Origin of the sequence: Micromonospora sp. NPDC047467 (assembly GCF_040643095.1) — a bacterium.
In the GTDB taxonomy this organism is placed as follows: Bacteria; Actinomycetota; Actinomycetes; order Mycobacteriales; family Micromonosporaceae; genus Micromonospora.
Map to the genome: position 1 here is coordinate 56,409 of NZ_JBEYTO010000009.1, position 56,914 is coordinate 113,322.

General features: G+C 72.7%; 52 protein-coding genes (2 of these 52 only partly in view). 9 read left to right on the forward strand and 43 right to left on the reverse strand.

Annotation, left to right across the window (positions count from 1 at the left end):
- From pyrF to pyrR, 8 genes are all read right to left on the reverse strand, one after another.
- Positions 1-417: the 5' end (the start) of an orotidine-5'-phosphate decarboxylase gene (gene pyrF, locus ABZ780_RS24040; RefSeq protein ID WP_357006587.1), read on the reverse strand. It extends 420 nt beyond the left edge of the window; 417 of the gene's 837 nt are visible here — the first part of the coding sequence; the start codon lies at positions 415-417; its stop codon lies beyond the left edge, outside the window.
- Positions 418-490: 73 nt separating this feature from the next.
- On the reverse strand, positions 491-1,765 hold the full coding sequence (locus tag ABZ780_RS24045; RefSeq protein ID WP_357006584.1) for an adenosylmethionine--8-amino-7-oxononanoate transaminase: 1,275 nt from the start codon (positions 1,763-1,765) through the stop codon (positions 491-493).
- Between the two features lie 361 nt (positions 1,766-2,126).
- Complete coding sequence (locus ABZ780_RS24050; protein WP_357487556.1) at positions 2,127-3,173, reverse strand: quinone-dependent dihydroorotate dehydrogenase; 1,047 nt, start codon at positions 3,171-3,173, stop codon at positions 2,127-2,129.
- Entirely contained in the window at positions 3,170-6,517 is a 3,348-nt protein-coding gene (gene carB, locus ABZ780_RS24055; protein ID WP_357487557.1) for a carbamoyl-phosphate synthase large subunit, read from the reverse strand. The genes ABZ780_RS24050 and carB overlap by 4 nt, the downstream gene beginning before the upstream one ends.
- Positions 6,510-7,733: a glutamine-hydrolyzing carbamoyl-phosphate synthase small subunit gene (carA, locus tag ABZ780_RS24060; protein ID WP_357487558.1), complete on the reverse strand. Its 1,224-nt coding sequence runs from the start codon at positions 7,731-7,733 to the stop codon at positions 6,510-6,512. The genes carB and carA overlap by 8 nt, the downstream gene beginning before the upstream one ends.
- The gene (locus ABZ780_RS24065; RefSeq protein ID WP_357006571.1) at positions 7,730-9,007 is read right to left on the reverse strand and encodes a dihydroorotase; all 1,278 of its coding nucleotides are present in this window, start codon (positions 9,005-9,007) and stop codon (positions 7,730-7,732) included. Before ABZ780_RS24065 ends, carA begins: the two co-directional genes overlap by 4 nt.
- A complete protein-coding gene (locus ABZ780_RS24070) occupies positions 9,004-9,930 on the reverse strand; it encodes an aspartate carbamoyltransferase catalytic subunit (RefSeq protein WP_357487559.1) in 927 nt (308 codons plus the stop codon). The genes ABZ780_RS24065 and ABZ780_RS24070 overlap by 4 nt, the downstream gene beginning before the upstream one ends.
- Positions 9,927-10,511 (reverse strand): bifunctional pyr operon transcriptional regulator/uracil phosphoribosyltransferase PyrR, encoded by a 585-nt coding sequence (gene pyrR, locus ABZ780_RS24075; RefSeq protein ID WP_357006564.1) that lies wholly within the window; start codon positions 10,509-10,511, stop codon positions 9,927-9,929. The genes ABZ780_RS24070 and pyrR overlap by 4 nt, the downstream gene beginning before the upstream one ends.
- A gap of 288 nt (positions 10,512-10,799) precedes the next feature.
- Here pyrR and ABZ780_RS24080 point away from each other — a divergent pair, with 288 nt between their 5' ends.
- The gene (locus ABZ780_RS24080) at positions 10,800-11,288 is read left to right on the forward strand and encodes a transcriptional regulator (protein WP_007458348.1); all 489 of its coding nucleotides are present in this window, start codon (positions 10,800-10,802) and stop codon (positions 11,286-11,288) included.
- 69 nt (positions 11,289-11,357) lie between these two features.
- On the opposite strand, the gene nusB is transcribed toward ABZ780_RS24080, so the two are convergent.
- The 4 genes from nusB to aroB all read right to left on the reverse strand — a co-directional run bounded on the left by nusB (position 11,358) and on the right by aroB (position 14,312).
- On the reverse strand, positions 11,358-11,768 hold the full coding sequence (gene nusB / locus ABZ780_RS24085) for a transcription antitermination factor NusB (protein WP_357006830.1): 411 nt from the start codon (positions 11,766-11,768) through the stop codon (positions 11,358-11,360).
- A 23-nt stretch (positions 11,769-11,791) separates the two neighbouring features.
- Positions 11,792-12,349, reverse strand: coding sequence for an elongation factor P (gene efp / locus ABZ780_RS24090; RefSeq protein ID WP_357006561.1), 558 nt, complete (start codon positions 12,347-12,349; stop codon positions 11,792-11,794).
- A gap of 455 nt (positions 12,350-12,804) precedes the next feature.
- Entirely contained in the window at positions 12,805-13,236 is a 432-nt protein-coding gene (gene aroQ, locus ABZ780_RS24095) for a type II 3-dehydroquinate dehydratase (protein ID WP_357487560.1), read from the reverse strand.
- Entirely contained in the window at positions 13,233-14,312 is a 1,080-nt protein-coding gene (gene aroB, locus ABZ780_RS24100; protein ID WP_357487561.1) for a 3-dehydroquinate synthase, read from the reverse strand. The genes aroQ and aroB overlap by 4 nt, the downstream gene beginning before the upstream one ends.
- 129 nt (positions 14,313-14,441) lie before the next feature.
- Between aroB and ABZ780_RS24105 the strand changes: the two genes are divergently transcribed.
- The 4 genes from ABZ780_RS24105 to ABZ780_RS24120 all read left to right on the forward strand — a co-directional run bounded on the left by ABZ780_RS24105 (position 14,442) and on the right by ABZ780_RS24120 (position 17,412).
- Positions 14,442-15,170: an alpha/beta fold hydrolase gene (locus ABZ780_RS24105; protein ID WP_357006552.1), complete on the forward strand. Its 729-nt coding sequence runs from the start codon at positions 14,442-14,444 to the stop codon at positions 15,168-15,170.
- 153 nt (positions 15,171-15,323) lie between these two features.
- Positions 15,324-15,986: a hypothetical protein gene (locus ABZ780_RS24110; protein WP_357487562.1), complete on the forward strand. Its 663-nt coding sequence runs from the start codon at positions 15,324-15,326 to the stop codon at positions 15,984-15,986.
- Between the two features lie 122 nt (positions 15,987-16,108).
- Positions 16,109-16,615 carry a sigma-70 family RNA polymerase sigma factor gene (locus ABZ780_RS24115; RefSeq protein WP_357006546.1) on the forward strand — a complete coding sequence of 169 codons (507 nt, stop codon included), beginning with the start codon at positions 16,109-16,111 and terminating at the stop codon, positions 16,613-16,615.
- Complete coding sequence (locus ABZ780_RS24120; RefSeq protein WP_357487563.1) at positions 16,615-17,412, forward strand: hypothetical protein; 798 nt, start codon at positions 16,615-16,617, stop codon at positions 17,410-17,412. The genes ABZ780_RS24115 and ABZ780_RS24120 overlap by 1 nt, the downstream gene beginning before the upstream one ends.
- 5 nt (positions 17,413-17,417) lie before the next feature.
- On the opposite strand, the gene ABZ780_RS24125 is transcribed toward ABZ780_RS24120, so the two are convergent.
- The 22 genes from ABZ780_RS24125 to ABZ780_RS24230 form a co-directional block, all read right to left on the reverse strand.
- Entirely contained in the window at positions 17,418-17,921 is a 504-nt protein-coding gene (locus ABZ780_RS24125) for a shikimate kinase (RefSeq protein WP_357006540.1), read from the reverse strand.
- Positions 17,921-19,099, reverse strand: a complete 1,179-nt coding sequence (gene aroC, locus ABZ780_RS24130; RefSeq protein WP_357006537.1) for a chorismate synthase — start codon at positions 19,097-19,099, stop codon at positions 17,921-17,923. Before aroC ends, ABZ780_RS24125 begins: the two co-directional genes overlap by 1 nt.
- A gap of 138 nt (positions 19,100-19,237) precedes the next feature.
- Entirely contained in the window at positions 19,238-20,158 is a 921-nt protein-coding gene (locus tag ABZ780_RS24135) for a glycosyltransferase family 2 protein (RefSeq protein WP_357487564.1), read from the reverse strand.
- Positions 20,155-20,766, reverse strand: a complete 612-nt coding sequence (locus ABZ780_RS24140) for a glycosyltransferase (protein ID WP_357487670.1) — start codon at positions 20,764-20,766, stop codon at positions 20,155-20,157. Before ABZ780_RS24140 ends, ABZ780_RS24135 begins: the two co-directional genes overlap by 4 nt.
- A 68-nt stretch (positions 20,767-20,834) precedes the next feature.
- Positions 20,835-21,314: a UDP-N-acetylglucosamine--LPS N-acetylglucosamine transferase gene (locus tag ABZ780_RS24145; RefSeq protein WP_357006531.1), complete on the reverse strand. Its 480-nt coding sequence runs from the start codon at positions 21,312-21,314 to the stop codon at positions 20,835-20,837.
- 214 nt (positions 21,315-21,528) lie between these two features.
- Positions 21,529-22,791, reverse strand: coding sequence for a hypothetical protein (locus ABZ780_RS24150; protein WP_357487565.1), 1,263 nt, complete (start codon positions 22,789-22,791; stop codon positions 21,529-21,531).
- On the reverse strand, positions 22,788-23,690 hold the full coding sequence (locus tag ABZ780_RS24155) for a sulfotransferase domain-containing protein (protein ID WP_357006825.1): 903 nt from the start codon (positions 23,688-23,690) through the stop codon (positions 22,788-22,790). The genes ABZ780_RS24150 and ABZ780_RS24155 overlap by 4 nt, the downstream gene beginning before the upstream one ends.
- An 8-nt stretch (positions 23,691-23,698) precedes the next feature.
- Positions 23,699-25,312: a lipopolysaccharide biosynthesis protein gene (locus ABZ780_RS24160; protein ID WP_357487566.1), complete on the reverse strand. Its 1,614-nt coding sequence runs from the start codon at positions 25,310-25,312 to the stop codon at positions 23,699-23,701.
- A complete protein-coding gene (locus ABZ780_RS24165; RefSeq protein WP_357487567.1) occupies positions 25,309-26,610 on the reverse strand; it encodes an O-antigen ligase family protein in 1,302 nt (433 codons plus the stop codon). The genes ABZ780_RS24160 and ABZ780_RS24165 overlap by 4 nt, the downstream gene beginning before the upstream one ends.
- Before the next feature lie 63 nt (positions 26,611-26,673).
- The gene (locus ABZ780_RS24170; protein WP_357006520.1) at positions 26,674-28,269 is read right to left on the reverse strand and encodes a lipopolysaccharide biosynthesis protein; all 1,596 of its coding nucleotides are present in this window, start codon (positions 28,267-28,269) and stop codon (positions 26,674-26,676) included.
- Positions 28,262-28,813, reverse strand: a complete 552-nt coding sequence (locus tag ABZ780_RS24175) for an acyltransferase (protein ID WP_357487568.1) — start codon at positions 28,811-28,813, stop codon at positions 28,262-28,264. Before ABZ780_RS24175 ends, ABZ780_RS24170 begins: the two co-directional genes overlap by 8 nt.
- 93 nt (positions 28,814-28,906) lie before the next feature.
- The gene (locus ABZ780_RS24180) at positions 28,907-30,838 is read right to left on the reverse strand and encodes a hypothetical protein (protein WP_357006823.1); all 1,932 of its coding nucleotides are present in this window, start codon (positions 30,836-30,838) and stop codon (positions 28,907-28,909) included.
- Between the two features lie 224 nt (positions 30,839-31,062).
- A complete protein-coding gene (locus ABZ780_RS24185; RefSeq protein WP_357006514.1) occupies positions 31,063-32,772 on the reverse strand; it encodes a glycosyl hydrolase in 1,710 nt (569 codons plus the stop codon).
- Positions 32,773-32,961: 189 nt separating this feature from the next.
- Positions 32,962-33,783: a shikimate dehydrogenase gene (locus ABZ780_RS24190; RefSeq protein WP_357487569.1), complete on the reverse strand. Its 822-nt coding sequence runs from the start codon at positions 33,781-33,783 to the stop codon at positions 32,962-32,964.
- Entirely contained in the window at positions 33,783-34,976 is a 1,194-nt protein-coding gene (mltG, locus tag ABZ780_RS24195; RefSeq protein WP_357487570.1) for an endolytic transglycosylase MltG, read from the reverse strand. Before mltG ends, ABZ780_RS24190 begins: the two co-directional genes overlap by 1 nt.
- The gene (gene ruvX, locus ABZ780_RS24200) at positions 34,976-35,434 is read right to left on the reverse strand and encodes a Holliday junction resolvase RuvX (RefSeq protein WP_357006505.1); all 459 of its coding nucleotides are present in this window, start codon (positions 35,432-35,434) and stop codon (positions 34,976-34,978) included. Before ruvX ends, mltG begins: the two co-directional genes overlap by 1 nt.
- Positions 35,435-35,506: 72 nt before the next feature.
- The gene (alaS, locus tag ABZ780_RS24205) at positions 35,507-38,185 is read right to left on the reverse strand and encodes an alanine--tRNA ligase (RefSeq protein ID WP_357006501.1); all 2,679 of its coding nucleotides are present in this window, start codon (positions 38,183-38,185) and stop codon (positions 35,507-35,509) included.
- A complete protein-coding gene (locus ABZ780_RS24210; protein ID WP_357006498.1) occupies positions 38,182-38,487 on the reverse strand; it encodes a hypothetical protein in 306 nt (101 codons plus the stop codon). Before ABZ780_RS24210 ends, alaS begins: the two co-directional genes overlap by 4 nt.
- Positions 38,488-38,516: 29 nt before the next feature.
- The gene (locus ABZ780_RS24215; protein ID WP_357006495.1) at positions 38,517-38,981 is read right to left on the reverse strand and encodes a DUF948 domain-containing protein; all 465 of its coding nucleotides are present in this window, start codon (positions 38,979-38,981) and stop codon (positions 38,517-38,519) included.
- 141 nt (positions 38,982-39,122) lie between these two features.
- Complete coding sequence (locus ABZ780_RS24220; RefSeq protein WP_357487671.1) at positions 39,123-39,821, reverse strand: hypothetical protein; 699 nt, start codon at positions 39,819-39,821, stop codon at positions 39,123-39,125.
- Between the two features lie 2,375 nt (positions 39,822-42,196).
- Entirely contained in the window at positions 42,197-43,735 is a 1,539-nt protein-coding gene (locus ABZ780_RS24225) for a replication-associated recombination protein A (RefSeq protein ID WP_357487571.1), read from the reverse strand.
- Between the two features lie 75 nt (positions 43,736-43,810).
- Positions 43,811-44,023: a hypothetical protein gene (locus ABZ780_RS24230; protein ID WP_007458297.1), complete on the reverse strand. Its 213-nt coding sequence runs from the start codon at positions 44,021-44,023 to the stop codon at positions 43,811-43,813.
- 140 nt (positions 44,024-44,163) lie between these two features.
- Between ABZ780_RS24230 and ABZ780_RS24235 the strand changes: the two genes are divergently transcribed.
- A complete protein-coding gene (locus tag ABZ780_RS24235; RefSeq protein WP_357487572.1) occupies positions 44,164-44,904 on the forward strand; it encodes a GNAT family N-acetyltransferase in 741 nt (246 codons plus the stop codon).
- A gap of 177 nt (positions 44,905-45,081) precedes the next feature.
- On the opposite strand, the gene ABZ780_RS24240 is transcribed toward ABZ780_RS24235, so the two are convergent.
- The 4 genes from ABZ780_RS24240 to aspS form a co-directional block, all read right to left on the reverse strand.
- Positions 45,082-46,380 carry an MFS transporter gene (locus tag ABZ780_RS24240; RefSeq protein WP_357487573.1) on the reverse strand — a complete coding sequence of 433 codons (1,299 nt, stop codon included), beginning with the start codon at positions 46,378-46,380 and terminating at the stop codon, positions 45,082-45,084.
- A complete protein-coding gene (locus ABZ780_RS24245) occupies positions 46,377-46,985 on the reverse strand; it encodes a helix-turn-helix domain-containing protein (RefSeq protein ID WP_357006483.1) in 609 nt (202 codons plus the stop codon). Before ABZ780_RS24245 ends, ABZ780_RS24240 begins: the two co-directional genes overlap by 4 nt.
- Positions 46,986-47,057: 72 nt before the next feature.
- Positions 47,058-47,870 carry a sugar nucleotide-binding protein gene (locus ABZ780_RS24250; RefSeq protein ID WP_357487574.1) on the reverse strand — a complete coding sequence of 271 codons (813 nt, stop codon included), beginning with the start codon at positions 47,868-47,870 and terminating at the stop codon, positions 47,058-47,060.
- Positions 47,871-47,970: 100 nt separating this feature from the next.
- Positions 47,971-49,776, reverse strand: coding sequence for an aspartate--tRNA ligase (gene aspS, locus ABZ780_RS24255; protein ID WP_357487575.1), 1,806 nt, complete (start codon positions 49,774-49,776; stop codon positions 47,971-47,973).
- Between the two features lie 154 nt (positions 49,777-49,930).
- Here aspS and ABZ780_RS24260 point away from each other — a divergent pair, with 154 nt between their 5' ends.
- Together ABZ780_RS24260 and ABZ780_RS24265 are read left to right on the forward strand one after the other, a co-directional pair.
- Positions 49,931-50,650, forward strand: coding sequence for a DUF998 domain-containing protein (locus ABZ780_RS24260; RefSeq protein ID WP_357487576.1), 720 nt, complete (start codon positions 49,931-49,933; stop codon positions 50,648-50,650).
- 26 nt (positions 50,651-50,676) lie between these two features.
- The gene (locus ABZ780_RS24265; RefSeq protein ID WP_357487577.1) at positions 50,677-51,324 is read left to right on the forward strand and encodes a DUF998 domain-containing protein; all 648 of its coding nucleotides are present in this window, start codon (positions 50,677-50,679) and stop codon (positions 51,322-51,324) included.
- Between the two features lie 114 nt (positions 51,325-51,438).
- Here the strand turns inward: ABZ780_RS24265 and ABZ780_RS24270 are convergent, their stop codons facing one another.
- Positions 51,439-52,485, reverse strand: coding sequence for a S1 family peptidase (locus ABZ780_RS24270; RefSeq protein WP_357487578.1), 1,047 nt, complete (start codon positions 52,483-52,485; stop codon positions 51,439-51,441).
- 355 nt (positions 52,486-52,840) lie between these two features.
- A complete protein-coding gene (locus tag ABZ780_RS24275; RefSeq protein WP_357487579.1) occupies positions 52,841-53,317 on the reverse strand; it encodes a helix-turn-helix domain-containing protein in 477 nt (158 codons plus the stop codon).
- A 55-nt stretch (positions 53,318-53,372) separates the two neighbouring features.
- On the opposite strand from ABZ780_RS24275, the gene ABZ780_RS24280 reads away from it, so the two are divergent.
- Positions 53,373-53,879 (forward strand): PaaI family thioesterase, encoded by a 507-nt coding sequence (locus ABZ780_RS24280; RefSeq protein ID WP_357487580.1) that lies wholly within the window; start codon positions 53,373-53,375, stop codon positions 53,877-53,879.
- 136 nt (positions 53,880-54,015) lie between these two features.
- On the opposite strand, the gene ABZ780_RS24285 is transcribed toward ABZ780_RS24280, so the two are convergent.
- The 3 genes from ABZ780_RS24285 to ABZ780_RS24295 all read right to left on the reverse strand — a co-directional run.
- The gene (locus ABZ780_RS24285) at positions 54,016-54,951 is read right to left on the reverse strand and encodes an acyl-ACP desaturase (protein WP_357487581.1); all 936 of its coding nucleotides are present in this window, start codon (positions 54,949-54,951) and stop codon (positions 54,016-54,018) included.
- Positions 54,952-55,028: 77 nt separating this feature from the next.
- On the reverse strand, positions 55,029-56,357 hold the full coding sequence (gene hisS, locus ABZ780_RS24290; protein ID WP_357487582.1) for a histidine--tRNA ligase: 1,329 nt from the start codon (positions 56,355-56,357) through the stop codon (positions 55,029-55,031).
- A gap of 70 nt (positions 56,358-56,427) precedes the next feature.
- A protein-coding gene (locus ABZ780_RS24295) for an MBL fold metallo-hydrolase (protein ID WP_357487583.1) crosses the window boundary here: on the reverse strand, positions 56,428-56,914 show its 3' portion. It continues 224 nt past the right edge of the window; only the last 487 of its 711 coding nucleotides appear in the window; the start codon falls outside the window, past its right edge; its stop codon occupies positions 56,428-56,430.

Below are 56,914 nucleotides of genomic sequence, written 5' to 3' on the forward strand. Positions count from 1 at the left end.
CTCGAACATCGGGGCCAGCGAACCTACTCCCAGGTAGGGGCTCGCTGTGACGGCGTCGACATACAAGGGGCTGGATGGATCAAGGTAGGCCGAGGCGTACGCGCTGACCGTTGAGCCGATGTCGCCACGCTTGACGTCCAACAAAACGAGCGAACCGGCTTCCCGTAACTGTCGGATAGTTGACTCAAGGATCGCCACACCGCGGGACCCGAAACGCTCGAAAAAGGCCGACTGAGGCTTGACCACCGCAACCCGGTCACCGAGGGCGTCCACGACGGTCCGGGTGAACCGGTCAAGACCGTCGACGTCGTCGGCGAGACCCCAACGGGCCAGCAGACCGGGATGCGGATCAATGCCCACACAGAGCGGCCCTCGCTCGCCGACGGCGCGGTGCAGTCGGGCGCCGAAACTCTCCATCCGGTACTTCCCCTCTCCTCGTCCGGGCGGCGACCCGCCCGGAGTACCCCGTCGACCCGACAGCCGGGCCGCCTCAGCCGGCCGCCACCGCCGCCGCCACCCCGGCCGCGATCCGGGTCAGGTCGGCGTCGTCGGTGACGTACGGCGGCATCGTGTAGATCAGGTCGCGGAACGGCCGCAGCCACACCCCCTGCTCGGCCGCCGCCGTGGTGGCGGCGCCGAGGTCGACCTCGTGGTCGAGCTGGACCACCCCGATCGCGCCGAGCACCCGCACGTCGGCCACGCCGGGCGTGCCGCGCAGGGGCTCCAGGCCGATGCGCAGCCCCTCGCCGACCCTGGCGACCTGCCCCGCCCAGTCCCCCGCCCGCAGCAGCCCGATGGAGGCGTTGGCCACCGCACAGGCCAGGGGGTTGCCCATGAAGGTGGGCCCGTGGGCCAGGACGCCCGCGGCGGAGATGCCCCGGGCGATCTCCGGGGTGCACAGGGTCGCGGCCAGGGTCAGGTAGCCGCCGGTGAGCGCCTTGCCCACGCACATCACGTCCGGGGCCACCCCGGCGTGCTCGGCGGCGAACATGGTGCCGGTACGGCCGAACCCGGTGGCGATCTCGTCGAAGATCAGCAACACCCCGTGCGCACGGGTCACCTCGCGCAGCACCCGCAGGTACCCGGGATGGTGAAAGCGCATCCCGCCCGCGCCCTGCACCACCGGCTCCACGATCACGGCGGCCAGTTCGTCGGCGTGCCGCTCGATCGTGTCCGCCAACGCCGCCACGTACGCGTCGTCGGGCGGATCGGTGAAGCCACCCGGCGGGACCGGGGCGAAGACCTGCCGGGGCAGCACGTCGCCCCAGAGGTGGTGCATCCCGCCCTCCGGGTCGCAGACGCTCATCGGGTGGAACGTGTCGCCGTGGTAGCCGCCCCGCCAGGTCGCCAGCCGGCGCCGCTGCGGCCGGCCGACCGCCCGCTGGTACTGCAGGCACATCTTCACCGCCACCTCGACGCTGACCGAGCCGGAGTCGGCCAGGAACACGTGCTCCAGACCCTCCGGGGCCAGCTCGACCAGGGTCCGGGCGAGCCGCACCGCCGGTTCGTGGGTGAGGCCGCCGAACATCACGTGGCTCATCCGGCCGAGCTGGTCGGTCACGGCCGCGTCCAGCACCGGGTGCCGGTAGCCGTGGATCGCCGCCCACCAGGACGACATCCCGTCCACCAGTTCCCGGCCGTCGGCCAGCCGCAGCCGCACCCCCTCGGCGCTGTGCACCACGTACGGCGGGTTCGCCGGCGGCAGCGCGGTGTACGGATGCCAGACGTGCGCCCGGTCGGCAGCCAGGATCTCCTCGGGCGTCACGTGCACTCCTTCCAGACGTGGACGGGCCGGTCGCCCCCAATGGCCCCGACAGCCGGAATGGCCCGAACAGTCAGCACGGCCCGAACAGTCAGCACGGCCCGGACGCCGGGCGTGGCGCGGCGGTGCCGGGCCACGTGTGCACAGCCTTTGCTCTGCTTCACTCCACGCAACACCCGGTGTCCGAATACCGGACGTCGGCCGTTGCGTGGGTTGAAGCAGAGCAAAGGCTGCAGGGACAGGGCAGGGGCCGCAGCGGCGTGACACGCGACGCCACCGCCACGGCGACCACGACCACGGCCACGACCGCCACCGCCGCCGCCACGAGGCACGATGGCCGCAGTCGGCACAGCGGCCCCGACGGTCACCGGCCGGTGACCGGATCAGGTGCTCTGGTGGCGGCGGTCGCGCGGGCGACGGCCCGGACCAGGGCGGGGCCCCGGTAGATGAAGCCGGTGTAGAGCTGCACCAGGGCGGCACCGGCGTCGAACATCCGGGCGGCGTCGTCCGGGTCCAGCACTCCACCGACCCCGACGATCGGCAACCGGCCACCGGTCTCCCGGTGGACGAAGGCGACCACCTCCCGGGCCCGCCCAGTCAGCGGACGGCCGGACAGACCTCCGGCCTGCGCACCGCGCTCCGCGTCCACCGGTGCCAGCCCATCCCGGCCCAGGGTGGTGTTGGTGGCGATCACCCCGGCCGCGCCCCGGGCCAGGCAGACCTCCAGCAGTTCGGCGATGGCCGCCTCGGTCAGATCAGGGGCGATCTTGACCAGGACCGGCTTCTCCCCCACCAGCGCGGCCAGCAGCGCGTCCAGGTGTGTGCGGTCCTGCAACGAGCGCAGTCCCGGCGTGTTCGGCGAGGAGACGTTCACGGCGAAGTAGTCGCCGTGCCCGCGCAGCGCGCGGTACGAGGTCAGGTAGTCCTCGACCGCCTCGTCCAGCGGAGTCACCTTGGACTTGCCGAGCGAGATGCCCAACGGCACGCCGATCGGGCGCGGCAGCGCCGCCAGCCGGGCGGCCAGCGCGGCGGCACCGGCGTTGTTGAAGCCCATCCGGTTGACCACGGCCTCGCTGGCCGGCAACCGGAACAGCCGGGGCCGGGGGTTGCCCGGCTGGGCGTGGGCCGTGACCGTGCCCACCTCGACGAAGCCGAAGCCGAGCGCCGGCCAGGCCGGCAGGGCCGCGCCGTCCTTGTCCATGCCGGCGGCCAGCCCGACGGGATTCGGGAACCGGACGCCGAAGACCGTGCGGGGCGCGCTCACCGCGTACCGGGCGCGGAGCGCGGCGAGCGCGGCCGGACGCCGGGACAGCGCGGCCAGCCGCCGCAGTGTCCACTCGTGCGCGGCCTCCGCGTCGCCGCCGCCGATCCGGAACAGCCCGGGCCGTACCGCCCGCTCGAACAGGGTCACTGGGCGGCCCGCAGCATGGCGTGCAGGTCCTGTAGCGGGCGGACCTGCATGTCGCCCCGGATCCGCGCCTCGATGCCCATCACCGCCGCGGCGGCGCCGGGGACCGTGGTGATGCAGGGGATGTCCCCGGTGACGGCGGCGCTGCGGATCTCGTAGCCGTCGGAGCGGGCGCTGGCACCCGAACCCTGCGGCGTGTTGATCACCAGGGCCACCTGGCCTCCGAGGATCAGCGACACCGCGTCGTCCCCCTCACCGGCCTGGTAGTGCTTGCGGATCTGCTCACAGGCGATGCCGTGCCGACGCAGCACCTCGGCGGTGCCGGTGGTCGCCACGATCTCGAAGCCCAGATCGGCCAACCGCTTGATCGGGAAGATCATGCCCCGCTTGTCCCGGTTGGCCACCGAGACGAAGATCTTCCCGGCGGTCGGCAGCGAACCGTACGCGGCCGACTGGCTCTTGGCGAAGGCATGCCCGAAGTTGGTGTCGATGCCCATCACCTCGCCTGTCGACTTCATCTCCGGCCCGAGCAGCGAGTCGATCCCCTTGCCCGCGCGGGTACGGAAGCGCTTGAACGGCAGCACCGCCTCCTTGACCGCGATCGGCGCGTCGGCGGGCATCGTGCCGCCGTCACCGGTCGCCGGCAGCAGGCCCTCGGCGCGCAGTTCGGCGATGGTCGCGCCGAGCGCGATCCGGGCCGCCGCCTTGGCCAGCGGCACCGCCGTGGCCTTCGAGACGAACGGGACGGTCCGCGACGCGCGCGGGTTGGCCTCCAGCACGTAGAGCACGTCGTCCTTGAGCGCGTACTGCACGTTGAGCAGGCCGCGGACGCCGACACCACGCGCGATGGCCTCGGTGTAGCGGCGGACCTCGGCCAGGTGCGACCCCGCGAGGGTGATCGGCGGCAGCGCGCACGACGAGTCACCGGAGTGGATGCCGGCCTCCTCGATGTGCTCCATCACCCCACCGATGTAAACCTCGCCGTCGGCGTCGCACAGCGCGTCCACGTCGATCTCGATGGCGTCGTCGAGGAACCGGTCCACCAGCACCGGATGGTCCGGGGAGATGTCGGTGGCCCGACCGATGTAGTCGCGCAGCGTCGGGTCGTCGTAGACGATCTCCATGCCCCGCCCGCCCAGCACGTACGACGGCCGGACCAGCACCGGGTAGCCGATCTCGTCGGCGATCGCCTTGGCCTCGTCGTAGGACGTGGCCATGCCGTGCGCCGGCGCACGCAGCCCGGCCCGGGCCAGCACCGCGCCGAACGCGCCCCGCTCCTCGGCCAGGTGGATCGACTCCGGGGAGGTGCCGACGACCGGCACGCCCGCGTTCTTGAGCCGCTGCGCCAACCCGAGCGGGGTCTGCCCGCCGAGCTGGACGACCACCCCGACCACGCCCGGCCCGCCGGCCGCCCGGCCGGACGAGTCCTCAGCGTGCCAAACCTCCAGGACGTCCTCGAAGGTCAGCGGCTCGAAGTAGAGCCGGTCGGCGGTGTCGTAGTCGGTGGAGACGGTCTCCGGGTTGCAGTTGACCATGACGGTCTCGTAACCGGCCGCCCGCAGCGCCTGAACGGCGTGCACGCAGGAGTAGTCGAACTCGATGCCCTGCCCGATCCGGTTCGGGCCGGAGCCCAGGATCAGCACCTTCGGCCGGTCCGACGGCGCGACCTCGGTCTCCAGGTCGTACGTCGAGTAGTGGTACGGCGTGGTCGCCTCGAACTCGGCCGCGCAGGTGTCCACGGTCTTGTAGACGGGGCGCACGTCGAGCCGGTGCCGCAGGGTCCGTACGCCGTCCTCGGCCGCCAACTCCGGCCGCAGCGCGGCGAGCTGCCGGTCGGACAGGCCGGCCCGCTTGGCGCGGCGCAGCAGCTCGGCGTCGAGCACCGGGGCGTCCACGATCTCCGCCCGCAGCTCGATCAGCGCGACGATCTGGTCCAGGAACCACGGGTCGATGCCGCCGGACGCCGCGTTGACCTCGGCGATCGACGCGCCGAGGCGCAGCGCCCGCTCGACGGTGTAGAGCCGACCGTCGTGCGGGATGCGCAGCGCGGCGAGGGTGTCGGCGAGGGTCACGCCGGCCGGGTCCGGCACGGTCCAGAAACCAGACGACTTGGTTTCCATCGAGCGCATCGCCTTGTTCAGCGCCTCGGTGAAGTTACGGCCGAGGCTCATCGCCTCGCCCACCGACTTCATCGTGGTGGTCAGCTCCGGGTCCGCGCCGGGGAACTTCTCGAACGCGAACCGGGGGATCTTCACCACCACGTAGTCCAGGGTCGGCTCGAACGCCGCCGGGGTCTTCAACGTGATGTCGTTGGGGATCTCGTCGAGGGTGTAGCCGATGGCCAGCTTCGCGGCGATCTTGGCAATCGGGAAGCCGGTCGCCTTGGAGGCCAGCGCCGAGGAGCGGGACACCCGCGGGTTCATCTCGATCACGACGATCCGGCCGTCGGCCGGGTTGACCGCGAACTGGATGTTGCAGCCGCCGGTGTCCACACCGACCTCGCGCAGCACCGCGATGCCCAGGTCACGCAGCCGCTGGTACTCCCGGTCGGTGAGCGTCATGGCCGGGGCCACGGTGACGCTGTCGCCGGTGTGCACACCCATCGGGTCGATGTTCTCGATCGAGCAGACCACCACCACGTTGTCGTGCCGGTCGCGCATCAGCTCGAGCTCGTACTCCTTCCAGCCGAGCACGCTCTCCTCGATGAGCACCTCGTGCACGGGGCTGGCGGCCAGGCCGTCGCCCGCGATGCGGGCCAGGTCCTCCGCGGTGTGCGCCATGCCGGAGCCCAGACCGCCCATGGTGAACGACGGCCGGATCACCACCGGCAGGCCCAGCTCGGCGACGGTCTCCTCGACCTCGTCCATCGAGTGGCAGACCCGCGAGCGGGGCACCAGCCCGGTTGGGTCGTCGACGCCGAGCCGGACACCGGCCTTAGCGACGATCTCCTTGAACAGCTGGCGGTCCTCGCCCCGGTTGATCGCGTCGATGTTCGCGCCGATCAACTCGACGCCGTACTTCTCCAGGACGCCGTTCTCGTGCAGGGCGACGGCGGTGTTCAGCGCGGTCTGCCCGCCGAGGGTCGCCAGGATCGCGTCCGGGCGTTCCTTGGCGATGACCAACTCCACGAACTCCGGGGTGATCGGCTCGACGTACGTGGCGTCGGCGAACTCCGGGTCGGTCATGATCGTGGCCGGGTTGGAGTTGACCAGGCTGACCCGGATCCCCTCGCTGCGCAACACCCGGCACGCCTGGGTGCCGGAGTAGTCGAATTCGCAGGCCTGCCCGATGACGATCGGCCCCGAGCCGATCACCAGGATGTGCTTGAGATCGCTCCGCTTAGGCATTGCTGCGCCCCTCGCTGTGGTTCCGGCCCTCGCTGGTCTGCTGGTCGAGAGCACGGCCCTCGCTGGTCTGCTGGTCGAGGTCACGGCCCTCGATTAGCTCGGCGAATCGGTCGAAGAGGTAGTCCGCGTCGTGCGGGCCGGCCGCCGCCTCCGGGTGGTACTGCACGGTGAACGCGGGCACGTCCACGGCACGCAGCCCCTCGACCACGTTGTCATTGAGGCAGACGTGCGACACCCGCACACCGCCGAATTCGGTGTCGATCACCTGGTCGGGGACGACCGCGCCGTCACCGGCACCCGGCACCTGCACCGCGAAGCCGTGGTTGTGGCTGGTCACCTCCACCTTGCCGGTGACCCGGTCGAGCACCGGCTGGTTGATCCCACGGTGGCCGTAGCCCAACTTGTACGTGCCGAAGCCCAGCGCCCGGCCGAGGATCTGGCTGCCGAAGCAGATGCCGAACAGCGGGATCCGCCGGGTCAGCACCTCCCGGGCCAGCGCCACCGGCCCGTCGGCGGTCGCCGGGTCACCCGGACCGGGCGAGAAGAAGACCGCGTCCGCGCCGGTGGCGAGCAGGTCCTCGATGCTCGACGAGGCCGGCAGCACATGGGTGGTCACCCCACGCTCGGCCAGCCGCCGTGGCACGTTGCGCTTGATGCCCAGGTCCAGCGCCGCGACGGTGAACCGCCGCTCGCCGATCGCCTCGACGACGTACGGCTTGGCGGTGGTCACCTCGGCGGAGAGGTCCGCGCCGACCATCTGCGGTGACGCGAGGACCCGGGCCAGCAGGCTCTGCGGGTGCGTGTCGATGCTGGAGATGCCCACCCGCATGGCGCCCCGCTCGCGCAGGTGCCGGGTCAGCGCACGGGTGTCCACCCCGCTGATGCCCACCACGCCCTCGGTGGCGAGCCGGTCCTCCAGACCGCCGGTGGCCCGCCAGTTCGAGCCGATGCGGGCCGGGTCGCGCACCACGTACCCCGCCACCCAGATCCGGTCGGACTCGTCGTCCTCGGCGTTGACGCCGGTGTTGCCGATGTGCGGGGCGGTCTGCACGACCACCTGCCGGTGGTAGGAGGGGTCGGTGAGGGTCTCCTGGTAGCCGGTCATGCCGGTGTTGAAGACGGCCTCGCCGAAGGTCTCCCCGACACTGCCGTACGCCTCGCCGTGGAACGTGCGCCCGTCCTCGAGTACGAGGATCGCGGGCCTGCGCTTGCTCACTTGACAGCCTTTCCGTCCAGGACCGTCGGCTCGCCGCGCAGGAAGGTCGCCACGATGCGACCTGGCAGCGTCATGCGGGCGTACGGGGTGTTGCGACTGCGACTGGCCAGCTCCGCCGGCTCGATGGTGCGGCGGGCGGTCGGGTCGACAAGGGTCAGGTTCGCCGGCACACCGGGTGCCGGGTCGACGCCGTGCCCGGTGAGCCCGGCGATCCGGGCCGGGGTGCGTGACATCCGCTCGGCGATCAGGTCCCACTCGGGGCCCAGCACGTCGAGCGCGATGGAGAGGGCCGTCTCCAGACCGAGCATTCCCGGTCGGGCGTACGCCCACTCGCACTCCTTGTCCTCCACGGCGTGCGGGGCGTGGTCGGTGGCGATGATGTCGATGACGCCGTCGGCGAGCGCGGCGCGCAGCGCGGCGACGTCCGCGGCCGTCCGCAGCGGCGGGTTGACCTTGAAGACCGGGTCGTAACTCTCGGCCCGCTCGTCGGTGAGCAGCAGGTGGTGCGGGGTGACCTCGGCGGTGACGCGTACCCCGCGGGCCTTGGCCTGACGCAGCACCTCGACGCTGCCGGCGGTGGAGACGTGGCAGACGTGCAGTCGGCTGCCCACGTGCTCGGCGAGCAGCACGTCCCGGGCGATGATCGCCTCCTCGGCGACCGCCGGCCAGCCGATCAGCCCGAGCCGGGTGGAGACCTCGCCCTCGTGCATCTGGGCGCCCTCGGTGAGCCGGGGCTCCTCGGCGTGCTGGGCGATGATCCCGTCGAACGCCTTGACGTACTCCAGGGCCCGGCGCATCAGCAACGGGTCGGCGACGCAGTGCCCGTCGTCGGAGAAGATCCGCACCCGGGCCGCCGAATCGGCCATCGCGCCCAACTCGGCCAGGCGCTCGCCGGCCAGCCCGACGGTGACCGCGCCGATCGGCTGCACGTCGACCAGCCCGGCCTCGCGACCGAGCCGCCACACCTGCTCGACGACGCCCGCCGTGTCGGCCACCGGGGAGGTGTTGGCCATCGCGCAGACCGCCGTGTAGCCGCCCAACGCCGCCGCCCGGGAACCGGACTCGACGGTCTCGGCGTCCTCGCGGCCGGGCTCGCGCAGGTGGGTGTGCAGGTCGACGAGGCCCGGCAGGGCGACCAGCCCGGTGCCGTCGACGACGGTGGCGTCCGGCGCGGACAGGCCGGGCCCGACCTCGGCGACGACGCCGTCGCGGATCAGGACGTCGGTCGGCGCGGCGCCGACGACGCTCACGCTGGTGATGAGGTACGCGGTCACCGGTTGTTTCCTCCGAGCAGCAGGTACAGGACGGCCATCCGCACGGAGACCCCGTTGGTGACCTGTTCGACGATGGTGGAGCGGGGTGAGTCGGCCACCTCGGGGGTGATCTCCATGCCCCGGTTCATCGGGCCGGGGTGCATGACGATCGCGTGCTCGGGCAGCCGGCGCATGCGCGGGCCGTCCAGGCCGTAGCGGCGGGCGTACTCGCGGGCGGAGGGGAAGTAGGAGTCCTTCATCCGCTCCCGCTGCACCCGCAGCATCATCACCACGTCGACGTTGGGCAGCACCGCGTCGAGGTCGTAGGAGACGTCGGTGCCGGGAGCGAGGGCGCCCGCGATGTCGACCGGGATGAGGGTCGGCGGGCCGACCAGGGTGACCTTCGCGCCGAGGGTGGACAGCAGCAGGACGTTCGAGCGGGCGACCCGGGAGTGCAGCACGTCCCCGACCACGGCGACGGACAGACCGGCGAGTCGGCCCAGCCGGGCCCGCATGGTGAACGCGTCCAGCAGCGCCTGGGTGGGGTGCTCGTGGGTGCCGTCGCCCGCGTTGACCACCGACCCGTCCACCCAGTTCGCGAGGCGGTGCGGCGCGCCGGAGGCGGGGTGCCGGACGACCACCGCGTCGGCGCCCATGGCCTGCAGGGTCAGCGCCGTGTCCTTCAGGCTCTCGCCCTTGGTGACGCTGGACCCCTTCGCGGAAAAGTTGATCACGTCGGCGCTGAGCCGCTTCGCCGCCGCCTCGAACGAGATCCGGGTGCGGGTGGAGTCCTCGTAGAAGAGGTTCACCACCGTACGGCCGCGCAGCGCGGGCAGCTTCTTGATCTCGCGGCCGGCGACCGTGGCCATCTCGGCGGCGGTGTCCAGGATCTCGGTGGCGGTGTCGGCGTCCAGGTCCGCGCCCGAGAGCAGGTGCCTGATCATGCCGTTGCCCCTCCGTAGAGCTTGACCTCGTCCACACCGTCGGTCTCGGCGAGCGTCACCTTGACACTCTCGGCGAGCGAGGTGGGAATGTTCTTGCCCACATAGTCGGCGCGGATCGGCAGCTCCCGATGGCCGCGGTCGACCAGGACGGCGAGCTGCACGGACGCCGGGCGGCCCACGTCGTTGAGCGCGTCGAGCGCGGCCCGGACGGTGCGGCCGGAGAAGAGCACGTCGTCGACGAGGATGACCCGCTTGCCGTCGATGCCGCCGCTGGGCACCTGGGTGGGGCCGACCGCGCGGGTGCCGTGCCGACGCAGGTCGTCACGGTAGAGAGTGATGTCGAGCACACCGGCCGGGATGTCGACGGCCTCGAAGGTGCTGATCCGGGCCGCGAGCCGCCGCGCCAGGGGCGCGCCGCGGGTGGGAATCCCCAGCAGCACGGTGTCGGCGGCGCCCTGGGTCTTCTCCAGGATCTGGTGGGCGATGCGGTCGACCACGCGCTGCACGTCGGCGCTGTCGAGGATGACCTTCACCGAGGGTTGTCGCGGTGGTGACGAGCGGGCCGCCGGTGGGTACGCCACGGCAGACCTCCTTCCCCGCCTCACGGGACGGGTCGTTAAAGGATGTCGGGCACCTCCGGCCGGACCGCTGACGCAACTCGGGCCGGGGCTTCACGCCACGTTACCAGTGGTCACCCCGCCGATGGACGGCGGCTGCTGACCATCGGATCAGGCCGACGAATGGGGATAACTCCCCCAGCGCTCCCCAACGGTGGGGTCCCGACCACTTGACCACGTGTCGCATTCCCCGTACCGTCACGCTCCGTAGCGATCGACGGGAGAACCCCGAGCAGCACTGGGAGTGTCCGAATGCCCTCTGAATACGCCAAATCTCTGGGCGCCCGCCTGCGCTCCATCCGCCAGCAGCAGGGCCTGTCCCTGCAGGGTGTGGAGGAGAAGTCGAACGGGCGGTGGAAGGCCGTGGTGGTCGGCTCGTACGAGCGTGGCGACCGGGCCGTGACGGTTTCCCGTCTGGCCGAGCTGGCCGAGTTCTACCGTGTCCCCGTCTCGGAGCTGCTGCCCGACGGCAGTGGTGTCCGTCACGAGCCCACCAGCAAGATCGTCCTGGACCTGGAGCGGCTCTACGACGAGGCCTCCGAGGACCTGGCCTACGTTGCCCGCTACGCCCGCGCCATCCAGCAGCAGCGCGGTGACTACAACGGTCGGGTGCTCTCCATCCGCGCCGACGACCTGCGGGCGCTCGCGATCGTCTACGACGCCTCGCCGTCGGGGCTGATCGAGCGGCTCACCGAGCACGGTGTGCTGGTCGCCGACCCACGGGCGTTCTTCGCCTCCTGAGCTGTCGCTCCACCCGAAAAGGCCCGTGCCATCCGGCACGGGCCTTTTCGTTGGTGCGGGTGCCTGACCTCAGCGGGTGGCGTACTCGGCGATGCGGCCGAGCAGGCCGTTGAGGAAGCGCGGCGAATCGTCGGTGGACATCTGTCGGGCCAGCTCCACGGCCTCGCTGATCGCCACCGCGTCGTCGATCTCGTCGACGTAGAGCAACTCGTAGACGGCGACCCGGGCCAGATTGCGGTCGACCACCGGCATCCGGTCCAGGGTCCAGCCCTCGGCGTAGCTGGCGATCAGCTCGTCGATCCGGTTGAGATGTTCGGCGACCCCCTCGATCAGGCCCACCGCGTAACCCAGATGCTCCGGGTGGGGCTTTTCGATGCGCTGGAGGTAGCCGGCCAGCACCTCCACGGGGGGCCGGTCCCGCAGGTCGGCCTCGTAGAGGACGTCCAGCGCCCGCTTGCGCGCCTTGCGGCGCGCCGGCATCTGCTGCTTGGGACCCTCAGCCATCAGGCGCGGCCGAGGTAACGGCCGTCGCGGGTGTCGACCTTGATCTTCTCACCGGTGGTGATGAACAGCGGGACCGGCACGGTGGCACCGGTCTCGACGGTCGCCGGCTTGGTGCCGCCGGTCGACCGGTCGCCCTGCAGGCCCGGCTCGGTGTAGGTGACCTCCAGCACGACGCTGGTGGGCAGCTCGATGTAGAGCGGCACACCCTCGTGGGTGGCGACGGTCGCCTCCGCCTCGGGCAGCAGGTAGTTGGCTGCCTCCCCGACGGTGCCGCCGGGAACGGTGATCTGGTCGAAGGTCTCCAGATCCATGAAGACGTAGTCCTCGCCGTCGGCGTACAGGTACTGCATCGTGCGCTTGTCCACGGTCGCGGTTTCGACCTTGGTGCCCGCGTTGAAGGTCTTGTCGACCACCTTCCCGGACAGCACGTTCTTCAGCGTGGTGCGCACGAAGGCACCACCCTTACCGGGCTTGACGTGCTGGAACTCGACGACGGACCAGAGCTCGCCGTCAAGGTTGAGTACCAGGCCGTTTTTCAGGTCGTTGGTGGAGGCCATTTCCTGCCTTGATCATCAATTGGCGGACAGACCTGCCAAGTCTACAAGCTGCACCGAGACGTGTTACCCGCCGTGGTCGGCCGCCTCATCCGCCGCAGGGGCGGCACCCGACAGCGGTGACGGGCCGTCACCCACGCGTCACGGTGGCCCCACCCTCTCCGGTCCTTTGCGCTGCTTCACCTGACGCAACAGTCACCCTTCGTGCACCCCGAGGGGCAGGGCCGATCGACACCAACCATCGGGTACGCGCAGCTCACCGCCGGTGTTGCGTCCGTTGAAGCAGAGCAAAGGCAGCGAACCGGGAGGGTGCTCCCCGGAGTCGGGCGGGGCGGGGGCAACCGACGGTGACAGTCGGCGCTCGGGGGCCGGCATCACGCTCGGTGCGCCGAGACGGCGAGGCTGCGGGAGGGGCTGGGCCCGGCGGGCGGGAGCGCGACGGAGGCGTCGGGCGTTTGTCAGCTGGCGCGGGTGGCGAGGTGGTGCAGGGCGAGGCGGTAGCCGTCGATACCGAGGCCGCAGATCACCCCGGTGGCCACCGCCGAGACCACCGAGTGGTGCCGGAACTCCTCGCGGGCGTGGATGTTGGACAGGTGCACCTCGACCAGCGGCCCGCGCAGCATCGCGCAGGCGTCGCGGACCGCGTACGAGTAGTGCGACCAGGCGGCCGGGTTGAGCACCACCGCCGCGCTCTCGTCGGCGGCGGCGTGCAGCCAGCCGAGCAGCTCGTGCTCGGCGTCGGTCTGCCGGACCGTCACGTCCAGCCCCAACTCCCGGCCGGTGGCCTCGCAGAGCGCCACGAGATCGGCGTAGCTGGTCGAGCCGTACACCGCCGGCTCCCGGGTGCCCAGTCGGCCCAGGTTCGGCCCGTTCAACACGTAGACCCTCACGGCGCGGACACCTCGCGGTAGGCCGCCTCGAGCAGCGCGTCGTCCGGGCCCTCCAGCATCGCTGGACGGGCCAGCGCGTCCAGCACCACGAAACGCAGCTTGCTGCCCCGGGCCTTCTTGTCCACCCGCATCACGGCCAACAGTCGCTCCCACGCCTCGGCCGGATAGCTCACCGGCAGGCCGAGCGCGGCCAGGGCGCTCCGGTGCCGGTCGGCGGTCGGCGCGTCCAGCCGGCTGGCGAGGCGGGCCAGCGCCGCGGCGTACACCAGACCCACGGACACGGCGTGGCCGTGCCGCCAGCGGTAGCCCTCGTTCTGTTCGATCGCGTGCGCGAGGGTGTGCCCATAGTTGAGGACCTCCCGCAGGCCGGACTCGCGCAGGTCACCGGCGACCACGTCGGCCTTGACCCGGATCGCCCGCTCGATCAGCTCCCGGGCGACCGGCCCGCGCGGGTCGGTGGCCGCCGCCGGGTCACGCTCGACCAGGTCCAGGATCACCGGGTCGGCGATGAAGCCGCACTTGACCACCTCGGCCAGACCGGCCGCCAGGTCGATCGCCGGCAGGCTGTCCAGGGTGGCCAGGTCGGCCAGCACGCCGACCGGCGGGTGGAAGGCGCCCACCAGGTTCTTGCCGGCGGCGGTGTTGATCCCGGTCTTGCCGCCCACGGCGGCGTCCACCATGCCCAACAGCGAGGTGGCCACCGGCACCCAGCGCACCCCGCGCAGCCAGCAGGCCGCGACGAAGCCGGCCAGGTCGGTCACCGCGCCGCCGCCCACGCCAACCACCGCGTCGGTACGCGTGAAGCCCGCCGCGCCGAGCCGGTCCCAGCAGGCGGCGGCCACGTCGATCTGCTTGCCCGACTCGGCGTCGGGCACCTCGATCGGCAGCGGCTCGACCCCGGCCGCGCGCAGCCGTTCGCCGAGCGCGTCGGCCAGGGTCTTGAGCGGGGGCGCGTGCAGCACCGCCGCCCGGGTCGCGCCGGGCAGCAGCCCGGGCAGCGCGTCCAGCAGGTCGCGTCCGACCAGCACGTCGTACGGCCGCTCGCCGCCGACCGGGATCCGGGTCACGTCGTCCATCGCCGGCAGCCTAGTCCAGCACGTGGCGCGACGGCGGCGGGAGACGACCGCGACCACAGGGTGAAACCGGACAGAACTGTCGGCCGTCGGCCGTAGGGTCGGCTCGACAACCGAGAGAAGGAGCGACAGATGGCGACGTTCGTGCTGGTGCCGGGGTTCTGGTTGGGCGCCTGGGCGTGGCGGGACGTGACCGGGGCGCTACGCGCGCAGGGGCACGAGGTCTACCCGATGACGCTGACCGGGCTGGCCGAGCGCGACCACCTCGCCGGGCCTGAGGTGAGCCTGGACACGCACACCACCGACATCGTCCGGCTGATCGAGGTCGAGGCCCTGCGGGATGTGGTGCTGGTTGGCCACTCCGGCGGCGGGATGCCGGTCACCCAGGCGGCGGACCGCATCCCGGACCGCATCGCCCGAGCGGTCTACGTGGAGAGTGGGCCGTTGCCGGACGGCACGGGGCAGTTCGACACGGTGCCGCCGGAGGAGCAGGAGCGGCTGCGGGCCGTGATCGGCGCCGGGCATCTGCTGCCGCCGCCGGCCTGGGACCCGGCGGCCGACCCGACCAACCTGGCCGGGCTGGACGAGCCGACACTGGCCCTGCTGCGTGAGCGGGCCACCCCGCAGCCGCTGCGCACGGCGACCGACCCGGTGCGCCGCACCGGCGGCCGCCCGGTGCCGACCGCCCTGGTCGCCAGCACCTTCCCGCTCACCGTGGTCCGCGAGATGATCGGCCAGGGGCACCCGTTCTTCGCCGGGCTGACCGGTGGTCGGCTGTTCGAGCTGCCCACCGGGCACTGGCCGATGCTCAGCGAGCCCAAGGCTCTGGCCGACGTGCTCGACACGGCCGCCCGCGACTGAGCGGGCCGGGCCGCCACCCGAGATTCCCTGTGCACCGTGTGAAACCGCCGGGCGAGAGCAGGCGTGTTGGGGGCGCGTTGGCGAGAAGGGCCGGCGTGGCGTCCATGGCGACTCCCGGCGGGCAGCCGCGGGGCAGCAGGTGAGGAGTTGGGCATGTCCAAGGTGAAATGGGCCACCGGCGCGGTGCTGATGGTGTGCGGCAGCGCGCTGGTGGCGTGCCAGTCCGATCCGACCACGGCTCCGGTCGCATCCAGCGGGCCCTCCACGTCCGCCTCGGCCACCGCCTCCGAGGCGATGCCAGCATCGCCCAGCCCGTCGTCGTCCACGTCGGGTCCGTCCACCCCGGCCGCTTCGACCGACCCGGTGCTCTCCGGCAAGCGGGAGGTCACCATCGTGCGGGTGCAGGCGACCGAGGGCGGCATCGCCCTCGACGGCGAGCTCATGGAGGTCGACGACAACAGTGGTCGCCAACTGTTCGTCCCGACCCCGCTCGGCGGCGACACCTACCTCATCAAGGCGTACGGCAGGGTCGACTACCACCCCGCCAACGACGAGCCGGCCTGCTGGCAGGTCGACAACCCGGGCAACTCGGGGCCGCTGACGGTCGAGGGGGCGGTCTGCGACAACAACAACCCGGCGCAGCGCTTCACCATCACCGCCAGCGGCAAGCGCGCGTATGCCATCAGCAACAGGTCAGCGTTTCTCCAACACTCCCCCACCAGGGGCATCATCCTCGAGGAAGTCGGTGACGCACCGCTGCGCAGCACGTTCCGGTTCGTCGACAACGGTCCCGCCCGGCGCCCCGCCGGCGGCTGACCTTCATTGTGGATGATCTATCCTTCTGCACGGCAGTCGGGGACGGTCAGCGAGCACCGGACCGCGGGCCGGGCAGGTGGATCACCCGGAGCGCGGTCCGGTCCAGGCGGGAGTAGCGGCACATGCGCGACGCGAAGGAGTTCGACGACTTCTACGCCGCCTCCTCCCGCCGTGTCCTGGGTCAGGTGTACGCGATGATCGGCAGTCACGCCGAGGCCGAAGACGCCGTGGCAGAGGCGTACCTCCGCGCGTGGGATCGGTGGAACAGGGTGCGTGAGTGCGACAGTCCCGAAGCGTGGGTGCGTCGTGTCGCCTACCGCATCGCGGTCTCCGCGTGGCGCAAGGCGGTGAACCGACTCCGAGCGCACCACCGGGATACGACCGAGGAGCACGTCGACGCGGTCGGCCCCGATCACGTGGCGCTGGTGCGGGGCCTCCGCCTGATCTCCGCCGACCAGCGTCGGGTCATCGTCCTGCATCACCTCGTCGGTCTCAGCGTCGCCGAGATCGCCGCCGAGACCGGAACGTCGCCCAACACGGTCAAGACCTGGCTCGCGCGGGGCCGCCGAGCCCTAGCCGAGCACGTCACCGGCGCCGAGCCGGACGTCCTGGACGGGACGCGGTCCTGATGTCCGACCAGAACCTCGACGACGGCCTGCGTTCGCTCGCCGAGGACGGTGCGCGTCGCGGCCGTCTCGCCGATGCCGCGGTCATCCGTCAACGCGGCGACGCGCACCGCGCGCGGCGGCACGCGGCCTCGGTAGCGGTCGGTGTCGCGCTGGTGAGTCTGCTCACCGTGGGCGTAGCGGTGGGCCGGCCGAACGCAGGTCCACCCACGTCACCGGTCGGCCCTCCCGCATCCGGTTCGCCCTCCGCGCCCGCGACGCCGACCACGACACCGTCACCGACCACGACAGCGACGGTCACGCCGCCCGTCGGGCCGCCGTCCACCCCGTCGAGCCCGACCGACCCGGTGCTCTCCGGCACGCGGGAGGTCACCATCGTTCGGGTGCAGGCGACCGAAGGCGGCATCGCCCTCGACGGCGAGCTCATGGAGGTCGACGACAACAGTGGCCGCCAACTGTTCGTCCCCACCCCGCTCGGCGGCGACACCTACCTGATCAAGGCATACGGCAAGGTCGACTACCACCCCGCCAACGACGAGCCGGCCTGCTGGCAGGCCTACAACCCGGGCAACTCGGGGCCGCTGACGGTCGAGGGGGCGGTCTGCGACAACAACAACCCGGCGCAGCGCTTCACCATCACCGCCAGCGGCAAGGGCGCGTACGCCATCAGCAACGCGTCGGCGTACCTCCAGCACTCCCCCACCAGGGGCATCATCCTCGAGGAAGTCGGTGACGCACCGCTGCGCAGCACGTTCCGGTTCGTCGACAACGGCCCCGCCCGCCGTCCGCTCGGCGGCTGACCGGGTCAGCGGGGCAGCAGCGCGGCGACGTCGGCGACGACCTCCGCCGGGGTCCGGCCGTCGGTGGTCACCGTCTCGGTGGCCACCTCTGCGTAGAGCGGCCGACGCTGGTCCAGCAGGTGCTTGAGGGTGGCCCGCGGGTTGAGCGCCAGCAGTGGCCGGCCCGCACCGAGCCCGACCCGCTTCACGGCGTCGGGCAACTCCACCGACAGGTGCACCACCCGGTGCCCCACCAGGGCGGCGCGGGTCTCCTCGGCCAGCACCGCGCCGCCGCCGAGGGCGAGCACGCCCGTGCCGGCGGCGAGCGCCGCGGCCACGGCGGCCCGTTCCAGCGTACGGAAGTGCGCCTCACCCTCGTCGATGAAGATCTCCGGGATGGGCTTGCCGGCCATCTGCTCGATGTCGGCGTCGGTGTCACGGAACTCCACACCGAGGGCGGCGGCCAGGGCCTGCCCGACCGTGGTCTTGCCGCAGCCGGGCGCGCCGACCAGCACGACGACCGGCGCCATCAGCGGATGACCAGCGCGTCGAGGTAGCCGGCGAGGTTGCGGCGGATCTCGGCGACCGAGTCACCGCCGAACTTCTCGGTGGCCGCCTCGGCCAGCACCAGCGCCACCATCGCCTCGGCGACGACCGCCGCGGCGGGCACCGCGCAGACGTCCGAGCGCTGGTTGATCGCGGTCGCCGGCTCGCCGGTGGTGACGTCCACGGTCGCCAGGGCCCGGTTCAGCGAGGAGATCGGCTTCATGGCGGCGCGGACCCGCAGCGGCTCGCCGGTGGTGATGCCGCCCTCCAGCCCGCCGGCCCGGTCGGTGACCCGGCGGACACCGGTGGCCGACGGGATGATCTCGTCGTGCGCCTCGGAGCCGCGCGAGCGGGCCTGCTGCCACCCGTCGCCGATCTCCACTCCCTTGATCGCCTGAATGGACATCAGCGCGGTGGCGAGTCGGGCGTCGAGCTTGCGGTCCCACTGCACGTGGCTGCCCAGCCCCGGGGGCACCCCGTACGCCAGCACCTCGACCACGCCGCCGAGAGTGTCGGCGGCCTTCTTCGCGGCGTCGACCTCGGCGACCATCAGGGCGCTGGCCTCCGGGTCGAGGCAGCGCAGCGGGTCGGCGTCGATCCGGGCGGCGTCCTGCGGGCTCGGGCGCAGCCCGGGCTTCGCGGCCACCGGACCCAGCTCGACGACGTGCGAGACGATCTCGATGCCGAGTGCCTGCCGGATCAGCGCCTTGGCGACCGCGCCCACGGCGACCCGGGCGGCGGTCTCCCGGGCGCTGGCGCGCTCCAGGATCGGGCGGGCGTCGGTGTGGCCGTACTTCTGCATGCCGGCCAGGTCGGCGTGGCCGGGCCGGGGGCGGGTCAGCGGAGCGTTGCGGGCCTGCCGGGCCAGCTCGTCCGGGTCGACCGGGTCGGCGGCCATCACCGTGCGCCACTTCGGCCACTCGGAGTTGCCCACCCGGATCGCCACCGGGCTGCCCAGGGTGACGCCGTGCCGCAGCCCGCCGATCACCTCGACCTCGTCCCGCTCGAACGACATCCGGGCGCCGCGGCCATAGCCGAGCCGGCGGCGGGCCAGGTCGTCGGCGATCTCGGTGGTGGTCACCTCGATGCCGGCCGGCACCCCCTCCATCATCGCGACCAGGGCGGGACCGTGCGATTCACCTGCAGTCAACCAGCGCAACACAGCGATCAGTCTGTCACGCCGGGCCGTCGGCCCGGTGGGCTGCCCGCCGCGTCCCGCCCTGCGGACGGCGAAGGCCGGCGGGCAGCCGCCGGCGGTGGCCGGGTGGGAGCTCCCCGCCGGGCCACCGTCGGTGACGGATCAGATCCCCCGGCCGCGTTTGTGCAGGGTGCGCAGCACCGCGTCGGCGCGCACCACCCGGCCGGCGACCGCGAGCGCCAGGTAGGCGCGCGGCTCGCGGGGGTTGCGGCGCAGGGTTCGCCGAGCCCAGCGCAGCGCGCCCCGCCGGTCGCCGGAGGCGGCCCGGGCGAACGCGATCTGCCCGGTGACGCGTGCCTCACCGGCCGGTTGGTCGGCGAACTCCGGGTAGCGCCGCAGCAACCACTGCAACGCCTCGGAGATCGTGTCCCAGCGCTGGGCGAAATACGAGCGCTTGTGCCAGCGGACCAGCACCGACGGGGTACGCAGGTTGATCAGCGGCGCGCTGCGGGCGGCCCGCAGCAGGAACTCGTAGTCCTCGGCGTAGCTGCCCGGGATCTCCTCGTCGACCAGGCCGAACCCGCCGCGCAGCGCTGCCGCGCGGATCAGGAAGGTGGACGGGTGCAGCTCCGTCATCCGGTCCCGCAGCAGGTCGGCCAGGGTGATCCGGTCCTTGTCGAGCACCCGGTCGACGGTGTGCCCGTCGTAGCTGACCCGGATGCCGCAGCAGACGAACTCGGCCGCCGGGTCGGCGGCCAGCGCGTCGACCTGGGCGGCCAGCTTGCCCGGCAGCCACTCGTCGTCGTCGTCGCAGAAGGCGACAAGCTCACCCTCGGCGGCGAGGGTGCCGCTGTTGCGGGCCCCGGCGAGCCCCGGTGTGCGCTCGTTGCGGATCACCCGCACGGTGCGGTCCGGACCGGTCAGCCCGGTCAGCGACTCGTCGGGCGTGGACTGGTCGAACACGACCACTGCTTCGATTCCGCCCGCGTACTCCTGGGCGAGGATCGCCGCCAACGCGGCGCGCAGCAGCTCGGGCCGGTCCCGGGTGGGCACCACGACGCTGACGGTCGGCTGCCGGGTCATCGAATCTCCTCCGTACCCCGGCCGGAACGCGGCCAGGTCCGCCAGCGGGGGCGGCGCCGGGTCGACCGGGCCACCAGGTCCTCCACGATCTGCCCGACCCGGGCCACCGCCGCCCGCCGCGCCTCGTGGGCGTCCGGGTCGGCGGCGACCGCGTACCGGGACGGGTCGGCCTGCCCGGCGGTGAGCGCGTCGTGCAGCGCCTCGCGGGTCTCGCAGAGCGCCACCAGCCCGGCCGCGCCGAGCCGGCGGGCGAAGAGCTGCTGGTGGTCGTCGACGTGCTCCCCGCGCGCCGGGTCGCGGGGCACCACGATGGGCAGGTGGCCGTGCCGGCGGGCCTCCAGGATCGTCGCCGGGCCGCCGTGGCAGACCACCAGGTCGGCGTCGGCCATCGCCCGCTGCAAAGCGTCGTGGCCGAGGAACGGCACCGCCCCGGGCAGGTGCGGCGCCCGGGTGTGCCCGTGCTGCACGGTCAGCCCGACCGGTTGGGCGGCACCGGTGTGCCACTGCGCCAGCCAGTCGACGAGCCGGTCGAAGGGGTGCTTGTCGGTGCCCACCGCGACGAGCAGTCGGGTCTGCGCGGCCGGCGCGGTGTCGCGCTGGCGGGGCAGCCGGGCCGGCTCCGAGGTGCCGTCGGGGTGGGGCGCCTGCGGACGCCGGGCGGTGCCCGTCTCCCCGCTCACAGCAGCGTTCCGACGACGGTGGCCTCCGGGTACTGCCGGCGCTGCTCGTCCCACTGCACGAGCATCGCGGACAGGAACGGGCGGCAGAGCCGGGCCGTCAGCGTCGGGGTGTCGATCCGGTCGTACACCTCGATGTAGACGGTCGGGATGCGTCGCAGGCGGGCCAGCACCACGAACGGCACGGCCACGCCGGCGCCGGTGGTGACCACCGCGGCGACCCGCCGGCCCCGCAGCACCCGCCAGGCCAGCAGCGCGTTGCGCAACAGGTTCGGGATGTTGCGGGTGGTCGGGTGGTGCGCGGGCACCAGGTCCTCGCCGGCCAGCAGCGACACCGCCTCGGGGGTGTCGAAGGTGACCCAGCGGCGCGGCCACTGTTCGTACCAGGGTCGCAGAGCGAGCAGTTGGGCCAGGTGTCCGCCGCTGGATCCCACCAGCAGCAGCACCGGCGAATCGCCGTCGTCGTCGTTCGCGTCCACGCGACTCCCCACAAGTTCGCTTGGAATTCAGGTTCAGGCCAGCCAGAAGCAGATCACACGTTGCGCGGACGTTGAATAGCGCGACCGGACGAGGTGACGATCTCCACCCGGTGCGCCCGGGCCCACCGTCCGTCCGGGACCCATCGACAACCGTCACGACCTGCTAGTTCGTCGTCACTCTACGACACATTCACCGCGTCACGGTTTCCCCAGTTCAGGCGCTATGTCGTTTCTCGATGACGTCCAACAGTGCGGGATGCAGCGCGGCGTTCCAGCCCGCGCCGGCATCGGCCAACCGCCAGGTCCGCAGCCACATCTCCACCAGGTACGCGTCGGCCACGAGCCGGCGCTGCCCCGGGTGCAGGCCGAGCCGCTCACCGTGCCGACCCAGGTGCTCGTCGACGGCCGCGGCGGCCACGGCGGCCGGTTCCCCGCGCAGCACCAGCGACCGTTGGAAGGCGTCATGTGCCAGGTCGAAGCCGACCGGCACGTCCGGCGCGCTGTGCTCCCAGTCCCACGCGACCAGCCGGCCGGCGTGCAGGCCCAGGTTCCACGGCACCCAGTCGCCGTGCCAGTGCCCGAACTCGACGGCGGTGTCGCCGTGCCGGCGGGCCAGCGCGGCGACCGCGGCGACCGCCCGCGCACCGGCCGGCTCGGCCACGGCGGCCCGGTCGGCGAGCGCGGCCAGCCGGGCCAGGAACGTCGAGGAGGCCAGCGGTCGGGGCACACCCGCCGGGGCGCCTCGGCGGGCCACCGCGAGCAGCGCCGCGATCCGGGGCGGGTCGTCGACCGGTACGCCGCGCACCTCGGGCGGCAACGGTTCGATCACCGCCACCACCTGGCCGGCCCACGCCGTCTCGGTGAGCAGCCCCGGCGGTGTCGGGTGGTCGGCGACGCCGGTCACCGCGCGCAGTTCCCGCAACGCCGCCGCCTCGGCGGTGACCAGCGCGCGGGTGGCGTCATTCCAGCCGATCTTCGCGTAACCGCGTGGGTGACCGTCGGCGTCGAACAGTTGCAGGGTGGGCTTGCCGTTCGGGTCCGGTGGGCGGACCCCGAAGGCGGCCAGCAGCGGCGTACCGCCGAGCGCGGCGGCGAGCCGCTCGGTCAGCAGCAGATCGACCGCCGGCGTCCCCGCCGGCACCGAGACGGTCAGCGTCGGGAAGGGCGCCAGGCCCGCCTCGCCGAACCGGGCCAGCCCACCGAGCGCCGCCCGCAGCGCACGCACCTTCGGCGGGCGCAACGCGTTGTACGCCAGCAGCGACGCCGCGCCGGCCCGGGGCGCGCCCAACGGCACCAGGAACCGGGCACGGGCCACCGACGGCACCACCGCGTACCGGGCCACCGCCCGATGGCCGGCCGGCAGGGCGCCGCCCACGGTCAGGCCGACCCGGTCGTCCGGGAACACCGCGCGACTCACCCAGCCCAGACCGTCGCGCCGGGACCGAGGGTCCGTGGCGGGGGCGACCTCCGTGGTCACGCTGCCCGGTCCGCCCAGTCGAGGTCCAACCCGAGCCGCTCGCGCAGCGCGTCGTTGTAGGGCCGGTAGTAGTCGGTCAGCTCGGCGCGTACCGCCGGCTCCAACGGCGCCGAACGCCGGTCGTTGTACACCTTGAAGTCCGGCAGGTCGTACGGCGGCAGCCCGAGGAAGTCCAGGGTGCGCCGGTAGGTGGCGCGCGAGTCGCGGTACAGGTCCTCGCTGGGCAGGAAGAGGATCTGCGACCGGTCGAAGCGCTCCAGCCACGGCTCCAGGTGCTCCAGGTAGCGCCCCCGAGCCCGGTACGTGTACCAGTCGTACGCCTCGCTGAACGCCTCCGGCTCGGCGATCAGCCGCTCCCGCTCCCCCGCCGTGCGCTCCGGCTCGGCGGCCAGCGCGGCGGCGAAGTCCAACGGCTCGATGCCGTGGGTGCGGCGCTCCTTCCAGTGCGAGTACGCCCGCTCCACCGGGTCGCGCAGGAGCACGATCAGCTTCACCGTCGGCATGAGCGCGGCGACCCGCTGCGCGGCGAGCGGGTGGAACATGTACAGCGGCGCGGCCTCACCGACCCGGACCGGCCCACCGTGCCGCCTCTCCAGGGCCTCGCGGTGCCGCTCGGTCGGGAAGTGCGACCTGTACCACGCCTCGCCGCGACCCCAGTGCTCCTCGAAGTAGTGCGCCGACTTGGTGTTCCACGCGGGAAAGAGCCGGGGCACCAGGGGGTGCTGGATGAGGTAGTTCCACAGGGAGGTGGTGCCGCCCCGCTTGGTGCCGATGATGAGGAAGTCCGGCAGTGGCCGCCGGTCACTGGTACGGACCCCGTAGTCGACCAGGGACTCCTTCACCCGGGTGGTCACCTGGGTCGGAACCAACTGCTTGACCCGGTCACGGATGGACGCCACGACGGACCTCACCTACCTCTCGTCGAGACCGGGGTGGGTTCGGCGGTCGGCGCCGCGTCGTCCCGCCCACGGATCTGCCTCATGGTCACCCGGATGCCGGCGCGCACCCGGGGCAACGTCAACAAGCCGACGCAACCGGCCAGCAGCACTCCCAGCGCCACCGTGAGGCCGGGCAGGCCGCGCCCGCCCAACAGCACGCCGACGCCGGACGCCAGACCCACACCGGCGACCGTGGCCGCCGCCGCGCGCAGCGTCATGCGGTCGACAAGCGGCTCCCGGACCACCGACCGGGCGAAGCCTGCCGCGCTGAGGTTCTCGGTGGCGATGCCGGCGGCCCAGGCCAGCGCGGCGCCGGTGGCGCCGTGCTCCGGGATCAGCCAGAGCCCCAGCGCGACGGTCATGGTCAGCCCCGCCAGGGTGGACACCAGATGAAGCCCACTGCGCCCGCCCATCAGCAGCAGGCTCTGCACGTTGCCCACGCCAGTGTTGACAAGCATCGCCAGCGCGAGCACCGTCATCGCGGGCACGCCAGCGGTGAACTCCGGGCCGAACAGTTGCAGGAAGGCCAGCGCGAACACCGCCAGCAGCAGGTACACCGGCCAGGACAGCACCAGACCCCAACTGGTCAACTGCCGGTGCACGGCCGCGGCGGCGGCCCGCTCGCCCCGCCCGAGCAGCCGGGACAACTGCGGTGACACCGCCACCCGCAGCCCCTGCATGGCCAACTGACCGGCCAGCACGTACCGGCCGACCGCGCCGAACACGCCAGCGTCCTCCGGGCCGGCCAGCACCGAGGTGAGCAGCACGCCCACCCACATGCTGCCCGCGTCGATGGCCGCCGAGGCGGCCCGGGGCAGTGCGAAGCGCCAGAACGTCGACCAGTCGGCGCGACTGGACCGCAGCGGCGCACCCCGGCCCAGCCCGAGCGGGCCGGCCACCAGGATGAGACAGACCAGCAGCGCCAGCGCCGCCGGCACCAGCCAGCCGGTCATGCCGGCGAGCAGGCCGGCGCCGGCCAGCGCGGCGGCACCGACCAGCGCCGGACGGGCCACCGGCAGCAGCAGGAACTGCACCCCGACGTACGCGCGGATGGGTCGCACGCAGCGCAGGGTGGCCAGCAGCAACGTCATCGCCACCACCACCGGCACCGCCGCGAAGGTGACCGTGAGCAGCGCCTGGCCGTCCGCGCCGGAGCCCTGCAACAGTTGGGGAGCGAGCGCGTCGGCGGCCAGCATCCCGACGCCCGCGACCAGGAGCCCGGCCAGCAGCGGCGGGATCAGCGCCACCGGGAGCAGCCGGGCGGCGTCCCCCCGTCGGCCGATCCGGCGTCGGGGCAGTGCCCACATCAGGCCGGTCTCCGCGCCGAGCGTGCAGACCGCGGTGGCCACGGTGACCACCCCGATCGCGGCGAAGAACGCGCCCGCGCCAGCGGTGCCGTACCCCCGGGTGATCACCACGGCCAACACGAAGCCGAACAGTCCGCTGGTGGCGGCGCCGAGCAGCCCGGCGACCCCGCTGCGCGCGCTGCGCCGCGTCTCCGCCGCGCCGACGTCGGCCGCGTCGGGCGGCGGCGCCGGGTGGCCCGTGCCGGCGTCGGCCGGCCCTCGGGTGGCGGCGGTCATGCCGACACCGCCGTACGACGAGCGGCCGGCGGATGCCACCGGCCCGACCGGGCCAGCCGTTCCCGTTCGGCCAGCGCCATCGCGAAGGCGACCGCGAAGAACGCGACAGCCAGATTCTGGTTGGCCATGCCGTAGAACGGGATCTGCACCAGGCAGACCACGGGCACCACGGCCAGCCACTGACCGGCCGGTGAGGTCGCCCGCGCGCAGATCACCGCGGCGGCGACGAACCAGGCCAGGAAACAGACCAGCGCCGGTACGCCGTGACTGAACAGCACCATCCACAACTGCCCCTGGGTGCCGATCGGCGCGGCGGCGGAGACGGTGTCGACGTTCACCGGCGCGCCGTAGCCCAGCCACGGCGACTCCTGCACGCGGCGGATCACCTCGCTGTAGAGCGAGAGCCGGTCGGTGTTGGTGTCGCTGGAGTCGACCCGCTGGCTGATCAGGTCGGTGATCGGGATGACAAGTGTGGCCAGCGCGCCGATCACCACCACGCCGACGATGGACGCGGCAACCCGGACGTTGCCGCGCAGGCTGGCCCGCACCCCGAGCACCGCCAGCCCGGCACCGAGGCTGAGGAACATCGCCCGGTTGAGGGTGAGGAACGCCGGCGCCAGCGACAACGGCAGCGACACCAGCAGCACCCAGCGCAGCAGCCCTCGCCGGCACAGCATGGTGAACGCCACCACGGACGGCAGGGTCATGGCGTACGCGCTGCCGTAGTTGTTGGTGTACGCGAACGGCGCGGCCGGCCGGTAGATGGGGTTGAGCGAGCGTGCGCTGTACTCCGCTGTGGTCAGGTGCACCATGTCCTGGATGAACGGGGTGCCGGCCACCCCGCCGGGCAGCAGCACCTCCATCGGGGTGGTCATCGCCAGGCGGGGCACCAGCACCCCGAGCCAGCCCAGCACCACCAGCGCGAGCCAGAACGCGCAGAGCGGTATGAGCACCGGCACCAGGTCGGCGCGTTCCCGGGCGGCGGCGTAGACGTAGACGCCGACCACGAGCGCGGTCAGGTAGAAGGCCAGCCGCAGGCCGAACGTCAACAGCGAGGCCGGCGACGACAGTTGGGTGGCGCTGACGACCACGATGGCCAGGAACAGCAGCCAGATGCCGGCGGCCGGCGGCAGCGGCACCCGGCCCCGGGTGAACAGCAGCGCGAGCAGCAGCGCCCCCAGCAGCGGCCAGCCGAGGTAGAACGCTCCGAGCAGCCACCAGAGCGGCACCAGACCGAACATCATCGCCAGCGGCCAGAGCGGCAGCAGGGCGGGCGGCGGGGTCGGCGGGGTGGGCACGCCAGCGGACGGGGCGCCCCCGGGCGGCGGTTCGGTCGCCGGGGCGCGGGTGACCGACACCCGTCAGGCCCGGCCGTTGCGGGTGAGCACGAAGCCCAGCGGGGTGACGCCGGCGGCCCGCAGCCGCTCCACCAGCCGTCGCAGGTCACTCTGCCGGGTGCGGTCCCGCTCGACGACCACCACCGCGCTGCCCTGGCGGGCCACCGCGACACCGCGCTCGTCGGACTCCCCGGGTGGGGCGTTGTACAGCACCAGCCCGTGGTCCGCGCCCTGCCGCCAGGTGCCGAAGCGGACGGTGCCCACGCCCACGGCCACCTCGTCCGGGGCGACCGGTCGGCTGTTGTCGGTGCGCGCGGAGGCGACCCGGGGCAGCGTCAGGGTGGCGTCCGGGTCGGTGGACGGGCGGGCGCCGGGCGGGTGCGGGGAGGGCCGCCGGGTGGCGGCGCTGTCCGGGGTGGCTGCCGCGGGTGGGCTGACGGCCGGACGGGGTTTGGGCACCTGCGGCCGAGACGGGTCGATGGGCAGCCGCCCACGGTCGGCGAGCACGGCGGCGCGCAGCCGGTCGGCCCGCCCACTGTCGTCGGCGACGAAGACCTCCCGACCGTCGACGGCGAGCGCCACGGCGAGCCCGGCGGTGAGCGCCGTGGCGTCTTCGCGGGCGGTGACCAGCGCCACCCGGGCCGGCTGGCGAACCCGCTCGGCGACCGCCATCGCCACGTACCGGATGTCCGCGTCGGCGGCTCGCGGGCTGCCCCGGAATGTCGGGCGACGCACCGTGCCGAGCAGCGGCAGGCCGGTGGCGTCCCGGCCGTCGGCGACCGAGCGCACCCGCCGGTCGGTCGCCTCCCAGGCGTACGCCAGCACGACGCCGAGCAGCGTGCCGCCGAGCAGGCCGGCGACCAGGTAGAGCGGCCGGTTCCCGGCAGAGCTGGCCAGCGCCCGCTCGGCGGTCTGCGTGATCCAGCCGGGGTTGACGTCGACCGCCGCGATCTCGGTCCGCGAGGAGTTGAGCTGGGTGAGCTGGTTGTTGATCCCGGCCAGCTCGGCCAGCGCGGCGTCTCCGGCGGCGGAGTCCTTGGCGGTGCTCACGCGCTTCTGCACGGCGGTCTGCTGGGCGGCGACCTTGGTGATGCTCTCGTCGTAGGAGCGGACCATCTCGGTGCGCTGCTGCTCGTACATGGCGCGTCGCACGTCCAGATATGCCTGTGCGGCGAGGTTGGCGCCGCTCACCGCACGCTGTGCGTCCTTCGACTGGTAGCTGAAGCGCAGGATCTGCCCGCCGGTGGGGACCTCGACCTCGAGTGCGTCGCGGATGTCGCGCGGGTCGCCGCCGACCCCGCTGGCGAGACGCTGGACCACTTCGGTGCCGGTGGCGATGCGGCTCTCGACGTTCATGTTGACCGCGCGGTCGGCGCTCGCACCGCTGGGGGTGAAGGCGTCGGTGACCACGGGCCGGACCGCGACCACCGCGCTCGCGGTCACCGCCGCCGGCACCAGCAGCACGTAGCCGAGCGCGGCGAGTAGGCCGACCAGGGCGACCGCGCCCACCAGGCGGAGCCGGTGCAGCGGCACCCGCAGCAGGTCGGTCAGCGTGACGGACCGGGCGGCACCGGTGGGCGGGCCGTCCGTCGACCAGGAGGCGGGTGCTGCGTCAGTCATGGAACTTCTTCACCGTCTGTTGGGGGTTGCCGACGACGACGACGCGGGGTGGCACGTCCGTGCGGACCACCGTCGCCGCGCCCACGACGCTGTCCCGACCGACGCGGACGCCCTTCATCACGAGGGCATGCGCGCCGATCCACACATTCTCCTCGACAACGATCGGGGCGCGTGTAGCCGGGCTGGGCGGCGCGTGCCGCTGCTCGGGTTGCAGATTGTGAAAGTCGTTGTCCAGAAGTTCACAGTCGGACAGCAGGCACCGGTCCCCCACGGTCACCGACGTCCAGGTGCCGATCCAGGTGGCGTTGAGCAGGCAGTCGGCGCCGACGCGCACCTCGCCGGGGCCGGCGAAGCGGACCAGCTTGTTGATCCGGGTCCGGTCGCCGATGGTCACCCGCACTCCGCGACGCAGCCGGATCCGCCCCCGGATCTCCACGTCGCGGCCGAGTGTCAGCCGGCGGTAGCGGAGCCGGTACCAACCGCGTTTGACCGCGAAGACCAGGCGCACCGCGCTCTTCGCGCGGATGCCAGCGGCGCCGACCAACGACCCTCCCCATGTCGCGGGGCCGGCGGCGGTGACACCGCCGCCGGCCCAACGTGAACAATCTACCGATGTTCCGTTACGAACGGTTAACCGCTACTGCACCGAGAAGAACGTCGACGGGGTGGACCAGGACAGCTCGGTGGTCGCCGGAGCGATCACCGTCGCTGTCGTCCCCACGACCACCGCGGCCGGCGCGGCCGTCGGGTCGAACGGCACACTGCGCAGCGTGCCGTCGGTCGCACCGTAGACGATCTTGCCGTCAACCCATGCCATGCCGCGCACCGTCGACCACGTGACGCCGCTGGTGGGCAGGGCGAACTCGGTGGCACCCAGGTAGTTGCCGTCGATCTCGAAGAAGCGGTAGTAGAGGTTGTTGGCGCCGGTACGGGTGTAGTAGAGCCGCCCGTCGAGGAAGAACGCGCCGGTCAGCGCCGCCGCGTTGAACCAGTCGTTGTAGCCGGACGCCTCCCACGGCGCGCCGATCGCGCCGCCGTTGAACATCGAGATGTCGATCCGGCTGCCGGTGGGCGTGCCCGCCACGGTGTGCGACCAGTAGATCCGGTCGGCCACCCGCCAGGTCGCGCCGGCCGCCGTGTAGTTGGGCTGGCTGACCGTGTCCGCCGTACCCAGCGTGGTGCCGTCGAACGGCACCTTCGCCAACGTGCCCGGGCCGGTGCCCAGGTAGAGGTTGCCGGTGGTCGCCGTCGGCGGGTTCTTCGGCGTGAAGGTGCGCCCGCCGGCGAGCGGGAACATGCCCAGTCGGCCGTGGTACTCGTTGCCCATCCCGTCGGAGTTGTGGCCGAAGTAGAGGCCGTCCGTCCCACGCCACAGCACCGGCACCGCGGAGCCCCAGTTGCTGGTGCCCGACGGCATCGAGGCGCTGCCGCTGCGACGCGGGTTCCAGTTCACCGGCATGCCGGTGGCCGGGGTGACCGCGGCGATGCCGAGCCGGTCGACCGCGCCGTTGCCGGCCCGGTCACTGGCGTTCGGGTTGTTCAGCCAGCGGAAGTGCCCGCCCAGGTAGATGACGTTGTCGGCCACCTCCACCGAGGTGATGGTGTCGTTGCCGGTGTAGTCGGCCCAGGTGGCGAGCTGACCGCTGCCCCGGGCGGCGGTCTCGAAGCGGACCAGCGCGTCGCAGTACGCGGCCGGCCAGCCGGAGCCGCCGTTGGTGCCGACCACGAACCAGCTGCCGTCCTCGCCGAACCGCACGTCCTGCACGTAGTGCACGAAGGTCGCCGGGTCCGCGCACGGCGGAACGAACTTCTCGGTGCTCCAGTCCAGCACCGTCGGGGTGCCGGAGAGGTCGACCAGCGCCATCTGGTTGCGCGGCAGGTCGTTGACGAGCGTGAAGTTACCGCCGACGACAAGCGTGTTGCCGTCCGGCGCGACGTCGATCGCCCACACGTACGAGTTGGTGCCGCGCCGCCCGACGCTGGCGTTGATGTTGAAGGTCGGGTCGATGGCACCGGTGGTCGCGTTGATCCGGGCGAGGCCGGCGTGGGCGGTGCCGTTGAGCCAGTTGAACGCGCCGGCCACGTAGAGCCAGTTGCCGTTCAACGCCATGTCACGGACGTTGCCGCCGTCGGAGCGCCCGACCCAGCTGTCGATGATCTCACCGGTGCTCGGGTCGAGCGCGACCAGGTTCTTGCGGGAAACGTCGTTGACGTTCTTGAAGGCGCCGCCGACGATCAGCGTGCCTCCGGGACCGGCGATCAGCGTGTTGACCGCGCCGTCGAGCACCGGCAGGAAGGTGGTGGAGATGGCGCCGGTCGTGCGGTCGTACGCGAAGAGGTAACGCTGGGTGACCCAGGCGGACGTGGCGGTCTGCCGGATCTGGGTGAAGCTGCCGCCGACGAACACGGTGTTGCCGACCTGCGCGAAGGCGCGGGTCTCACCGTCGCGGGCGTGCGGGGTCTGGTCGGCGGGATTCGTGGACACCAGGGTCTGCGTCGTCGGGACCGGAACCACCGCCGCTGAGGACGCCGTGGGCACGCTGAGTGCCGCGGCGACGACCGCCAGCACGACGACCGCCGCCCGGGTACGACGTCTTCCTGACAAACGCCACAAGGGCGGAATTTTAGGCACGCTGCGCCTCCAAGATGGATGAGAACCCGAGGTAGCCTGCCTCGTCCACCCTGTCAGGCGCATCCGCCGATTGGGCGGTGCATGAATCTGCAAACCGACAGACGCCGGAGAATCGGCTGCCCGATCCCGGTAAACGGCGTGCTGTCAGGGCATCTTTGTGATCAACGGCTCCCTCCGGTCGGCTGCCGCAGATAGGAATCCCGGCCGGCCTGAGCGAAGCCCGCCAATGCCGAGGCATTGTGATTCATCGTCATGTCACAGGTCGCCGTACGAGTCGTCATGCCCGGCGAGTTGAAGTAGATGGCGGCCTTGATTTTCGGGTGCGCCTTGAGGGCCGCCGGGAACTCCTGGAACCAGCGCTGCTTGGCGCCCGGGTCGGCGGAGTTGAAGTTCGTGCCGAACTCGGCGAGCATCCGGGGCTTGCCGGCGCCGATGCCGTTCTGGTCCAGCCAGCGATAGAAACTGCCCACCGTCGTGCTCGGGCTCTTCCACACCGTGCTGCCGTTGCAGACGTGGAAGTTGTACGGGTCGTAGGCCACCCAGTCGACGTAGCGGTCACCGGGGTAGAGGCCGGCGTACCGGGAGTAGTGCCCGGACCAGCCCATCATCGTCCACACCCAGACGGCGTTGTCCGCGCCCGCCTTGGCGAACCGCTCGTGCACGTACCGCCAGGCGCGGACGAACTCGGCGTCGCTGCCCTTCTCCGGCTCGTCCTCCGGTTCGTGGTCGAAGCCGATGAACACCGGCACCTTGGCGGCCCGGATGCGACCGGCGACCGCGTCGATCGTCGCGTCCTGCCGCCCACTGTAGACATCGGCCCACTTCATCGTCGTGCCGGCGGAGAAGTTGCGGGACTCCCAGGCGAAGAACATCAACCGGCCCTCGCGCATCTGCTGCTGCTCGTACGCGTCGGGGAAGGCGCCGTTGCTGCCCGCGTTGGAGAAGTCGTGGTAGCGGTGCACGATGTCGAACTTGCGGCCGACCTGCGCCTCCACGTCGGTGACCGCCTTGCCGTGGTCCCAGCCGCCGGCCGCCCCGGCGGGTGAGTACATGCCCCACCAAGCGCCGCAGGAGGGGACGAGCTTGTCCGACACCGAGCCGCACTTGCCGGACGGAAGAGCCGGGCTCGCCGTCGCGGTGGGCGTCCGGGTCGGCGCGACGGTCGGCGACGGCTTGGGCGCGGCGGTGGTCGGCAGCGCGCTCGGCGTCGTCGGCGGCGGCGCCGGACGGGTGGTCGGCGCCGACGACGGCGCGGTGCCGATGTCGTAGCTGATCACCAGGCTGGGGCGCAGGTCCGGGTTGCTGTTCTCGACCGACGCCCAGTAGATCCGGGTGTCCAGGCCACTCTGGGCCAGCGAGACCGTCCAGGTGCCGTTGCCCGTGACCAGCCTGGAGATGTCCCACTCGTTGGCGCCCTTGGCGACGCCGGTCACCGTGTCCAGAGCGGTGCCGGCCGGCGCGACGCGCGGCCGCGTCTCGCGGGCGCTCAGCGGTGAGGCGTGCGCCGTCACCGTGGCGGCGAACTGCTGCCAGGCGTGCACCCGCAGGGTCGCCCGGACGTTGACGGCTGCTGCCGGCACGGTGGTCACGGCGAACTCGATGACGGCCTCCCGGCCGCCCCGCGGGTTACCGTCACAGCGCGCCGGGCAGGTGGCCAGGGTCGTCTTGGCGGCGTTGTCGCCGTCCTGGGACACGGCGGTCGCGGTGGTGTCCGCCACCGCGCGGATCGACAGGTCGTCGCTGGCCAGCAGCGGCAGCGTGGTCGCCACGATGCCGGCCACCACGGAGCCTCCGACCACGCCGAGGGCGATCGCCTTGCGGCGGGGGCCGGAGCGGAACCGGGCCATGCGGTGCAGTCCGTGCCTGGTCAAGGAAACTCCCTGTGTCTGCTGGCGTAACGGTGAGCAGCGTATCCATGACCAGGGACAGTCGCGGGCAGGACAGATTTCCGTAAGCGCGTCTTAAGCGTCAGCTAAGACTCTGCGCTGGGCAGTCGCTCAACAGAGGCGGGTGGCGAATGGCGCGGAGCACATCGGACAGATCCCTGTGGGGCAAAACTATCAGCGTCGAGCCGCGAGCAGCGCTTCCCGCATCGCCTCGACCGGGGCGGCCACACCGGTGAACTGCTCGAACTGGCCGACCGCCTGCGCCAGCAGCAGGTCCAGTCCGGACACCACCCGCAGGCCCGCCGCGACGGCGGCTGCCGCCAGGGGCGTCGGCCACGGATCGTAGAGCGCGTCGAAGACCACCGCGCCCGCCGACCAGGTCCCCGCCTCGGCCAACGGGTCGGCGACCCCCTTCGGCACGGTGGAGACGACCACCTCGGCGCCCAGGTGCCGGGGCGCGTCGCCCCAGGCCCCGGCGTTCAGCACGACACCTACCGCGTCTGCCACCGGCCGCAGGTCGTCGACCGCCTCCGCCCGGCGCGCCACCACCGTCACCGAGGAGCAGGCCAGCTGCGCGGCGGCGGCGAGCGCTGCGCGGGCCGTACCGCCCGCGCCCAGCACCGTCACGGCGGCACCAGCGCGCACCCCGGCGTCGGTCAGCACCTGGACCATGCCGGCGACGTCGGTGTTGTCGGCGTGCCAGGAGCCGTCCGGGCGCCGTACCAACGTGTTGGCCGCACCGACGGCGGCGGCGACCGGCGAGGCCTCCGAGGCCACCGCGAGCGCCGCCTCCTTGCCCGGCATGGTCACCGACAACCCGACCCACTCCGGGCCCAGGCCGGCGACCAGGGCCGGCAGCTCCGCCGCCGCGCACTCGATCCGGGTGTACGACCACCCGGCCAGCCCGGCGGCGGCGTAGCCGGCGTTGTGGATCACCGGGGAGAGCGAGTGCCCGATCGGTTTACCCAGGACGGCGGCCCTCCGACGCGGCGCCATCAGATGATGCCGGCCTCGCGGGCCTTGGCCTCGTTGCGCTGGTGCTCCGGGTACGTCTCGGCGAAGGCGGAGTGACCCTGCTTGTCGATGGCCACGAAGTAGAGCCACTTGCCCGCCGGCGGGGCCATCGCCCCCTCCAGGGCCTGCTTGCCGGGGTTGTTGATCGGGGTGGGGATCAGACCCCGCAGCTTACGGTTGTACGGGTTCTTCTGGTCGTCCAACTCCGACGCCGTCATCTGCGCGGAGGTCTTGGTCGGCTTGCCGATCGACTCCAGGTAGTAGTTGACCGTGACGTCCATCTCCAGGCAGTTGCAGTTGAACTCGCCGTACACCCGGTTGTAGGCCACTCGGGCGACCTTGCCCAGGTCGTCCTTGTTGCCCGCCTCGGCCTGGGCCAGCGACGACACGATAAGCGCCTCGTACGGGCTGACCCTGCGTTCCTTCTGCACGCGGTCGGCGAACTTCATCTCACCGGTCACCGAGAGGAAATTGTCCACCATCATTTTGAGGATGCTCTCCGCGGTGGCCTTCGGCGGAATCTCGTACGTGTCCGGGTAGAGGAAACCCTCGATGGACTTGACGACCTTCTTGCCGTCGTCGCGCGTGAACCACCACTCCGGTACGCCGAGCGCCTCCGGGTCCTTCGCGGCGGCCTCGAACTCCTTCACCGGAATCTTGGTCTTCTCGGAGAGCAGTTTGTAGATGTTCTTGCTGGTGCGCCCCTCGGGGATGGTCAACCCGTTGACGATCTTGTTTTTCAGGTCGAGCATCGCGGTGACGGCGCTCTCACCGCTCATCTGCTTGCGCAGCTTGTACGTGCCCGGCTGGATGTTCTTGCTGCGCGAGTTGGCCTCGGCGGCCTCGATGAACGCCTTCTGGCTCTTCACCACGTCGGCGGCGACCAGCGCGGCGGCCATGTCGGCGAGCAGCGCGCCGTTCTTGATCTCGACGGTGACCTCGCCGGACCCGGCGCCGTCGTAGTCGGGCGTGACGAAGTAGTTCTGGATCCGGTCGAAACCGTAGAACGCCCCGCCGCCGATGGTGCCGAGCAGGACCAGGGCCATCATCAGCGCCAGGAACGTCTTGCCCCGGCCGCCACCGGACCCGCCCTTGCGCTTGCGGAAGCCGCGCCGATGGCGCCCCTTCTCCCCGCGCTCCGGCTCGTCGAACCCAAGGTCCAGATCGTCGATCATTACGTCCGCCTCCGCTGCGCGTCCAGCCAGCTCTGCAGGATCTCCACCGCGGCCGCCTGGTCGACAACCGCACGTTGACGCTTGCCCCGAACGCCACGCTCGGCAAGCCTACGAGAAGCGACCACGGTCGACATCCTCTCGTCAGTGAGCGTTACCGGGACGGGCGCTATCACATCGACCAGTCGGTCAGCGTACGCCTTCACATGGACCGCCGCCGGACCATGCTTGCCGGCGAGATTGACCGGAAGGCCGACGACAACCTCGACGGCCTCATGTTCGGCCACCAGCGCCGCCAGCTCGGCAAGGTCACTGGGCACCGCGTCCGGCGCGGCGGTGAGGTCCCGGGCGAGGGTGACCAGTGGCGTGGCCAAGATGCCATCCGGATCCGAGCGGGAGATCCCCACCCGCACCTGACCGACGTCCACGCCGATCCGTACACCACGCATGCGCTCACTCACCGACGGTCACCTGAGGGCCAGACGAGCCAGGGCGGACCAATCGGTCCGCCCTGGCTGACAACGATCGTGGTATCACGCTTCAGTGATCGCCTTCTCGACGGTGAGGAGCAGGTTCGGTGCCTCGGCCGCGGGCAGCCCGCCGCCCTGGGCCAGGTCGGGGCTGCCCCCGCCGCGCCCGGAGAACGCCGCCTTCACCAGATCCGAGGCCGCCAGGCCCCGGCTGCGCGCGGCGGCGTTGACCGCCACCACCAGCGACGCCTTGCCGTTCGCGCGGGCCGCCACCGCGACCACCGCCGGCCGCGCCGGGTCGATCTTGCCGCGGATCTCCTGGGCCAGGGTCCGCACGTCGTTACCGGCCGCGCCCTCCGGCGCCTCGGTGCCCACGTACGCCACCCCGCGCACATCCTTCGCCTGCGCGGCGAGCGCACCCGCACCACCCAGCACCAACTGGGCGCGCAGCTTCTCCAGCTCCTTCTCCGCGTCCCGGAGCTGGGTGACGGTCTGCTCCACCCGGTCAGCGACCTGGTCGTTGGGCACCCGGTACAGCTCGGCCAGCCGGGACACCAGCAGGTGCTCGCGGGCCAGGAAGCCGAACGCGTCCATGCCGACCAGCGCCTCGACCCGGCGCACACCGGAACCGATCGACGACTCGGAGAGGATCTTCACGAGGCCGAGCTGCGCCGAGCGCGCCACGTGCGTGCCACCGCACAGCTCCCGGGCGTAGTCGCCCACCTCGACGACCCGCACCTCCTCGCCATACTTCTCACCGAAGAGCGCCATCGCCCCGATCCGCCGCGCCTCGTCCAGCGACGTGATGAAGGCGTGCACCTCCAGGTCGGCCAGGAGCACCTCGTTGACCTGCTGCTCCACGTCCCGCAGCACGGTCGGGGAGACACCGGTCGGGGTGTTGAAGTCGAACCGCAGCCGACCGGGCGCGTTCAACGAACCCGCCTGGGTCGCCGACTCCCCGAGAAAGTTACGCATGGTCTGGTGCACCAGGTGGGTGGCGGTGTGCGACCGGGAGATCGCCCGCCGCCGGGTGGTGTCGATCTCGGCGTAGCCGGTGTCGCCCGCGCGCACCTCACCCCGGACCACCCGGGCCCGGTGCACGATCAGGCCGGGCACCGGCTGCTGCACGTCGAGCACCTCGACCTGGCCGTCGCCGACGGTGATCATGCCGTGGTCGGGCTGCTGGCCACCGCCCTCGGCGTAGAACGGGGTCGTGTCGAGCACCAGCTCGATGGTCTCGCCCTCGGTCGCCGCCTGGAGCGGGCCGGACCCGCCCAGCAGCGCCCGCACCCGCGACTCGCGGGCCACCTCGCTGTACCCGGTGAACGTCACCGGGCCACCCGAGTCGAGCACCGACCGGTACGCCGACACGTCGGTGTGGCCGGTCTTGCGGGCCTGCGCGTCGGCCTTCGCCCGGGTCCGCTGGTCGGCCATCAACCGCCGGAAACCCTCATCGTCGACCTTCAGGCCCTGCTCGGCCGCGATCTCCAGGGTCAGATCGATCGGGAAGCCGTACGTGTCGTGCAACTGGAACGCCTTCGCACCCGACAACGCGCTGCCGCCCGCCGTGCGGGTCTCGGCGATCGCCGTGTCCAGGATCGTCGTGCCCGCGCGCAGCGTCGACAGGAACGCGTCCTCCTCCGCGTACGCGTACTGCGAGATCCGGTCGAAGTCGCTCGCCAGCTCCGGGTACGACGGCGCCATGCAGTCCCGCGCCACCGGCAGCAACTCGGGCAGCGCCCGGTCCTGCCAGCCGAGCAGCCGGATCGACCGGATCGCCCGCCGCATGATCCGACGCAACACGTACCCGCGACCCTCGTTGGACGGGGTCACACCGTCGCCGATCAGCATCAACGCGGTCCGCACGTGGTCGGCGACCACCCGCAGCCGTACGTCGTCCGGGTGCGACTCGCTCGCCACGTGCCCGGAGTGCGCGCCGTACCGCTTACCGGTCAGCTCGGCCGCCCGGTCCAGGATCGGCCGCACCTCGTCGATCTCGTACAGGTTGTCGACGCCCTGCAGGATCGAGGCCATCCGCTCCAGGCCCATGCCGGTGTCGATGTTCTTCGCCGGCAACTCCCCCAGGATCGGGTAGTCGTCCTTCGTCGTGCCCGGACCCCGCTCGAACTGCATGAACACGAGGTTCCAGAACTCCATGTAGCGGTCCTCGTCGACCGCCGGGCCGCCCTCGCGGCCGTACTCCGGACCCCGGTCGTAGAACAGCTCCGAGCACGGACCGCACGGCCCCGGAATCCCCATCGACCAGAAATTGTCCGCCTTACCCCGACGCACGATCCGCGCCGCCGGCACACCCACCGACCGCCAGATCTCGTACGCCTCGTCGTCGTCCAGGTACACCGTCGGCCAGACCCGCTCCGGGTCCAGACCGAACCCACCATCGGCCTGCGACTTGGTGACCAGATCCCACGCGAGGGGAATCGCGCCGTCCTTGAAATAGTCGCCGAAGGAGAAGTTGCCGTTCATCTGGAAGAACGTGCCGTGCCGACTGGTCTTACCGACCTCGTCGATGTCCGGGGTACGGATGCACTTCTGCACGCTGACCGCCCGCTGGTAAGGCGGGGTCTGCTGACCCAGGAAGTACGGGACGAACTGCACCATACCGGCGTTGACGAACAGCAGGTTCGGATCGCTGATGGCGGGCAGCGGAGCGGACGGCACCACGGCGTGGCCGTTCGCCTCGAAATGCGCAAGGTACCGCCGCTTGATCTCCGCCGTCTTCATCGCTGGTGTTCCTCCGGAAAGATTTCTCGATCGCCGATCCGCGGGTCTTCCCGCAGCTCGGCGAACTGGTCGTCGAACGCCTCGCCCTGGGCGAACGCCTGGTGGATCTCCTGCTCGCGCTCGGCCATCCCGATTCGGACGTCCTCCACGAAGCTACGCAGCGACTCGACCAGGCCGCCAGCGGATTCCGACAACGTGCTGGCGATACCGGCCGGCGTGTACGACTGGGCGGTCCGGGTCGCCTTGCGGACCACGATCACGCCGACGGTCACGCCGATGCCGAGCCAGAACAAGCGCCTCATGTCTCGCTACCTCCTGGTACGCCGGCTGGTCAGCGGTTGCCGCGCCGGGCGGCCCGTCGCTGCTGCTTGATGGTGTCGCGTACCTCGCGCTCGGTCTCGGCGGCCCGACGGCCGGCGGCGGCCTTGCGCACGCCGTAGCCGAACGCGGCCACCTTGACCAGCGGATTGGCGGCAGCGGCGGAGACCACCGTGGCCAGGTTGGCGACGTTGGCGGTGACGTTCTGCGCGTGGCTGGTCATGGTGTCGACCTTCGCCAGCTGCAGGTTCACGCCGTCGAGCGAGGTCTGCACCTGCTCCAGCGCGGTGTTGACGTTCTTCACCGTGGTGTTCACGTCGCTGAGCAGCGGCGCGGTCCGATCGTTGAGGTCGTTGATCATCCGGGTGGTGGCGTCAACCGTGTGCCGCAGCCGCAGAATCGGCAGCGTCAGGATGAGCACCAGCACCGCGAACGCCGACGCCGCGATCAGCGCCGCGACCTCTCCAATGTCGCCCACGCCTGTCCTCCTCATACAGAGTTCCGCCGGACCCGACGTCCCCGGAACGCACCACCTTGTACCCGCACCGAACTGTCGCCAGTCAACGGTCGCGGGCGGGCCCGCCAGCCCCAGACCCTACCGTCCGTGATGGAGACCGGCTCAGGACGGTGAGGGTGTCACGTCGCCGAGCGGATCCGCACTGACCGTCGGGAACGGATCCTCGCCGGTCAGTGACGGGTCGGTGGCGGGCTGCGGCCTGGTCCGCTCGTCGTCGATCGCATTGCGCACCTTCACCGACACCAACGAGCCGGTGCACTCCGCCGCAGCGGCCGACGGCTCCGGGGACGGCACGAGCGCCGGCTCGCCGTCGACCGGTGGTGGCACGCAGGTCGGCGAACGCACCCACAGGTCGAGGGTCAGCTCGTCCCGACGCCAGCAGGTGTAGGTGCCCTTGGTCTCCTGCTCCGGGCAGCGGCTCACCTTCCACGGTTGCCAGCCGTCCTGGCGCAGCGCCGTCTCGTACACCGTCGTCGTCTCCTCCGGCGACTTGTCGGAGGTGACGGTGCGCTCACGGAGCCGGCAGTCGAGCAGGCACCAACGGCTGCCGCTGACGTCGTCGACCGTCTTCGTCGCGGCCCAGCCGGGCACGTTGAGCTGGTCCAGGTTGTCGAAGACCGGGTCCCGGCTCAGCGTACGGACGCCGAAGAAGAGCGGCACCGCGCCGAGCAGCACGACGCTGACCAGCACCAGCACCGCCGCCCGCAGTCGGCGTCGTTCGCGCAACTGCCGGCGCAGCTCGGACCGGGCGCCCGGGGTGGCCCCGTCGTCGTCGGGGGTGTCCTGGTTGGCCGCGCGCAGCGCGGCCCCGCCGGCTGGCTCGGGGGTCGGGCGGTCCGCCGGCCCGGTCGCGGCGGGCACCACGGCGGCGGCACGGGCCACGCCGACGGGCTCGCCGGGGCGTCCGGGCGGCGGCACGGGCGCGACGCCGCTCGGCTCGGGGCGGCCAGGCTCCCGGTGCGGCGGAAGGGCACGGCCGGCGGCGCGATCCGCCGGGCGAACGGGCGAGGCACCGCCGCGCGCCGCCACGGGCGACCCGGGACCGGTGCCGGGCTCGCCGCCGGGCGGAACGACGCCGACGGGCGGGTGCCCGGCGCTCGGCGGGCGGACGGCGGCACGAGCCGGACCGTCCGGGCGCGGTCGGGGCAGGCCATCCGGGCCGGCACCCGGCGGGACAGCGGCACGAGCCGGACCGTCCGGGCGTGGGGCGCCCCGGTCGGGTACGTCGGTTCCGGGGCGGGGTGGGCCGTCGGGGCCCCGGCGACCGGCGCCGGCGATCGGCGCGTCGCCAGGGCCGACCCGTGCCCGCCCGCCGGGCGGGGTGGAGCGTGCGCCGCCCCGGGCGGGCGCGCCGGGCACGCCGCCAGCGGGACCGGCGTACGGGTCGTCGCCGCGCTCGCCGGGGCGGGCAGCGGCCGCTGCGTCGGGGCCGGGCTGGGCGTGGGGTCTGCGCCGACCGGTCGGATCCGGGGTGGGCGCCGGAGCGCCCCGGCGGCCGGCGGGCCGCTCGCCGCTGACCGGCGGCGCGGCACCGCTCGGCTGTTCTCCGGTGGACTCCGCCAGGCCTGGCCGGGCGGCGCGAGCGGGCGCGCCCGGATCCGGTGGTGGCCCGACGGGCCGTTGGCCGGCGGTGCGGTCCGCAGCCGGGTCCGGCACGGCGAGCGGGCCGGTGGAGCCGGTCAGGTCGCCGCCGGACGGCGCCGGACGACGCCCGGCGGGCCGGTTGCCGACCGGAGCGGGTGCACCGCCGCCGCGCCGGTTGACCACCGGAAGGCCGGGGTCGGTGTGCGGCAGCCGGCCGGCCTGACGCAGCCAGTCGGCCGGTCGCTCCGGGCGGTCCGCCCGGGGTTCAGCGCCGGCCGGAGCGCGCCGGCCCTGCTCGTCGGAAGCTGCCCGGCGGCGGCCGGCGCCGTCGGTGGGCGCGGCCCCCGGGCGTGCGGGGCCAGCCGGCGGGGTTCCCGTGCGCGCGTGACCAGCCGGCGCGGCATCGGGCTGCGCGGGGCCGGGCTGCCCCTGGCCGGTCGGCGGCGGGCCGGACTGTGCGGGGACGGACGGCGCGAGACCGGTCGGCAGCGGGCCGGACTGCGCGGCACCGCGCTGCGCGGCGGACGCGGGAGGCATCGGTGGCGCGTTGCCCGAGCGGGGCACCACGGGCTCCTGCTGCTCAGCGGCGCGGCGGCGACCGCCCGCGGCCGAGCGGGGGGGAACGGGTGGCTGCGGCGCCCCCGGATCGACCGGGCCGGGACGACGCTGGGCCCCGCGCGGGTCGCGGTCGATCGCGGGGTCGGGTCGCGGGCCGTCGGAGACCGGCGGTACGACTCCGGGCGGCGGCCCGTCGAACCGGGCCGGACCAGCGGCGGCGGGTGGCCCGGCGGTGCGCGCCGGACCGGCGACGGGCCCGGCGGTGCGCCGACCCGTGGGCGGGCCGTCGGTGGGCAGTGGACGGCCGGGCTCGGTGGGCTCCGCGCCGGGGCGGCGGTTCGGCGGGACGGCGTCCGGGCGGCGCAGCGGCGGCATCGCGTCCGCCCGGCCAGCCGGCGCGGCAGCATCCGGGCGGCGACCGGTCGGGGCGCCCGAGGTCGGTGGGCCCACGGGTGGGCCGGGCGGAGCCGTCGCCGGACGCGGTCGTGCCGCGCCGGCGGGAGCACCGGACGAAGGACGCGGCCCGGGCGGTCCTGCCGGGTCACCGCCGGCCGGGCGGGCGGCGGGTGGCGCCAGCGGCGGCCCGGCGGCGCGGGGACCGGTGCCGGGCACCGGCTGTGCGCCGCGCGGCGGCTGACCTTGAGTGGGGGCGCCGGGACCGGTGGCGCGGGGACGGTCGGCGGGTGGCCGCTCGTCCGGGCGGCGAACCGCTGGCGGCTCACCCGGCCAGGGGCCGTCAGTCGGACGACGCGCCCCGGTGCCGTCCGGGTCGCCCCGGCGTGGACCGGGCGGCGCGTCCGGCGCCGTGGGCGCACCCGCGCGCGGCGGCACGGGCTCGGCCGGCGCACCGTCCGGGCCCAACTCGGTGCGTTGCTGCTTGGCCGAGCGCAGGTCGTCGATCCAGCCGAACTCCTCGCCGGATACCGGCTCCTCCGGCTCCGCCTCGGCTCGGCCTCGACCCCAGCGGCGGCCCTTGGCGCGGGGATCACGCCGCTCGTCCGGGCCCTCGTCCGGGCGGTCCGCACCACGCGATCTCACTGTTGACCCTCTCCTGCGGCGTCCGTGCCGCTGTCCTGCATCGTGCCGGGACCGCCCGTGTCCGTGATCGGGCGACCGTTCTCACCCGCAAGCGCCGGTGGGGTCCGCCCCGTTACGGGTGGCCCGGCTGTCGGGGCCTCCGGTCGGGCGGGCGGCGCCGGCAGGCCGCGCACGATCCGGCGCAGCAGCGGCAACCGGGTCGCCACCGACCGCTCCGCCCCGTGCGGGCTGGGCTGGTAGTAGTCGGTGCCCACCAGGTCGTCCGGGACGTACTGCTGGGTGACCACGCCACGCTGGTCGTCGTGCGGATAGCGGTAGCCGGTGCCGTGGCCCAGCCCACGGGCGCCGGCGTAGTGCGCGTCGCGCAGCCCGCGCGGCACCGGGCCGCCCCGGCCGGCCCGTACGTCGGCGATGGCGGCACCGATCGCGGTGGTCGCCGAGTTCGACTTGGGGGCGGTGGCCAGGTGGATCACCGCCTGGGCAAGGTTGAGCTGCGCCTCGGGCAGCCCGACGTACTCGACGGCGTGCGCGGCCGCGGTGGCCACGCCCAGGGCACCGGGGTCGGCCATGCCCACGTCCTCGCTGGCGAAGATGACCAACCGGCGGGCGATGAACCGGGCGTCCTCACCGGCGACCAGCATCCGGGCCAGCCAGTGCACCGCGGCGTCCACGTCCGAGCCGCGCATGCTCTTGATGAACGCGCTGACCACGTCGTAGTGGGCGTCGCCGTCCCGGTCGTAGCGCACCGCCGCCACGTCGACCGCCTGCTCGGCGGTGGCGAGGTCGATCCGCCCGACGCCGAGCGCCGTGGCGGAGGCCGCCGCCGCCTCCAGCGCGGTCAGCGCCTTGCGGACGTCACCGGAGGCGAGCCGGACCAGATGGTCCTCGGCCTCGTCGGCCAGGGTGAACGCGCCACCGAGGCCGCGCTCGTCGGCGACCGCCCGGCGCAGCAGGCCGCGCACCGCGTCGTCGTCGAGCGGTTGCAGGGTGAGCAGGACGCACCGCGACAGCAGCGGGGAGATGACCGAGAAGTACGGGTTCTCGGTGGTCGCCGCGAGCAGCGTCACCGTACGGTCCTCGACGGCGGCGAGCAGCGAATCCTGCTGGGTCTTGCTGAAGCGGTGCACCTCGTCGATGAAGAGCACGGTCTGCGGGCCGCCGGAGCGGCGCTGGCGACGGGCCGTCTCGATGACGGCGCGGACGTCCTTGACCCCGGCGGAGAGCGCCGACATGGCGACGAACCGGCGCTCGGTGGCCCCGGCCACCAGGTGCGCGATGGTGGTCTTGCCGCTGCCGGGCGGTCCCCAGAGGATGACCGACAGCGGGGCGCCGCCGGAGACCAGCTGCCGCAGCGGCGCGCCGGGGGCGAGCAGGTGGTCCTGGCCGACCAACTCGTCGAGGGTCGCCGGGCGCATCCGGACGGGCAGGGGCGAATCGTCCGCTACCGGAGTGAAGCCGCCGACACCGGCAGGACCCTCGGGCGCGCTGCGCGACCCGGTGGGCACACCGAGGGTGAAGAGGGCGTCGGACTCCATCACGACGACAGTACCGGGCCCGGTCCGCGACGCCGGAATCGCGCTGCGGACCGGGCCACCGATGATCGGTTCCGGTCAGCCACGGCCGGGGCGACGACCCCGGTACCAGCGGCCGCCGCCACCGCCGCGCGGGCCGCTGCCCACACCGGCCAGGTAGAGCGAGAGCAGGAGTAGCCCGATGAGCACGAGCGTGTTCCAGTTGAACAGGTCCGGTGCGCCGAAGTCGGTGTTGAGCAGGTCGAGCAGCAGGGCGAAGCCAAAGACGATGGCCGCGAGAATGGCGAGCATGTCGGTCCTCCGGTGGGGGTTCCCAGTAGGTCGGCGCGTGATGTACCCAATCGGTCGACTCGTCAATCTCCATCGTGGATCGGGCCCGGCCACCCGACCCGGAGCGGTCGCCCGTGGGTCGGCTTCATAGGCTGACCGCCATGATCATCTCCGACCAGCTGCTCCACGACCGGACCGCCATCCTGGCCGCCACCGGTCACCACCCGTACGCCCGGTACGCGCTCGGGCTCGACGCGCCGGCAAGCGGCTACCAGCGCGACGACACGGTGCTCTGGCTGTCGCCGTCCCCGCACGGTCCCGCCGCCAGCGCGGTCGGCCCGGCCGGTCCGGCGATCGAGGTCTGCGTCGCGCTGATCGCCGACGGGGTGCTGCGCCCACAGGACCGGCTGCACCTGCCCCGGCACGATCCCGCTCTGCGGGCGGGCCGCCTGCCGGTGGACCGGCACGCGGACTGGGACTTCCACTGGACCGACACACCGCCGCCGGCGCAACCGGACGAGCACCGGGTCGTACGGCTCACCGAGGCCGACCACCCGGCGCTGGAGGTGCTGATCGACGAGGCCTTCCCGAGCAGCACCTCCCGCCCTGGCGACGACCAGGTCGTGGACTGGTACGGCATCCGGGCCGGCGACCGGCTGGTGGCGTGCGGCGCGGACCGCAGCCGGGGCGACGTCGGGTTCCTCGCCGGCCTGACCGTCGCTCCCGACCAGCGTGGCCGAGGACTGGGCGCGGCGTTGACCGCCGGGATGACCCGGGCGCTGCTGGCACGCCACGACACCGTCGCGCTCGGCGTCTACCTGGACAACGTCGGAGCGGCACGGCTCTACCAGCGCCTCGGCTTCACCAGCACCCTCAGCCTCACCTCGGTGCGCCTCGCCTGAGACGAGGCGCCGGGGCCGGTAGCTCCGGCCGTCAGCAGGAGTCCCTTGCCGACGGCCAGAGCGGTGCGGGCGGCCGTCGGCAGGGCCCCTTCCCTCGCGGCCGGAGCGGTACGCGCGACCCCCTCGGGTCGCGGCGGCCGGGAGGCGCGGTCCCGCGAGCTGGTGAGGTGTTGGGCTTCAGCGACTGGCCGAGGGCTCGGCGGGCACGGGAACCACGCCCGGGTCGGCCGGCGGGTCCGCGGGCCGGCGACCGGCCCGCCAGGCCGGCAGGTAGAGCGGGGCGGCCACGGCGAGCACGACCGCGCCGACGAGCATCGCGGCGGTGACGCTGACTCTGTCGGCGAGGGCGGTGAGCACGACCGCGCCGACCGCGAAGCCGGGCTGGCCCATCATCGAGTTCAGCGAGATCACGCTGGTCCGGTACGGCCCGTCGACCTGGCGGTGCAGCAGCCCCATGTGCACCGGGTTGGACGCCCCGTGAATGCTGTAGCAGGCGAGGTAGGCCACGAGCACCCCGACCGGGCCTGCGAACAGACCCATCCCGACCACCGTCGCACCCTGCAGGATGCGCAGCAGAGCGGCGCTGGGCGCGGCGCCCAGCCAGCGCAGCAGCAGCGGGGTGAGGGCGGCACCGGCCGCGCTGGCCAGCCAGGCCGCCGAGTTCGCCGGTCCGAGCAGCGCGGCCGCCCGGTCCGGATCTCCGACCACCTCGGCGAGCCGGACCGGCAGCAGCGACTCGAAGGTGACCATGCCGAAGCCCCAGAACAGCTCCACCGCGACCAGGGCCAGCAGCACCCGGGAACGGCGCAGCAGCCCGAACGCCTGGCCGACCATCCGGGGCGCCTCGACGATCGACGCCCGCAACGCCCCAGCGCCCTTGGCCGGGCGGACCTCCCGCAGCAGTGTCACCAGGGCGGCCAGGGCCACCACCTGGAAAGCCGCGGCGACGAGCACCGGGACGGTGAGCGCGCTGACCGGTCCGATCGGGCCGAGCGCGATCAGGCCGCCGGCGAGCAGCGCGCCGACGGAGATGGCCACGCCGATGACGGTGCCGGCGTAGCCGAGGCCCGGCTCGTACTTCGCCTCCGGGTCGGCGGCGAGGGTGGCGTCGACGTACCAGGACTCCAGTGGGCCGCTGTCAAGGGCCCGGAAGACCCCCTGCAAGGCCCAGACCAGCACGAAGACCGCGAACGAGTCGGCGACCGCGAAGATCAGCAGGGAGGCCAGACCGAGTGTCCAGGCCACCAGGAGGACCGGCCGGCGGCCGAGCGCGTCGGCGAGGCCGCCGGTGGGCAACTCCAGCGCCAACACGACCAGCCCCTGGGCGACGGTGACCAACCCGATCTGGGACAGCGACAGGCCACGCTCCTGCATCAACAGGATCATCACCGGAATGATCAGGCCGCTGGGCAGCCAGCGCAGCCCGTGCAGGAGCAGGAACCGGTGCCGGACCTGACGTACGGTCAGCGCGCTCACCGGAGGCCCTCCCGTAACGGGTAGGCGGCCAGGAAGACCTGCACCGGGCGTGCCTCCGGGTCGACGGGGTCGACGGATTCGGCCTCGCGGTGGTACCGCTCCAGCACCTGCCACACCTCCGCCTTGAGCTCCTCCAGCCGGGCCGGCGGGATGGTCATGAAGATGTCTCCCATGCCCAGGGCGTCCCGCCAGGCGGGGGACCACTCGTGCTGGGTGGCGAACCAGCGCTCGGCGTGCTCGACGAGCAGGCGCACCTGGTCGCCCTGGATCCACTCGATCGCGGCTCGGGCATCGGGGTCGTCATCGAAGTCGGTCGGCTCCCAACTGGTGACGTCGTGGGCGGCCTGCCACCAGCGCTGCCGGCCGCTGCCCCGGTCAGGGTCCTCGATGACCAGCCCGACCTCGGCGAGCTGGCGCAGGTGGTAGCTGGTCGCGCCGGTGTTGGTGCCGAGCAGTTCGGCCAGCGTGGTGGCGGTGGCGGGGCCGTTCACCCGCAGCGCCCCGACCAGTCGCATCCGGAGGGGGTGCGCGAGCACCCGGACCTGCCGCTTGTCGATTCGCACCTCGCGCGGCGCTGGCCGCGGGGTCTCTCCGTCGTTCGCCATGCATGCACAATAACTCTGCATACTTCTTGTGCACAACATGTATGCACAAGAAGTATGCAGAGGATCGAGTGCTCAGCGGGCCAGTAGTTCGCGCACTCCCCGCAGCCGGGTCCGCAGCAGACCGGCGGCGCGGGAGCAGTCCAGGCGTACCTCGGTGGGGCGGACCACCCCGGCGGCGCCGCCGGTGGTGGTCTTCAGCGCGGCCGTGTCGAGGCCGAACCGCGCGGCGACCAGCAGGCCCAACTCGGCTCGGCTGACGGCGTCGGGGCCGGCCACGTTGAGCAGGCCGGCGTACGACGAGCAGGCCAGCTCCAGCACGGCGTCGGCCAGGTCGGTGACGTCGACCGGGCAGCGGGTCTCGTCGGTGAACAGCACGGCCCGGCCGGCGAGCGCGTCCCTGCAGAGCTGGATCTGTTTACTGCCCTCCCCCACGATCAGCGAGGTACGCACCAGCGCCGCGCCCGGGTCGATCGCCCGCACGGCGGTCTCCGCCGCCGCCTTCGCGGCCCCGTACGCGTGGATCGGGGTGGGCACGTCGTCGTCGAGGTAGGGCGACGGGCGGCCGGCGTGCAGCGCGTCGCTGGACAGGTGCACCAGCCGGGCACCGGCCTCGGCGGCGGCGACGGCCACGTGCGCGGCCCCGTCGGCGGTGACCGCCCAGTCCCCGTACCGGTAGGGGGTGCTCACCACGGCGTCCGGCCGCACCTGCGCGACAAGCGCGCCCACGGCGGCCCGGTCTGTCACGTCCAGCCGTCGCGCGGCGACCTTCGGCACCGCGATCTCACCGGAGTGAAAGGTCCCGACGACCGACCACCCGGCATCGACGGCCCGCCGACAGACGGTCCGCCCCAGAAAACCGCTACCCCCAACAACAAGTACCCGCATCCCAGCCCACTCCCCCGTCGACGATCAAGAGGTCTGCGTCATCTCGCCGGGCGATGATGACGCAAACCTCTTGATCAACCAAACGACGGGGCGAGTGGGGTCAGACCGGGTCGGCCACCGGGGCCGCCGGGCCGGCGGTGCCGGTGTGCGGGGTGGCGGCCGGCTTGGGCTTGGCGTCGATGCCGGCCTCGGTGCGCTGCTGGCCGGTGATCGGCGTCGGCGCGCCGGTCAACGGGTCGAAGCCGCCCCGGGTCTTCGGGAACGCGATCACCTCGCGGATCGAGTCCGCGCCGGCGAGCAGCATGCAGACCCGGTCCCAGCCGAAGGCGATGCCGCCGTGCGGCGGAGCGCCGTACTTGAACGCCTCCAGCAGGAAGCCGAACTTGTCCTGCGCCTCCTCCGGGGTGATGCCGAGCAGGTCGAAGACCCGCTTCTGCACGTCACCCCGGTGGATACGGATCGACCCGCCGCCGATCTCGTTGCCGTTGCAGACGATGTCGTACGCGTACGCGAGAGCCCGGTCCGGCGCCTCCTCGAACCGGTCCACCCACTCGGCGTTCGGCGAGGTGAACGGGTGGTGCACGGCCGTCCAGCCACCGTCGTCGGTCTTTTCGAACATCGGCGCGTCGACGACCCAGCAGAACGCCCACGCGCTCTCGTCGATCAGGCCGGCCCGCTTGGCGATCTCGACGCGGGCCGCGCCCAGCAACTCCTGCGCCTCCCGGGTCGTGGCGCTGGCGGCGAAGAAGACCGCGTCGCCCGGCTTGGCGCCGACCGCGTCGGCGAGCCCGCCCAGGTGCTCGGCGGAGAGGTTCTTGGCCACCGGCCCGCGCGCCTCGCCGGTCTCGGCGTCCAGCACCACGTACGCGAGGCCCCGCGCGCCGCGCGCCTTGGCCCAGTCCTGCCAGCCGTCCAGCTCCTTGCGGGTCTGCGACGCGCCGCCCGGCATCACCACCGCACCGACGTAGCCGCCCGCGTCGATCGCGCCGGCGAACACCCGGAACTCGGTGCCGCGCAGGTAGTCGGTCAGCTCGGTCAGCTCGACGCCGTAGCGCAGGTCCGGCTTGTCGGAGCCGTACCGGGCCATCGCGTCGTGCCAGGTGATCCGCGGGATCGGCCGGCTGATCTCGTGCCCGGCCAGGTCCTTCCAGAGCGCCGAGACGATCGCCTCACCGAGGTCGATCACATCGTCCTCGGTCACGAAGGACATCTCGATGTCGAGCTGGGTGAACTCCGGCTGCCGGTCGGCGCGGAAGTCCTCGTCGCGGTAGCAGCGGGCGATCTGGTAGTACCGCTCCATGCCGCCGACCATCAGCAGCTGCTTGAACAGCTGCGGCGACTGCGGCAGCGCGTACCAACTGCCGGGCTGCAACCGGACCGGCACCAGGAAGTCGCGGGCGCCCTCCGGCGTCGAGCGGGTCAGCGTCGGCGTCTCGATCTCCAGGAAGTCGCGCTCGTGCAGCACGCCCCGGGCGAGGTGGCTGGCCCGCGAGCGCAGCCGCAGCGCGTTCGCCGGGCCGCTGCGGCGCAGGTCCAGGTAGCGGTACTTGAGCCGGATGTCGTCGCCGGCCTCGATTTGGTCGTCCACCGGCAGCGGCAGCGGGGCCGCCTCGGAGAGCACCTCCAGCTCGGCGGCGGTCACCTCGACGTCGCCGGTGGGCAGCTCCGGGTTCTCGTTGCCCTCGGGGCGCCGGGTCACCTCGCCGGTGACCTTCACACAGAACTCGTTGCGCAGCGCGTGCGCGTCCTCTTCCCGGAACACCACCTGGACCACGCCGGAGCCGTCGCGCAGGTCGACGAAGATGACGCCGCCGTGGTCGCGCCGGCGGGCCACCCAGCCGGCCAGCGTCACCGTCGAGCCGGCGTCCGTCGCGCGCAGGCTTCCGGCATTGTGGGTACGGATCACGGCTGGCAACTCCTCATCGTGGAACAGTCCTCTTCCGCATTCTGTCAGGGGCGGCCGGTCTTCCTGGGAGGCCCCCGGCAGCCCGCGACTAATCCCCGGTGGGTGGATGGGCGAACCCTGCTCGGCGGCCCGAAGTCTTGGTTAACGTGGCGAAATGCGCGCCGTACCGAACTGGGCCGTCGCCACGGCGGTGGCCGCGCCCCTGGTGCTGGTGGCCGGCTGGACGGTCGCGGAAGCCCGGCAACCCGCCGGCTACGACCCGATCCGGGACACCATCAGCGAGCTGGCCGGGCACGACGCCGTCGACGCCTGGATCATGATCACTTCGCTGGTGCTGCTCGGTTGCTGCTACCTGGCGATCGCCGTCGTGCTGCACGCCGCCGGGTTGCCCAGCCGCTTCCTGCTCGCCGTCGCCGGGGTGGCCACCATCGCGCTGGTCGCCTTCCCCCGGCCGACGGTGGGCGGTTCCGTCAGCCACGGCATCACGGCGACCGTGGCCGTCCTCGCCCTGGCGCTCTGGCCGGCCGGCTCGGCGCTGCGGCTGCCGCGCGGCCGGGACGCCGCGCATCCGGCCGCGCCGGAGCCGCCCTGGGCGTTCCGCCGGGCGGTCGGGTTGAGCGCCACGGTCGTGCTGCTGGCGCTCTTCGGCTGGTTCGCGTTCGAGGTGACCAGCGGCTCCCGCACGGGCCTGGCCGAGCGGGTGACGGCGGTGGCCGTGTCGCTCTGGCCGCTGCTCGCCGTCCTGTCGGCCCGTCGGGCACACCTCGCGTGGACCGCTGGCGGTGCCGTAGCTGTCGGTCCCGAACTACCGGCGACCGGTGTCGTACCCCCGGATCCTCTTCGACCATCCCCGGGGCCTGACCGGCTCGCGTGAGCCGGCCACGCCGCTACGATCACCCGATGTCCGCCGTACCCCGCTGGGCCCTGCTGTCGGCCGGTGGCGCACCACTGTTTCTCATCGGGGGCTGGACGCTGGCGCAGGCCGCCCAACCCGACGGGTTCGACCCGGTCCGGCAGACCATCAGCGCGCTTGCCGCCACGGGCGCGGACCACCGCTGGATCATGACGGCCGGTCTGACCGGTCTGGGCCTCTGTCACCTGGTGACCGCGCTCGGCCTGGTGACCGCCGCGCCCGCGGGCCGAGGGCTGCTCGCGCTGGGCGGGCTGGCCACCCTGGTGCTGGTCGCCTTCCCGCAGCGCCCGGACGGCTCGACGACGCACGTCGTCGCCGCCGGTGTGGCGTTCGTGGCGTTGGCTGTCTGGCCCGCCCTGGCCGTGCCCCGCCGAGCGACGCCGCCCCTGGGTGGGGATCAGCGCCAGCCACCGGACGGGCCAGCCCCGAGCGGACGCTCGCGCGGGGCGGCGCTCGCGGCGGCGGTGGTCCTGCTCGGGTTGCTCGGCTGGTTCGCCGTCGAGTTCTTCACCGACGGAGCGCGGATCGGGCTGACGGAGCGACTGGTGGCGGGCGCCGAGGCGGTCGTGCCACTGGCCGCCGTGCTGGCCTCGCTGGTCTCTCAGCGACGGTCGGCTTCGTCCGGGCCACGCTGACCGCCGTCGCGGGCACCACATCGCCGTTTCCGCGTGGCACCGCCGACAGTAGCGGGGCTGACAAGGCGACGCGGGCCGCCGGAATCCTCCGGCGGCCCGCTCGTGGTGCGTGGATCAGAAGACGCTGACGCCGTAGCGGCTCAGGGCCTCGGTGACGGGCTGGAAGAAGGTCGTGCCACCGGTGCGGCAGTTGCCGCTACCACCGGAGGTCAGGCCCAGGGCGGTGCCGCCGGCGAACAGCGAGCCGCCGCTGTCGCCCGGCTCGGCGCAGACGTTGGTACGGATCAGACCGGAGACCGAGCCCTCGGCGTAGTTCACCGTGGCGTTGGTCGCGTTCACCGAACCGCTGCGCAGGCCGGTGGTGCTGCCGGAGCGCTGCACCGCCTGGCCGACCGAGGCGTTGCCGGAGCCGGTGATGTCCCGGAAGCTGCCGTTGTAGAGCGAGACGTTGCCGGCGGCGTTGGCCGTGTTGTTGTGCCGCACGATGCCGTAGTCGTTGCCCGGGAAGCTGGTGCCGGTCCGGGTGCCGAGCAGCGCGGTCTGGCCGGAATTCGAGTACCAGCTCGCCGAGATGTTGGTGCAGTGCCCAGCGGTCAGGAAGTAGTAGGTGCTGCCGCTGCGCACGTTGAAGCCGAGCGAGCAGCGCCCGCCGCCACCGGCGTAGATGGCCTGGCCACCGGAGATCCGGGTGCTCAGCACGCCGGCCTCGGCCTCGACCCGCACCGCGCCGTTGGCACGCGCCGCGGCGGCCTGGACCCGCTCCAGCTTGGCGCCGGTGACGGTGCTGTCGACGGAGACGACGACCTGGTTCGTGACCGGGTCGCTCCACCAGGCGGTGCCCGGGATCTTCGCGGAGCGCTCCAGCTCTGCGGTGGCCCGGTTGAGCTCGGCGGAACCGCGGGTGACGTACCGGACGACAGCGCCGGCCTTGCTCGCCTTGCTGGCCGCGGCGGCGTCGGTCACCGTGACGACGGACTTGCCGCTGGCGTCGATGTACGAGCCGGCGGAGCGGTCACCGAGCTGAGCGGAGAGGGCGGCGGCGGCGTCGGGCGAGGCGGCGGGGGCGGCCTGGGCGGGTGCGCCGATGAGCGAGCCGACGACCAGGGTTCCGCTCACTGCGACGGTCGCCGCAACGCGGAATGAGGACCTCGTGGGTCGCATGTAACAAACCTCCTGGGCGGGGGGTACGGGTCTCGCCGGAGGGCGGCTGACCCGAGGGCAACCCGGCCGATCTGGGAAAACCGTCCGAGTGCACTGAAGTATTCACATACTTAAGATCATTAACAAGACTTGGTTTCGCCCGAATTCGTCGACCTTCACCGGTGACATTGCCGCAACACCACTGACACGCTGGCGGACAACTACCGTCACACCGAACGACCGCCGGATCCGTTTCGGACACCGTCCGTCGCGGGGCACGTTTCGCGCCACAACGCGGCGCGTCAGCGCGCCGCACATCGGCGCGGCATGTCGGCGCGCGGCATGTCGGCGCGGCGGGCGGCCCGGGCAGGCGGTGTCAGGGGGTGCGGCGGCGTGCGCCCGGACCCGGGCGGGGCTGCACCTCGCGGGGCTCGGCCAGCTCGTGCCCCTCGGCGCAGCGCAGCTCGACGCGTACCTCGGCGCCGCAGTCGCGATGCTCCACCCGCAGCGGCGAGCCCTCCGGGTCGGCGAGGTACCGGTCGCCCCAGCCGAGCACGGCGACCAGCACCGGCCACAGGGCCAGGCCCATCTCGGTCAGCCGGTACTCGTGGCGCAACCGGCTGCCCGGCTCCCGGTACGGCTCGCGCCGCAGGACGCCCCGTTCCACCAGCACGGCCAGCCGGTTGGTCAGCACCTGACGTGGAATCCCGGTGCGTACTCGCATGTCGTCGAAGCGTCGTACGCCGTTGAAGACCTCGCGGAGCACCACCAGCGTCCACCGCTCGCCGAGGATCTCCATCGCGCGGGCGATGGTGCAGTTCTCCACCGACCAGTCCAGTGCCGCAGGCCTCATTCGACCAGGCTAGGTCTAATTGACAGACTCAGCAATCGGCTGCCAGGCTGCGTCCATGACACAGACCCAGGAGCCGGCGCGCAGCCGTACCTTCACCTGGTCGGACCCGGCGACCAACGCCGCGCAGGTCGGACGGCGCAGCGGCATCGACATGATCCGCGCGATGATCGCCGGGGAGTTGGCTGGGCCACCCGTGATGGACCTGATCGACATGGGCCGGATGGAGGCCGAAGAGGGCCGGGTCGTCGTCGAGTTGATCCCGCGGGAGTTCCACTACAACCCGCTGGGCACCGTCCACGGCGGTGTCATCTCGACGATGCTGGACACCGCCGCCGGCTGCGCAGTGCACACCACGTTGCCCGCCGGCGTCGGCTACACCTCGCTGGACCTGAACGTGAAGTTCCTCCGCCCGGTCACCGTCGACAGCGGCATGCTGCGCTGCGAGGGCACCGTGTTGCAGCGTGGCCGCCGTACGGCCCTGGCCGAAGCCCGCCTCACCGACGCCGACTCCCGCCTGATAGCCCACGCCACCAGCACCTGCCTGATCTACCCCCTGCCCTAACCCACCCCACCCCACCACCCCGCGATCTTGCACTTTCGGTCGCCGAAATAGGCGGCTTGCCCCGATTCGCGGGGGCACCAAGTGCAAGATCGCGGGGACGGGGTGCGGGGACGGGGACGGGGACCGGGGTGGGGGTTTAGCGGAGGGCCAGGCGGGCTGCGCGGGCGTCGCGCTTCTCCTCGAAGCGGCTCGCGGCGCGGTCCAGGTTGTCGAGCTGGGCGGCGAGCTGTTCGCGGGCGGCTTCGCCGTCGGCGTTCAGACCTGTCACGTTGAACACGTCCCACTGGCGCAGCACCGGCTGCAGCACCTCGTCGCGGTGCTGGCGCAGGTCGTAGATGCCGGCCAGGGCGATCGCCACCGACTTGCGGGCGAAACCCTCGATGCCGCTGCCCGGCATCTGGAAGTCGGCCACCACGTCGGCGACGGCCCGCATGGCCTGACTCGGCGCCAGCTCGAACGCGGCGGCGAGCAGGTTGCGGTAGAAGACCATGTGCAGGTTCTCGTCGGCGGCCACCCGGGCCAGCAGCGCCTCGCAGGCGGGGTCGCCGGTGGCCTTGCCGGTGTTGCGGTGCGAGATGCGGGTGGCGAGCTCCTGGAACGAGACGTACGCCAGCGAGTGCAGCACCTCGTCGCCGTGGGCGTTGGTGTAGCCCTCGGACATGTGGATCATCCGGGCCCGCTCCAGCGCCACCGGGTCGACCGCCCGGGTAACGGTCAGGTAGTCGCGGATGGCCGTGCCGTGCCGGCCCTCCTCGGCGGTCCACCGGTGCACCCAGGTGCCCCACGCGCCGTCGCGGCCGAACAGGGTGGCGATCTCGTGGTGGTACGAGGGCAGGTTGTCCTCGGTCAGCAGGTTGACGATCAGCGCGGTACGGGCGACGTCCGGGATCGTCGAGTCGGTCGGCGACCACGCCTCACCACCGAGCGGGCCGTCGAAGGTGCGCCCCTCGCTCCACGGCACGTACTCGTGCGGGAACCACTCCTTGGCGAGCGAGAGGTGGCGGTCGAGGTTGCGTGCGACCACCGGCTCCAGCTCGACGAGGAGTGCGGTCTGGCTCAGTGTGGTGCTCATGGTCACGAGAAACTCCCTACGGTGGCGTAACTTACGCTACCGTAGGTCCCCGCGGCGCTGCGCGCCAGTGGTGAGATTCAGCTGACTCTCGGCTCACGGTCCTCGACCGGCGGCATCCAGCCCCCCGCGTCGGCCGTGACCTGCTCACCCGAGCGGATGTCCTTCACCTCGCCCGGCGCGCCGTCGACCCCCGGGAACCAGACGTACGGGATGCCGCGTCGCTCGGCGTAGCGGATCTGCTTGCCGAACTTCGCCGCGCTGGGCGACACCTCGGTCGGCACCCCGCGCCGCCGCAGCGCCTCGGCCACCCGGTTGCTTGCCGCACGCTGCTCCTCGCCGGTCACCGCCACCAGCACGGCGGTCGGCACCTCCCGCGAGATCGACAGCTCGCCCGCGCCGAAGAGCAGCCCGAGCAGCCGCGTCACGCCGATCGAGATCCCCACCCCGGGGAACGAGGTGGCGCCGAGGCTGGCCAGGCTGTCGTACCGACCGCCGGAGCAGATCGAACCGAACCGCTCGTAGCCGCGCAGCTGGGTCTCGTAGACAGTGCCGGTGTAGTAATCCAGGCCACGGGCGATGCGCAGGTCCGCCACGCACAGGCCGGGCGAGTGCTCGGCGGCGGTCTCGACGACCCGGACCAGCTCCTCGATGCCCTCGTCGAGCAGCGGGTCGGTCACCCCCAGCGCCCGTACGGCGTCGGCGAACGACGCGTCCGGGGCGGAGATCTCGGCCAGCGCCAGGCACGCCTTGGCCTGCGCCTCGCTCGCCCCGGCGGTCTGGGCCAGCAGCTCGGCCACCTTCGCCGGGCCGATCTTGTCGAGCTTGTCGACGGCACGAAGCGCCGCCTCCGGGTCGGTCAGCCCGATGCCCCGGTAGAAACCCTCGCAGACCTTGCGGTTGTTGACCTGGATGGTCACCGGCGGGATCGGCAGCGACCGCAGCGCGTCCCCGATCACCAGCGGGATCTCCGCCTCGTGGTGTGGTGCCAGGGTGTCCCGGTCGACGATGTCGATGTCGGCCTGGACGAACTCCCGGTAGCGCCCCTCCTGCGGCCGCTCCCCCCGCCACACCTTCTGGATCTGGTAGCGGCGGAACGGGAAGGCCAGCTTGCCGGCGTTCTCCAGCACGTACCGGGCGAACGGCACGGTGAGGTCGAAGTGCAGGCCGAGCTGGTCGTCACCGGTCGCGCCCTCGGCGTCGGCGTGCAGCCGCCGGATCACGTAGACCTCCTTGGAGGTCTCCCCCTTGCGCAGCAGTTGATCGAGGGGCTCCACCGCGCGGGTCTCCAGCGGGGCGAAGCCGTACAGCTCGAAGGTGGTCCGGATCTTGTCGAGCACGAACTGCTCGATCATCCGCTGACCGGGGGTCCACTCCGGGAAACCGGAGATGGGCGTGGGCTTGCTCATGGGCGTACTCCTTGCGGTCCCGCGTCGTGGCGCGGTGCGGTCGTGGGTCCGCGCGCGGCGCGGACGGGGACTAGAGACCCCGGGTGGGCGCGGCCGGCGCCGGCCCCGCCACCTCGATGAGGTACGGGTTGCTGGCGCGCTCGCGGCCGATGGTGGTGCTGGGGCCGTGCCCGGGCAGTACGACGGTGTCGTCGGCCAGCGGGAGGATCTTGTCGCGCAGGCTGGTGAGCATGGCCGGCATGCTCCCGCCCGGCAGGTCGGTGCGGCCGATCGAGCCGGCGAAGAGCACGTCGCCGGAGAGGCAGATCTCGTCGGCCTCCCAGCCCGAGCCCGCGCCGGGCAGCCGGAACAGCACCGACCCGCCGGTATGGCCCGGGGCATGGTCGACGGCGATCTCCAGGCCAGCGAGGGTGAGGGTGGCGCCGTCGATCAGCTCCGCCACGTCGTCCGGCTCGCTGTAGCTCAGCCGACCGCCGAAGAGCGAGTCCAGGTCGGCCGACAGACCCTTGGCCGGGTCGGCCAGCATCTCCCGGTCGCCCGGGTGCACGTACGCGGTG

Bases quoted from the DNA above. Each gene is read 5' to 3' on its own strand.
- mltG (WP_357487570.1), bottom strand. From the start codon at position 34,976: ATGATCGACGATCTGGACCTTGGGTTCGACGAGCCGGAGCGCGGGGAG.
- ABZ780_RS24210 (WP_357006498.1), bottom strand. From the start codon at position 38,487: ATGAGGCGCTTGTTCTGGCTCGGCATCGGCGTGACCGTCGGCGTGATC.
- ABZ780_RS24225 (WP_357487571.1), bottom strand. From the start codon at position 43,735: ATGGAGTCCGACGCCCTCTTCACCCTCGGTGTGCCCACCGGGTCGCGC.
- ABZ780_RS24230 (WP_007458297.1), bottom strand. From the start codon at position 44,023: ATGCTCGCCATTCTCGCGGCCATCGTCTTTGGCTTCGCCCTGCTGCTC.
- ABZ780_RS24070 (WP_357487559.1), bottom strand. From the start codon at position 9,930: ATGATCAGGCACCTGCTCTCGGGCGCGGACCTGGACGCCGACACCGCC.
- ABZ780_RS24125 (WP_357006540.1), bottom strand. From the start codon at position 17,921: ATGGCGCCGGTCGTCGTGCTGGTCGGCGCGCCCGGCTGCGGCAAGACC.
- ABZ780_RS24275 (WP_357487579.1), bottom strand. From the start codon at position 53,317: ATGAGGCCTGCGGCACTGGACTGGTCGGTGGAGAACTGCACCATCGCC.
- ABZ780_RS24285 (WP_357487581.1), bottom strand. From the start codon at position 54,951: ATGAGCACCACACTGAGCCAGACCGCACTCCTCGTCGAGCTGGAGCCG.
- ABZ780_RS24135 (WP_357487564.1), bottom strand. From the start codon at position 20,158: ATGACCCGGCAGCCGACCGTCAGCGTCGTGGTGCCCACCCGGGACCGG.
- aroB (WP_357487561.1), bottom strand. From the start codon at position 14,312: ATGGACGACGTGACCCGGATCCCGGTCGGCGGCGAGCGGCCGTACGAC.
- ABZ780_RS24235 (WP_357487572.1), top strand. From the start codon at position 44,164: ATGATCATCTCCGACCAGCTGCTCCACGACCGGACCGCCATCCTGGCC.
- ABZ780_RS24160 (WP_357487566.1), bottom strand. From the start codon at position 25,312: ATGACCGCCGCCACCCGAGGGCCGGCCGACGCCGGCACGGGCCACCCG.
- ABZ780_RS24265 (WP_357487577.1), top strand. From the start codon at position 50,677: ATGTCCGCCGTACCCCGCTGGGCCCTGCTGTCGGCCGGTGGCGCACCA.
- ABZ780_RS24115 (WP_357006546.1), top strand. From the start codon at position 16,109: ATGCGCGACGCGAAGGAGTTCGACGACTTCTACGCCGCCTCCTCCCGC.
- alaS (WP_357006501.1), bottom strand. From the start codon at position 38,185: ATGAAGACGGCGGAGATCAAGCGGCGGTACCTTGCGCATTTCGAGGCG.
- efp (WP_357006561.1), bottom strand. From the start codon at position 12,349: ATGGCCTCCACCAACGACCTGAAAAACGGCCTGGTACTCAACCTTGAC.
- carB (WP_357487557.1), bottom strand. From the start codon at position 6,517: ATGCCTAAGCGGAGCGATCTCAAGCACATCCTGGTGATCGGCTCGGGG.
- ABZ780_RS24245 (WP_357006483.1), bottom strand. From the start codon at position 46,985: ATGGCGAACGACGGAGAGACCCCGCGGCCAGCGCCGCGCGAGGTGCGA.
- hisS (WP_357487582.1), bottom strand. From the start codon at position 56,357: ATGAGCAAGCCCACGCCCATCTCCGGTTTCCCGGAGTGGACCCCCGGT.
- ABZ780_RS24250 (WP_357487574.1), bottom strand. From the start codon at position 47,870: ATGCGGGTACTTGTTGTTGGGGGTAGCGGTTTTCTGGGGCGGACCGTC.
- ABZ780_RS24280 (WP_357487580.1), top strand. From the start codon at position 53,373: ATGACACAGACCCAGGAGCCGGCGCGCAGCCGTACCTTCACCTGGTCG.
- ABZ780_RS24120 (WP_357487563.1), top strand. From the start codon at position 16,615: ATGTCCGACCAGAACCTCGACGACGGCCTGCGTTCGCTCGCCGAGGAC.
- ABZ780_RS24190 (WP_357487569.1), bottom strand. From the start codon at position 33,783: ATGGCGCCGCGTCGGAGGGCCGCCGTCCTGGGTAAACCGATCGGGCAC.
- nusB (WP_357006830.1), bottom strand. From the start codon at position 11,768: ATGCCGGCGCGCCGCAAGGCGCGCAAGCGGGCGCTGGACGTCCTCTAC.
- ABZ780_RS24260 (WP_357487576.1), top strand. From the start codon at position 49,931: ATGCGCGCCGTACCGAACTGGGCCGTCGCCACGGCGGTGGCCGCGCCC.
- ABZ780_RS24080 (WP_007458348.1), top strand. From the start codon at position 10,800: ATGCCCTCTGAATACGCCAAATCTCTGGGCGCCCGCCTGCGCTCCATC.
- ABZ780_RS24110 (WP_357487562.1), top strand. From the start codon at position 15,324: ATGTCCAAGGTGAAATGGGCCACCGGCGCGGTGCTGATGGTGTGCGGC.
- ABZ780_RS24105 (WP_357006552.1), top strand. From the start codon at position 14,442: ATGGCGACGTTCGTGCTGGTGCCGGGGTTCTGGTTGGGCGCCTGGGCG.
- ABZ780_RS24170 (WP_357006520.1), bottom strand. From the start codon at position 28,269: ATGACTGACGCAGCACCCGCCTCCTGGTCGACGGACGGCCCGCCCACC.
- ABZ780_RS24270 (WP_357487578.1), bottom strand. From the start codon at position 52,485: ATGCGACCCACGAGGTCCTCATTCCGCGTTGCGGCGACCGTCGCAGTG.